This window comes from Flavobacterium sp. UBA4197 (assembly GCF_002379575.1).
Classification (GTDB): domain Bacteria; phylum Bacteroidota; class Bacteroidia; order Flavobacteriales; family Flavobacteriaceae; genus Flavobacterium; species Flavobacterium inviolabile.
In genome coordinates, this window is the sequence record NZ_DFUB01000017.1 from 57,672 (window position 1) to 112,083 (window position 54,412).

Annotated in this window: 50 protein-coding genes (1 of these 50 running past the window's edge); 37 read left to right on the forward strand and 13 right to left on the reverse strand. The window is 40.8% G+C overall.

Features of this window, described 5'->3' with window-relative positions; genetic code table 11:
• Positions 1-604: the 3' portion of a histone deacetylase family protein gene (locus B3394_RS09735; RefSeq protein ID WP_286918207.1), read on the forward strand. The gene continues 299 nt to the left of window position 1, outside the view; only the last 604 of its 903 coding nucleotides appear in the window; the start codon falls outside the window, past its left edge; its stop codon occupies positions 602-604.
• Positions 605-657: 53 nt separating this feature from the next.
• Here the strand turns inward: B3394_RS09735 and B3394_RS09740 are convergent, their stop codons facing one another.
• Both B3394_RS09740 and B3394_RS09745 read right to left on the reverse strand, forming a co-directional pair.
• Positions 658-993 (reverse strand): single-stranded DNA-binding protein, encoded by a 336-nt coding sequence (locus tag B3394_RS09740; RefSeq protein ID WP_286918209.1) that lies wholly within the window; start codon positions 991-993, stop codon positions 658-660.
• A gap of 86 nt (positions 994-1,079) precedes the next feature.
• The gene (locus tag B3394_RS09745) at positions 1,080-2,846 is read right to left on the reverse strand and encodes a T9SS type A sorting domain-containing protein (protein WP_286918213.1); all 1,767 of its coding nucleotides are present in this window, start codon (positions 2,844-2,846) and stop codon (positions 1,080-1,082) included.
• A 251-nt stretch (positions 2,847-3,097) separates the two neighbouring features.
• Here B3394_RS09745 and B3394_RS09750 point away from each other — a divergent pair, with 251 nt between their 5' ends.
• The 9 genes from B3394_RS09750 (at position 3,098) to B3394_RS09790 (ending at position 12,225) form a co-directional block, all read left to right on the forward strand.
• The gene (locus tag B3394_RS09750) at positions 3,098-4,630 is read left to right on the forward strand and encodes a bifunctional GNAT family N-acetyltransferase/carbon-nitrogen hydrolase family protein (protein WP_177730610.1); all 1,533 of its coding nucleotides are present in this window, start codon (positions 3,098-3,100) and stop codon (positions 4,628-4,630) included.
• Between the two features lie 5 nt (positions 4,631-4,635).
• Positions 4,636-5,175 (forward strand): YfiT family bacillithiol transferase, encoded by a 540-nt coding sequence (locus B3394_RS09755; protein WP_286918215.1) that lies wholly within the window; start codon positions 4,636-4,638, stop codon positions 5,173-5,175.
• 48 nt (positions 5,176-5,223) lie between these two features.
• Positions 5,224-5,571, forward strand: a complete 348-nt coding sequence (locus B3394_RS09760) for a hypothetical protein (RefSeq protein WP_286918216.1) — start codon at positions 5,224-5,226, stop codon at positions 5,569-5,571.
• Positions 5,572-5,577: 6 nt separating this feature from the next.
• A complete protein-coding gene (locus B3394_RS09765) occupies positions 5,578-6,384 on the forward strand; it encodes an SDR family oxidoreductase (RefSeq protein WP_286918218.1) in 807 nt (268 codons plus the stop codon).
• Positions 6,385-6,463: 79 nt separating this feature from the next.
• On the forward strand, positions 6,464-7,063 hold the full coding sequence (locus B3394_RS09770) for a hypothetical protein (RefSeq protein WP_286918220.1): 600 nt from the start codon (positions 6,464-6,466) through the stop codon (positions 7,061-7,063).
• A gap of 9 nt (positions 7,064-7,072) precedes the next feature.
• Complete coding sequence (locus B3394_RS09775) at positions 7,073-8,155, forward strand: winged helix DNA-binding domain-containing protein (RefSeq protein ID WP_286918222.1); 1,083 nt, start codon at positions 7,073-7,075, stop codon at positions 8,153-8,155.
• Positions 8,156-8,173: 18 nt separating this feature from the next.
• The gene (locus tag B3394_RS09780; RefSeq protein ID WP_286918225.1) at positions 8,174-8,566 is read left to right on the forward strand and encodes a VOC family protein; all 393 of its coding nucleotides are present in this window, start codon (positions 8,174-8,176) and stop codon (positions 8,564-8,566) included.
• Positions 8,567-8,614: 48 nt separating this feature from the next.
• A complete protein-coding gene (locus tag B3394_RS09785) occupies positions 8,615-9,025 on the forward strand; it encodes a DUF6157 family protein (protein WP_246297024.1) in 411 nt (136 codons plus the stop codon).
• Between the two features lie 470 nt (positions 9,026-9,495).
• Positions 9,496-12,225: a M12 family metallo-peptidase gene (locus tag B3394_RS09790; RefSeq protein ID WP_286918230.1), complete on the forward strand. Its 2,730-nt coding sequence runs from the start codon at positions 9,496-9,498 to the stop codon at positions 12,223-12,225.
• 75 nt (positions 12,226-12,300) lie between these two features.
• Here the strand turns inward: B3394_RS09790 and B3394_RS09795 are convergent, their stop codons facing one another.
• A complete protein-coding gene (locus tag B3394_RS09795) occupies positions 12,301-14,376 on the reverse strand; it encodes a M13 family metallopeptidase (protein WP_286918239.1) in 2,076 nt (691 codons plus the stop codon).
• 152 nt (positions 14,377-14,528) lie between these two features.
• On the opposite strand from B3394_RS09795, the gene B3394_RS09800 reads away from it, so the two are divergent.
• The 5 genes from B3394_RS09800 (at position 14,529) to B3394_RS09820 (ending at position 18,375) form a co-directional block, all read left to right on the forward strand.
• A complete protein-coding gene (locus B3394_RS09800; protein WP_273244260.1) occupies positions 14,529-15,200 on the forward strand; it encodes an SCO family protein in 672 nt (223 codons plus the stop codon).
• Between the two features lie 23 nt (positions 15,201-15,223).
• Positions 15,224-15,739: a MepB family protein gene (locus tag B3394_RS09805; RefSeq protein WP_286918262.1), complete on the forward strand. Its 516-nt coding sequence runs from the start codon at positions 15,224-15,226 to the stop codon at positions 15,737-15,739.
• A 167-nt stretch (positions 15,740-15,906) separates the two neighbouring features.
• Entirely contained in the window at positions 15,907-16,134 is a 228-nt protein-coding gene (locus B3394_RS09810) for a FeoA family protein (protein ID WP_273244256.1), read from the forward strand.
• Between the two features lie 11 nt (positions 16,135-16,145).
• Complete coding sequence (feoB, locus tag B3394_RS09815) at positions 16,146-18,248, forward strand: ferrous iron transport protein B (RefSeq protein ID WP_177730634.1); 2,103 nt, start codon at positions 16,146-16,148, stop codon at positions 18,246-18,248.
• Position 18,249: 1 nt separating this feature from the next.
• On the forward strand, positions 18,250-18,375 hold the full coding sequence (locus tag B3394_RS09820) for a FeoB-associated Cys-rich membrane protein (protein ID WP_177730636.1): 126 nt from the start codon (positions 18,250-18,252) through the stop codon (positions 18,373-18,375).
• Here B3394_RS09820 and B3394_RS09825 read toward each other — a convergent pair.
• A complete protein-coding gene (locus tag B3394_RS09825; protein ID WP_177730638.1) occupies positions 18,372-20,258 on the reverse strand; it encodes an Nramp family divalent metal transporter in 1,887 nt (628 codons plus the stop codon). The genes B3394_RS09820 and B3394_RS09825 overlap by 4 nt on opposite strands.
• Before the next feature lies 1 nt (position 20,259).
• A complete protein-coding gene (locus tag B3394_RS09830; RefSeq protein WP_177730640.1) occupies positions 20,260-20,916 on the reverse strand; it encodes a metal-dependent transcriptional regulator in 657 nt (218 codons plus the stop codon).
• 100 nt (positions 20,917-21,016) lie between these two features.
• Between B3394_RS09830 and B3394_RS09835 the strand changes: the two genes are divergently transcribed.
• The 7 genes from B3394_RS09835 to B3394_RS09865 all read left to right on the forward strand — a co-directional run bounded on the left by B3394_RS09835 (position 21,017) and on the right by B3394_RS09865 (position 29,624).
• Positions 21,017-23,275, forward strand: coding sequence for a TonB-dependent receptor (locus B3394_RS09835; RefSeq protein WP_177730642.1), 2,259 nt, complete (start codon positions 21,017-21,019; stop codon positions 23,273-23,275).
• Complete coding sequence (locus tag B3394_RS09840; RefSeq protein WP_273244249.1) at positions 23,275-23,745, forward strand: thioredoxin family protein; 471 nt, start codon at positions 23,275-23,277, stop codon at positions 23,743-23,745. The genes B3394_RS09835 and B3394_RS09840 overlap by 1 nt, the downstream gene beginning before the upstream one ends.
• Positions 23,746-24,105: 360 nt before the next feature.
• Positions 24,106-26,481 carry a TonB-dependent receptor gene (locus tag B3394_RS09845; protein WP_286918340.1) on the forward strand — a complete coding sequence of 792 codons (2,376 nt, stop codon included), beginning with the start codon at positions 24,106-24,108 and terminating at the stop codon, positions 26,479-26,481.
• Between the two features lie 222 nt (positions 26,482-26,703).
• Positions 26,704-27,114, forward strand: coding sequence for a BrxA/BrxB family bacilliredoxin (locus tag B3394_RS09850; protein ID WP_177730647.1), 411 nt, complete (start codon positions 26,704-26,706; stop codon positions 27,112-27,114).
• An 84-nt stretch (positions 27,115-27,198) separates the two neighbouring features.
• Positions 27,199-27,933, forward strand: a complete 735-nt coding sequence (locus tag B3394_RS09855; RefSeq protein WP_177730649.1) for a lysophospholipid acyltransferase family protein — start codon at positions 27,199-27,201, stop codon at positions 27,931-27,933.
• Positions 27,934-27,937: 4 nt separating this feature from the next.
• Positions 27,938-28,927: an acyl-ACP desaturase gene (locus tag B3394_RS09860; RefSeq protein ID WP_177730651.1), complete on the forward strand. Its 990-nt coding sequence runs from the start codon at positions 27,938-27,940 to the stop codon at positions 28,925-28,927.
• A 52-nt stretch (positions 28,928-28,979) separates the two neighbouring features.
• Positions 28,980-29,624: an HD domain-containing protein gene (locus B3394_RS09865; RefSeq protein ID WP_273244243.1), complete on the forward strand. Its 645-nt coding sequence runs from the start codon at positions 28,980-28,982 to the stop codon at positions 29,622-29,624.
• A 1-nt stretch (position 29,625) separates the two neighbouring features.
• Here the strand turns inward: B3394_RS09865 and B3394_RS09870 are convergent, their stop codons facing one another.
• The gene (locus tag B3394_RS09870) at positions 29,626-31,137 is read right to left on the reverse strand and encodes a hypothetical protein (protein WP_286918350.1); all 1,512 of its coding nucleotides are present in this window, start codon (positions 31,135-31,137) and stop codon (positions 29,626-29,628) included.
• 102 nt (positions 31,138-31,239) lie between these two features.
• Between B3394_RS09870 and yiaA the strand changes: the two genes are divergently transcribed.
• From yiaA to B3394_RS09885, 3 genes are all read left to right on the forward strand, one after another.
• Entirely contained in the window at positions 31,240-31,707 is a 468-nt protein-coding gene (gene yiaA / locus B3394_RS09875; RefSeq protein WP_177730656.1) for an inner membrane protein YiaA, read from the forward strand.
• 73 nt (positions 31,708-31,780) lie between these two features.
• Positions 31,781-33,046 (forward strand): DUF2157 domain-containing protein, encoded by a 1,266-nt coding sequence (locus tag B3394_RS09880; protein ID WP_286918353.1) that lies wholly within the window; start codon positions 31,781-31,783, stop codon positions 33,044-33,046.
• Positions 33,047-33,052: 6 nt separating this feature from the next.
• A complete protein-coding gene (locus B3394_RS09885; RefSeq protein WP_286918356.1) occupies positions 33,053-33,610 on the forward strand; it encodes a GDYXXLXY domain-containing protein in 558 nt (185 codons plus the stop codon).
• Positions 33,611-33,662: 52 nt separating this feature from the next.
• Here the strand turns inward: B3394_RS09885 and B3394_RS09890 are convergent, their stop codons facing one another.
• The 5 genes from B3394_RS09890 to B3394_RS09910 all read right to left on the reverse strand — a co-directional run bounded on the left by B3394_RS09890 (position 33,663) and on the right by B3394_RS09910 (position 38,485).
• A complete protein-coding gene (locus B3394_RS09890) occupies positions 33,663-34,445 on the reverse strand; it encodes an enoyl-CoA hydratase/isomerase family protein (protein ID WP_286918376.1) in 783 nt (260 codons plus the stop codon).
• A gap of 13 nt (positions 34,446-34,458) precedes the next feature.
• On the reverse strand, positions 34,459-35,934 hold the full coding sequence (locus B3394_RS09895; RefSeq protein WP_394353033.1) for a sensor histidine kinase: 1,476 nt from the start codon (positions 35,932-35,934) through the stop codon (positions 34,459-34,461).
• Positions 35,935-36,492, reverse strand: a complete 558-nt coding sequence (locus B3394_RS09900; RefSeq protein ID WP_177730664.1) for a CopD family protein — start codon at positions 36,490-36,492, stop codon at positions 35,935-35,937.
• 10 nt (positions 36,493-36,502) lie between these two features.
• On the reverse strand, positions 36,503-37,519 hold the full coding sequence (hemH, locus tag B3394_RS09905) for a ferrochelatase (protein WP_177730667.1): 1,017 nt from the start codon (positions 37,517-37,519) through the stop codon (positions 36,503-36,505).
• A gap of 93 nt (positions 37,520-37,612) precedes the next feature.
• A complete protein-coding gene (locus B3394_RS09910) occupies positions 37,613-38,485 on the reverse strand; it encodes an AraC family transcriptional regulator (protein ID WP_177730669.1) in 873 nt (290 codons plus the stop codon).
• Positions 38,486-38,714: 229 nt separating this feature from the next.
• Between B3394_RS09910 and hemA the strand changes: the two genes are divergently transcribed.
• The 12 genes from hemA (at position 38,715) to B3394_RS09970 (ending at position 53,687) form a co-directional block, all read left to right on the forward strand.
• On the forward strand, positions 38,715-39,974 hold the full coding sequence (gene hemA, locus B3394_RS09915) for a glutamyl-tRNA reductase (protein WP_177730670.1): 1,260 nt from the start codon (positions 38,715-38,717) through the stop codon (positions 39,972-39,974).
• Positions 39,967-40,884, forward strand: coding sequence for a hydroxymethylbilane synthase (gene hemC, locus B3394_RS09920; protein ID WP_286918493.1), 918 nt, complete (start codon positions 39,967-39,969; stop codon positions 40,882-40,884). The genes hemA and hemC overlap by 8 nt, the downstream gene beginning before the upstream one ends.
• Positions 40,884-41,552, forward strand: a complete 669-nt coding sequence (locus B3394_RS09925; RefSeq protein WP_286918506.1) for a uroporphyrinogen-III synthase — start codon at positions 40,884-40,886, stop codon at positions 41,550-41,552. The genes hemC and B3394_RS09925 overlap by 1 nt, the downstream gene beginning before the upstream one ends.
• A gap of 4 nt (positions 41,553-41,556) precedes the next feature.
• Positions 41,557-42,072: a GNAT family N-acetyltransferase gene (locus tag B3394_RS09930; RefSeq protein ID WP_286918507.1), complete on the forward strand. Its 516-nt coding sequence runs from the start codon at positions 41,557-41,559 to the stop codon at positions 42,070-42,072.
• Positions 42,073-42,127: 55 nt separating this feature from the next.
• Entirely contained in the window at positions 42,128-43,156 is a 1,029-nt protein-coding gene (gene hemE / locus B3394_RS09935; protein WP_273244227.1) for a uroporphyrinogen decarboxylase, read from the forward strand.
• An 8-nt stretch (positions 43,157-43,164) separates the two neighbouring features.
• Positions 43,165-43,719, forward strand: a complete 555-nt coding sequence (locus tag B3394_RS09940) for a DUF3575 domain-containing protein (protein ID WP_177730680.1) — start codon at positions 43,165-43,167, stop codon at positions 43,717-43,719.
• 14 nt (positions 43,720-43,733) lie between these two features.
• A complete protein-coding gene (hemF, locus tag B3394_RS09945; RefSeq protein WP_286918568.1) occupies positions 43,734-44,639 on the forward strand; it encodes an oxygen-dependent coproporphyrinogen oxidase in 906 nt (301 codons plus the stop codon).
• A gap of 69 nt (positions 44,640-44,708) precedes the next feature.
• Positions 44,709-45,758, forward strand: a complete 1,050-nt coding sequence (locus tag B3394_RS09950; protein WP_273244221.1) for a DUF4421 family protein — start codon at positions 44,709-44,711, stop codon at positions 45,756-45,758.
• Between the two features lie 326 nt (positions 45,759-46,084).
• Complete coding sequence (locus B3394_RS09955) at positions 46,085-47,239, forward strand: HlyD family secretion protein (RefSeq protein ID WP_177730687.1); 1,155 nt, start codon at positions 46,085-46,087, stop codon at positions 47,237-47,239.
• On the forward strand, positions 47,236-49,395 hold the full coding sequence (locus B3394_RS09960) for a peptidase domain-containing ABC transporter (protein WP_177730689.1): 2,160 nt from the start codon (positions 47,236-47,238) through the stop codon (positions 49,393-49,395). Before B3394_RS09955 ends, B3394_RS09960 begins: the two co-directional genes overlap by 4 nt.
• 21 nt (positions 49,396-49,416) lie before the next feature.
• Positions 49,417-52,596 carry a lantibiotic dehydratase gene (locus B3394_RS09965; protein ID WP_286918639.1) on the forward strand — a complete coding sequence of 1,060 codons (3,180 nt, stop codon included), beginning with the start codon at positions 49,417-49,419 and terminating at the stop codon, positions 52,594-52,596.
• 2 nt (positions 52,597-52,598) lie between these two features.
• On the forward strand, positions 52,599-53,687 hold the full coding sequence (locus tag B3394_RS09970; protein ID WP_286918696.1) for a quinone oxidoreductase family protein: 1,089 nt from the start codon (positions 52,599-52,601) through the stop codon (positions 53,685-53,687).
• A 336-nt stretch (positions 53,688-54,023) separates the two neighbouring features.
• Here the strand turns inward: B3394_RS09970 and B3394_RS18165 are convergent, their stop codons facing one another.
• Both B3394_RS18165 and B3394_RS09975 read right to left on the reverse strand, forming a co-directional pair.
• Positions 54,024-54,170 (reverse strand): class I lanthipeptide, encoded by a 147-nt coding sequence (locus B3394_RS18165; protein ID WP_218618738.1) that lies wholly within the window; start codon positions 54,168-54,170, stop codon positions 54,024-54,026.
• A 25-nt stretch (positions 54,171-54,195) separates the two neighbouring features.
• Positions 54,196-54,354 (reverse strand): class I lanthipeptide, encoded by a 159-nt coding sequence (locus tag B3394_RS09975; protein ID WP_177730695.1) that lies wholly within the window; start codon positions 54,352-54,354, stop codon positions 54,196-54,198.
• Between the last annotated feature and the right edge of the window lie 58 nt (positions 54,355-54,412).

The window sequence follows — 54,412 nt, forward strand, 5'->3', positions numbered from 1 at the left end:
AGGCGCCGAAAAAGCCTTACAGACCGGTATTGCCTTCAATATTGCCGGCGGCACACATCATGCGTATTCTGACAGAGGGGAAGCCTTTTGTCTGTTAAACGACCAGGCTATCGGTGCCCGATACCTCATCCGTAAAAAACTGGCTAAAAAAATCCTTATTGTCGACCTGGATGTACATCAGGGAAACGGAACTGCCGAAATTTTTCAGAACGACAATGCTGTTTTTACTTTTTCCATACATGGAAAATCCAATTATCCGTTTAAAAAAGAAATTTCCGATCTGGACATTGCCCTTCCGGATCACACGGATGACGAGGCTTATTTAGCCATTCTTACCCGAACCTTACCGCAATTGATCCACGAACAAAAACCGGATTTTATTTTCTACCTCAGCGGTGTTGATATTTTAGCATCAGACAAGTTAGGCAAACTGGGCTGCTCTGTAGCTGCCTGCAAAAGACGGGATGAATTGGTCTTGCAACTATGCCGGACACACGGTATTCCGGTACAATGCAGTATGGGTGGCGGCTATTCTCCCGACATTAAGACCATCATCGAGGCGCATGCCAATACCTACAGGGTTGCTGCCAATCTTTACTCATAAACTATTTAAAAAAAACAAAAGCTTATCCGAAGACAAGCTTTTGTGTTGGTAAGTTACCTGCCTCCTAAAAGCAGCAGTTCATTGGCAACGACTTCTGTTGTATAGCGTTTGTTGCCGTCTTTGTCTTCCCAGACTTTATGAACCAGCTTTCCTTCAACAGCAATTTCCTTTCCTTTTTCAACAAATTTCTCGATAATTTCTGCCGCTTTCCCCCAGGCTACCACGGTATGCCACTGGGTATCGGTGACCTTATCTCCTTTGTCGTTATAATAAACTTCATTCGTGGCAATGGCTAACTTTGCCAGTTTTTTTCCTTCGCCTAAGTTTCTGATTTCGGGATCACTCCCTACATTACCGATTAACTGTACTTTGTTTCTTAATGCATTCATGGCTTATAAAATTAATGGTTCGACTTAAATCTGATCTCTTTTTTGCATTAACACTGCTGCACCACTTATAAAGAAGCGGGCAGTTATTATTGGTTATTTTTGATGAATTTTGAATGCTGTTTTACATTTCCTTTAGCATCCTCTATACGCAGGAAATAAACTCCTCCGGCTAATTTTGAAACGTCTATTCCTTTTTCCATTACTGTTTGTTTTTCCGTTTTGCTGATTTTTCTGCCGTTAAAATCAAATATGGAGAATTGCAGCTGGTCGTCCAATGTTTCAATACCTTTTACAAACAGGGATTCCGTCGCCGGGTTGGGATATACCGAAAAAGCGGTTTTATCAAAATCCTCGCTACCTGCTGTAACCACATCTCTTTTCGCAATATAAAGTCGGTTTTTCTGCTCAGCAGCTATCGGGAGGTTGTTTAACTGAAAATCTATAGACAGGTCGGAAACAACAGAAAAATTATCAGCCGTCGAATTCAGTACTTTCAGATCGCGCACGCCATTTGACTCACAAGGATAAATTTCACAGGATTGTACCACTCCCTGTTTACTGTATTTTGCCAGCAAAAGATAGAACTGATTGCTAAGATTGTAAACAAAGTTCGGCGCTAAATTCAAATATTTATAGAAGCTTCCGCCCACATATACATTATCCTGGGCATCGATATGTAATTTTGATAACCTTGAAAGGCTCAGTCCTGTAGTTGGAGCCTGATCGGAGGATATCCCTGCTCTTCGGGCCCAAACCAAACTTCCGGCAGTATTATATTTTACCAGAAAACCACCGTAATTACCAGGGAATTGCAAAATAGTACCATCAAAATTTGCGGAAGAATTATACACCCTTCCAGCCAAATAAACATCATTGGCAGCATCTACAGCAAGATCCTCCACCTTGGAATCGGCACCGCCGCTTGTAGCAGCAGTTTTTGCCCAGGCTACTGCTCCGGTATTGTCATATCGTACAAAAAACAAATTGGAATTTGAACTGCTTGTTCTGTTTAAGGTGATACTGCCAAAGGTTACCGATCTGGAAAAGAACTCTCCGGCAATATAAACATTCCCGTTATTATCAACAGTCATTGTTCTGATCTGCGCTCCAATCCTGTCGGCCGAAATACTGGTGTATGGTCCTGTATAACGGGAGGAAGAAACCCATTGAAGCGCTCCGTTACTCGCATCAAATCTCGCTACCAGGTTTTTATCCATGCCTGCTATTGTTGGCGAATAATTAGCTACCGGTAAGGTTACCCCATCAAAAGACAACTGATCATAGCCATAATTTGCGGCAAAATACAATTTATCGTTTTTATACTTTACATAACCGTTTCCTACATATTGATCAAATACTTTGGACCAGACCAATGTTCCCGATAATGTATATTTTGCAATAAAGGTTTTTGTTGCATACGGATCCAGATTTTCTAAAACGGTACCTCCGCCTAAATCCATGGTTCCGTTAAAAACACCGGCAATATAATAATGGGCATCACCATCATAATCAACAGACGTAATGATCTCAAGGCGGGATCCCCCGAAATGCTTTACATTCAGGAATGTTCCGTTTTCATCAAATTTTGCAATAAATGCATCACCAACAGTAGCAGTACCAGCCGGCAAACTCGTGTTTTGCAAAGTGGTTCCCTGTATAGAAGTGGTAGCGCCATTAAAGCTACCCACCATAAAATAGTTGTTGTCTTTATCAACAAAACTCAACGGTTTACTGTCAATTATCGATGTGTTTTCGACCTTGATATTCCAAAGCCATTCACTCTGATTCAGTGCCTGACCGTACATGTCAAGAGCACTAATGCAAACCATTGCAAAAAGTAATTTTAATCTCATATCTGTGTTTTTATCATTATTTTGCCTAAAATAATAAAATTACAATAAATAATACAAGGTAAATTAGGATTATACGCAAACCAATTAGTTTTCGAATCCAAACTTCAAAAGAACCACAAAGAGTTATACTGCAAAATTGCACTGCAGCCGGATCTTTATCCGACATTTAACCGTTTACTTTCGATTATAAATAATTGTAAGCGTTTGTAAGCAGTTGGTATTTTTTGTAACTTTCTGAAAAAACAAACCCCATGCAAAAGGCAATCAATAAAGTCGAATTACGAAATTTAAAGATTGAAGACTATAAAGAACTCCGGAATTCCATGATGGAAGCCTATAGTGAGCTCGAAGAAGCTTACTGGGAAGAACACCAGATAGAACGTTTGCTGGAGATATTTCCCGACGGTCAGCTGGTCATACTGGCAGACGGCAAAGTTGTGGGCTCTGCCTTATCCTTAATTATGGATTACCGGAAAGCCAGTGCCAATCATACCTATGAAAAAATCACCGGAAACTATACTTTTTCCACTCACGATCCCTTTGGTGATGTTCTTTATGGTATTGATGTATTTATCCATCCCGATTACCGCGGACTCCGGTTGGGCAGAAGACTATACGATGCCCGTAAAGAGATCTGCGAACAGCTGAATTTACAGTCCATTATTTTTGCCGGCCGTATTCCCAAATATGCCGAACATTCCAAAGCATTGACCCCAAAACAATATATCGAAAAGGTAAGGGTAAAAGAACTGCACGACCCGGTTTTATCTTTTCAGCTCAGTAATGATTTCCACGTGATCAAGGTGATGAAAAATTACCTGGAAGGCGATGTCAGCTCACAGGAATATGCCGTGTTACTGGAATGGAACAACATCTATTATGAAAAAAACCAACAGCTTATCAACACCCGTAAAAGTGTGATCCGGCTGGGATTGATTCAATGGCAGATGCGTCCGTTAAACAACCTGGAAGCTTTATTTGAACAAGCCGAATTTTTTATTGATGCGGTTTCCGGTTATGCCAGCGATTTCGCGATGTTTCCGGAACTTTTCATCGCTCCGCTAATGGCCGACTACAACCATCTTTCGGAAGCCGATGCCATTCGGGAACTCGCCCGTTACAGCGAGCCGATCCGTAAAAAATTCCAGGAATTTGCCATTTCCTACAACATCAACATCATTACCGGAAGCATGCCGCTGTTAGAAAACGGAAACCTGTACAATGTTGGTTTCCTTTGCAAAAGAGACGGAACGTCCGAAATGTATTCCAAGATACACATCACGCCGAACGAAGTGTTTTACTGGGGAATGAAAGGCGGTTCCCAGATCAAGACCTTTGATACCGATTGCGGTAAAATAGGCATCATGATCTGCTATGACGTGGAATTCCCGGAATTGTCCCGACTGCTGGCCGATGAAGGGATGGATATCCTGTTTGTCCCGTTTCTTACCGATACCCAAAACGGTTATACCCGGGTACGGAACTGTGCACAGGCACGGGCTATTGAAAACGAATGCTATGTGGCTATTGCCGGTTGCGTAGGCAACCTGCCGAAAGTAAACAATATGGACATTCAGTTTGCACAGGCTGCTGTATTTACCCCTTCCGACTTTGCTTTTCCGACTAATGGGATCAAAGCGGAAGCCACACCCAATACCGAAATGACGCTAATTGTGGATGTGGATGTCGATTTACTGAAAGAACTGCACGAACACGGAAGTGTCCGAACCATGAAAGACCGTAGAAAAGATTTATACCAGATTAAAAGACTAAAAACAAACTAAGGTTTATGGAATTAGAACAATTAAGATATCCTGTCGGAAAATTTATTGTCCCGACAGAAATAGACCGGCAGCACATCCAATCGTGGAAAGCAACAATCCAATCGCTTCCACAGGAACTAAACGCCTTGGTAAAAGACCTCAGCGTTACCGAACGGAACTGGATTTACAGACCCGATGGCTGGAGCATCAAACAGGTTATCCATCACCTCGCCGACAGCCACATGAACAGCTTTATCCGCTTTAAATTAACCCTAACCGAAAACGTACCGGAAGTCCGTCCTTATGAAGAACACAAATGGGCTCTTACTGCAGACGGGCAGGATGACGACATCAGTGCTTCCCTGCAGATCATAACCGGCGTACACAACCGCTGGTTTTATCTGTTGGATACCTTAACCGAAGAAGATCTGGCTTTGTTGTATTTCCATCCGCAGCACCAGCGCCTTTATTCGCTGAAAGAAGCGATCGGGATTTACGACTGGCATTCCAGACATCATCTGGCACACATCAAACAAGCCCTGCATCATAAAGGAAATTTCGAATAAAATACCTGCACTCTTAAAAACCGTATACGCCAACCAAAATCAGTTATCATGAAAAAATGCCTTGAATGTGAAGAGAGAATTGTAGGCCGGGAAGACAAAAAATTCTGCAGTGACGGATGCCGCAATGCCTACAATAACAAAAAGAATAAAGATGTTACCAACCTGATGCGCAATATTAACAACAAGCTGCGCAGGAATTACCGGATTTTGTCGGCTTTAAATACCGACGGAAAATCAAAAACCACCCGAACCAAACTTTTGAGCAAAGGATTTGATTTTGAATTTTTTACCGGCATTTTAAACACTAAAACAGGAAATACCTATTATTTTTTATACAATCAGGGTTATATGGCTTTAGAAAACGATTACTTTGTATTGGTAAAAAAAGACCCCTGATTCAGTATGACAACACCAATAGCAATTTTAGGATGCGGATGGCTCGGCCTTCCGTTAGCGAAAGCATTAATCAATCAGCATTACCCTGTTAACGGCTCTACAACATCCGAAAACAAGCTTTCCCTTTTAGCCGAAAACCGGATTCATCCTTTTTTAGTCAGTCTGCATGAAGAAGCAACAAAGGGCGATATAACCGCTTTTCTTAACGGTCCTGAAATACTGATTATTGATATCCCGCCAAAATTGAGAGGAGATAATCCGGAAAATTTCACCGCAAAAATCCGGAATCTTATTCCTCATATCGAAACGGCAACAGTAAAGCAGGTCCTGTTTATCAGTTCTACTTCCGTATATGCCGATGATAATTCGGAAGTGTCCGAAGCCACCATTCCGCAGCCGGATACCGAAAGCGGCAGGCAGCTTCTGGAAGCAGAACGGCTTTTACAGCAAAACAGCCATTTCCAGACAACCGTTCTCCGCTTTGGAGGATTGATCGGCAGCGACAGGCATCCCGTTAAATTTTTAGCCGGCAGGGAAAATATCGAAAATCCAGAAAGCCCGATTAATTTTATTCATCAAACGGACTGCATCGGAATCATTTTAACAATAATCGAACAGCGTCAATGGGGCACCACTTTTAATGCCGTGGCACCGGTACATCCAGGCCGGGAAGCCTATTATACGCAAAAAGCAGCGGCATTAGCCCTGGCAGTTCCGAAATTCAACCATCGGAAACCTTCCGTTGGAAAGCGAATCAATACCGATAAACTCACCACCGTTTTGCAGTATACTTTTAAAGTTTTGGATTTTTAATCATAATTAATTCTAACTTTATACTTTACAAAACCGGAATATCAGAACCAACATAAAAAATTTTACGCTACCCAGTATTATGAAAAAACTATTGCTTTATCTTCCTTTACTCTTTTTAATTGTATCCTGTACAAAAGATTTTGACGATTATGCGCCAATACAGGAAACACCCAATGCATCCCGTGAACTGTTGATGTTACGGGTGGATTTTGAAACGAACCAGTTTAAAGGCGGAAAACTATTCCATTTTGAAGGTGTTCCAATGACTCCAACAATTCCGCTAACGGAAACCTATCTTCCGCCAAGTGATTTTGGTAATTATAAATTAGCATTCACGCCAACCGGTGAAGTTATCTTTAACGGGCCTGTTACCTGGATGGGGACTTCTTCAGAAATAGCTACACCCGATTATAGCGCACCGGAAACGTATTCTGTTTTACCAACAAATAGCGCTGCCGATTTGGCCACTGCCCAGTATTTTACTCCAACAGCCGATATTATTGCATCGGAAGGTTATACCAGTTTCAACTATGAAACCATCTGGAATGCGGTCAGCAACCTGGAAATTGTCCATCAGTTCACTGCCGAAAATGCAAAAGTCGGCTTTATGCTCTACACACCGGGATTAGGTGTTTTTCAGCCACAACATGCCGACTGGTTTATCATTTTGTATAAATAAGATACGTGTATGACCTTAACGAACATTGCCAACATCCGCCTGGCTAATCAGCTTTTAATCCGGAACAAAGCCGGCAGTATTTCCGAAATCGCCACCTATATGGGGGCACTTCAGGCACAGGACTATGCGATGTCAAAATGGGCATTGGGAATCCGGCATGCAAATGCTACCGAATCGCTTGTTGAAGCAGCCATGGATAATGGCGAAATTATCCGTACGCATGTAATGCGCCCGACCTGGCATACTGTTGCGGCGTCCGATATTTACTGGATCCTTGAACTTTCGGCAAACCGGATAAAGTCGTCTATGACCAGCGGCCTGAAAGAACTGGAACTTGATCAAACCGTCCTTTCCAAATGTTATTCCGTTATGGAAAAAGCCTTAAGAGATCACAATCATCTGACCCGGGAAGAACTGGTTTCAGAACTGGAAAAGCATAACATCGCCACCAATGACAGCCGTTCGTCTTACATACTGATGCATGCCGAATTGAGCGGTATCCTTGGCAGCGGAAAGACAAAAAATAAAAAATCCACCTATGCATTTCTTCCGGAATGGGTTCCTCAAAAAAACATCCTGCCCCGGGAAGAAGCTCTGGCAAAACTGGCCCGGAAATATTTTACCAGCCATGGTCCGGCAACAATTCTGGATTTCCACTGGTGGTGCGGCCTGTCTTTAACCGAAACCAAAAAAGCACTGGAATTGGTCCAATCCGATTTTATTTCAGAAACGATCGGTACGGAAACCTACTGGTTTTCCCCGGCTCTTGTTTTTCCGGAAAAAGAAAGCAATTCCGTTCAGCTGCTGCCGGCATTTGATGAATTTCTGATCAGCTACAAGGACCGGACAGCAACCCTGACGATGGATCATCACAAAAAAGCAATTACCCGAAACGGTATTTTTCACCCGGTAATCGTTAGTAACGGAAAAGCTGTCGGAATATGGAAACGGTCTTTAAAAAAGAATGCCGTGACAATCGATATTTATCCGTTTGAACCTTTTTCTGCCGATTTCAAAAAAATTATTGAACACGAAATCGGGAAACTGGGTACTTTTCTGGACAAAGCCCCGGAAACAATTTACCATTCCTAAACCCTACGAATCTATTTTATGAAACAGCATATTGCTCATATTACCTTAATGGTAAACGACTATGAAGAAACCATCGCTTTCTATACCGGACAATTAAACTTTTCCCTTTTGGAAAACATTCATGGCGAAGACGGAAGACGCTGGGTAACGCTGGCTCCGAAAGGATCTGCTGGCAGTGCTTTTGTTTTGATGAAAGCCGAAAATCCGGAAGAAAAAAGAAGCGTTGGCAACCAGACCGGAGGAAAAGTTGCCTTCTTTTTAAAAACAGATGATATCGCGCGCGATTTCGAAAATTTCACCAACAATAAGGTAACGATCATAAGAGGTATCGTGGAAGAACCCTGGGGGAAAGTTGCCATTTTTGCCGATCTGTACGGTAATCTCTGGGATTTGATAGAACCGGTATCTTAATTTGGCACCGTCAGCTGTCGCTTTTGTTCAACCTTAAATTTATTGCCAATGAAATCGACTAATTATTACAATACTTTTATTGCTGTTGCGGCAGATTGTCCGGCAAAAACCGCCGAAATCCCGCCTTTAAAAAAAACGGGCAAATCAATAGCGGTTATCCAGTTTGAAACCCTTATTGAAAATCCGTACCGGTTTACTTCCGATACCGTTTTATTCAACATTTATGCCGCTAAAAACAATATTCAAAAAGAAGATTCAGAACAGGAAAGAGAGCATTATTTTTCAAAAGGACAGGCTTGTTTTCGCTGCTCTCCGCTTCCCAAAAGATACGGTTGGGGCGTTCATTGCAATGAAGAAGGAAAGATGGCTATTTACGGAATAGAAACCGAAGCCTATCAAAAACTGGCTGCCGACGATAGTCTGCACCATACCAAAGCAATGTGTTCCGGTAAAAAATAATCCCTTATATTTTATCTGCTTTATTAAAAATAGTTTCCTGCTTTTGAGCAGTGCTCCAAAATATTATAACCGGCATTACGGTTATAATTCATTCCTGATTTCAGGATTTCGAACCTCTAAAAAAACCGGCTTTGATCAAGGTCAAAGCCGGTTTTTTGTTCGTCCTATCAGCATAAAACGGCAGTATTCTACAAATAACCACCCTTAAAACACTCTTTATTTCACAAAAACTTTTTTTTATTAATTATTCAGATAAAATATAACACCCTGTTTATTATTTATTATATTTGGTACAAAATTTACCATTTTTAATTTTACAACTGTTATTTTATTGATAAAAAACACCATTTTTAACATATAAGCTGTTAATTTCATACAAGCCTCATAATTACCTTTTTTGTTTCAACGGTACTCCATACACCAAATGATATTTTCATTGCGTACAACTCTAACACCAAAAACAATTAATTATGAAAAAATGCTTACTCTTATTTTCGGCATTGCTGACCTCCCTGGCGGCAATGGCACAGGTTCCCGAAACCAGCGGCCCGGACGATCCGCCCAGCTACACCCAACCCCAACAGCCTCAGCTGCCCGTTTATGAATTGCATCCGGCACAGATAGGCGGAGAAGTACAGGACTACCTCAGCTCCAGAGTTGAAGGCTATGCTGCCTACCATTTTAACTATGCTGCACTTAACGATTACCTGCTTAAAAATCCTTATGCGATAGAGTTTATCCTAAAGGACAATTCCGGTAACACCAAATTTACCCTTCAGCGCCACGACATGAGAGCGTTGGATTATACCGAAGGGATTACCCATGAAGGAGGAGAAAATCAGATCACTTTTCAGCGTACCGCCGAAACCGATCTTAACTATAATGTCCCTACTTTAAAAGGGACCGCCGATAATAATCCCGGAACACTGGTTCGTCTGGCCATCTTTAAAGACAACCTGGTAGGATTGAAATGGGATACCGAAAGCAACCAGGTATTGTATTACACGTCCCTGCAGGATTTTATCAAATTAAACGGCGATGATTTTGTTACCGACGAAAACCCATTATTGGTTTTTAATCTCGGAAACATCATCAGCACCCAAAACTCAAGATGCCAGCAAATCCAGGAATTAATCCAGGAACCTCCTGTGGTACAAAAGGGTTATTTTAAAGATTGTACGCCGCGCTTTGTCACAATAGCCGCAGAAGGCGATAAACCCTGGTGCGACCAGAACGGAAGCAACTCGGCATCCAACATCCTGAACAGTCTCTTTTTGGCCGAATGTGTGTATACGCACTACTTCAACATCTCGTTCATCGTAAAACATGTCAACCTTTTACCTACGAACGGTTCGCTATACAACACCAACAATGCCACAGACATACTCTATAAATTCCGGGACAACTGGAATGCCAACCACACAAACAAGGATCGCGATTTAGCCTTACTGTTTACCGGAAGACGGCCAGATGGCGGTACGGTAGGTATTGCTTTTACCAATTCTTTATGTTCCACATATTCCGCTTACGGTGTCATTGGAAAAGACCCGACCAGAATCCGTATCATCACTCATGAAATGGGACATATTTTCGGTTCCCTTCATGACGACGAGCATTACGGCTCCTCTTCCTGCAGCGGCAGCGACGTACCGATCATGTGTATGTACACGTCCTCATATTCCCCTTTATATTTCAGTCCGCATACGCGAAGTATTATTCTAAACTCTATAAACAGCCATGCCTATTGCCTGAATGATTATGCGAATGTGAATAATTCCAGTGAAATTGTAAAATCATGGACAAACAACCGCAACCTGAAATGGGTGGCTACCTGGTACATGCAGGAAGGCGATTATATGTTAGCCGGAAATTTTGACGGTGAAAACAACGATGAAGAAATTTTCTTTGCAAATCCGGATCGAAACTGGGTTGGTATTATGGATTTCTCCTGCGACCAGGGAACCGATTGGTACCACCTTTGGGGCAATGGCGGAAACAGAAGCTTCGGATGCTGGTACCGTAATTACGGCGACCGGTACTATGCCGGTGATTTTGACGGCGATGGCAAAGATGAGATTTTATCCCGTACCGATAATGGCAGCTGGGCTCAGATTAAAGAATACCTGCCCGGCAGCTGGTCGTGGAAAGAGCGATGGAGCAACAACGGCGGTAATACTCCTATAGCCTACTGGTATATGGGACCACAGGACACTTTTACCATTGGCGATTTTGACGGCGACGGTAAGGACGAACTATTGTGTGTTAACCCGAATGGCTGGGCACATCTGGTAAAATTCAATTCCAGCAGCGGCGGTTGGTATTCTCCGCAGACGATCTGGAGCAATAACGGTTCCGGATGGATTGGCGGATTGCAGATCTCGCAGATACAGCGCTACCTGAAAGGAAAAATGCGCACCACTACCCGTGATGAACTTTATGCTTTCGTGAGCAATTCTTCCAGTAATTTCTCTGCTATTATGCGCTTTACCGGAAGCACCTGGACGTTAACCGGCGGACAGGGATTGGGTACCAGCTTTACAACAACTAACGTGACGCCAGCGCACAGCAGCTACAAAATGATGACCGGAAATCTGGACAACGACGGCTACAGCGAATACCTGGCCATCAGCAATACCTGGATTGGCAGTTATGACTATAGCAATGGCGGTCCCGGTATGTCCTTTAACTGGAGTAATGGCGGAAGTTCCTACTATAACGACTGGTATCTGAACCAGCGTTCCCGACAGTTTTTAGTAAAGGCGGCACCAACAGCACCTGACCAGATCTTTAACATCCAGTATATTAAAAGAAGTTCCGGATGGTGGTTCTGGTATAAAGAATGGTATGAAGCATCACTGGCTTCAATGTACCGCGGGGAATTGCCTAACCAGAACATGAAACAGGCCGGTCCGGAAATGGAAATCGAAAAATCAACGGTAATTGCGGTTAACGACAATATGCTGATCTATCCGAATCCGACCCATGATGTCCTGAATATTGATTTTAACAATATCGAGATCAAGCAGGCAAACATCAGCCTTATTGATATTATGGGAAAAACCGTCCTGCAGCAACCTTTAACCGGGTCAAACAACACCTTATCCCTGCAGCATTTAGCGGGCGGGCTGTATATTGTACAGATTCATTCCGAAAATCAGCCGGTGTTTACAACCAAGATCATTGTAAACAAAGGCAAATAAAAACGGCAACCGGCATCAAAAAAGTTGTCTGCCTTTCATAAAAAAAGCCTCCCGTTTGGGAGGCTTTTATATTGATTACCAGATTTTAACTCTGTCTTCCGGTTTAACATATAGTTTATCACCCGGTTGGATATCGAATGCCTGATAGAAAGCTTCAACATTTTGTAACGGCACATAAGCACGGTACATTCCCGGTGAATGCGGATCGGTTTTTACCTGATTTTTAATCGCTTCATCTCTCATTTTAGAACGCCAGATAGTCGCCCAGGAAATAAAGAAACGTTGTTCCGGCGTATAACCGTCAATCAAGCCCGGATTACCGTTTTTCTTTAAATACAACTGTAAACCGTCATAAGCAGCATTCACACCACCAAGGTCACCAATGTTTTCCCCTAATGTAAATTTACCGTCTACAAACGTTCCCGGTAACGGTTCCAGCGCACTATATTGTGCCGCTAAAGCACCACCTAAACCGGTAAATTGTTTTAAATCTTCATCTGTCCACCAGTTTACTAAATTTCCGTCTGCATTATAACGGGCACCGGAATCATCAAAACCATGTGAAATTTCATGTCCGATAACCGCTCCGATACCACCGTAGTTTACCGCTTCGTCTGCTTTATAATCATAGAAAGGCGGTTGTAAAATAGCCGCCGGGAAAACGATTTCGTTATACGACGGGTTGAAATATGCATTTACTGTTTGCGGCGACATTCCCCAACGGGTTTTATCTACCGGTTTTTTCAGGTCTTCGATGTTTTCATCAAAGCCCCATTTGGCAACATTTTTCATGTTGTCATAGTACGATCCGCCATCGGCGATACTCTTGATCTCTAATTTGGAATAGTCTTTCCATTTGTCCGGATAACCGATCTTAACCGTCGATTTTCTTAATTTTTCGATAGCACCCTGTCTGGTTGCTGGCGTCATCCAAGGCAATTTATTGATACGGTTTTCAAAAGCAAGGAATACATTTTCAATCATTGCTTTCGCTTTTGCTTTTGCTTCAGCCGGGAATTTTTTCTCTACATATAATTTCCCTAAAGCTTCTCCCACCGTTCCGTTTACCACCTGTAACGCACGCTCTTCTCTCGGACGCTGCTTGATAGCTCCCTGTAAGGTTTTGCTGTAAAAATCCCAGTTGGCATTTTCAATATCGGTTGTTAACACACCGGTTGATTTGTTAATCAGCGTCCAACGCAAATAGGCTTTCCAGCTATCCACATCGTTTGCTTTAAAAATATCTTCCAGAGCGGTCATATAGCGCGGTTGTGATACCACTAAAGAATCCAGGTTTTTAACACCCAAACCGTCAAAATAGTTTTTCCAGTTTACTGTTGGCGTCAGTTTTTGCAGGTCGGCAACACGCATCGGGTTGTAGGTTTTTCTACGGTCGCGGCGCTCCACTCTGTCCAGTCTTGGTTTTGCCATAGCCGTTTCCAATGCCAGTACTCTAACCGCATCTTCTTTTGCCTGACTTGGTCCTTCTCCTAAAAATTGCAGCATACGAGCCACGTGTGCCACATATTTCTCTCTTTTCTCTTTAGAATCGGCATCATCCGAAATATAATAGTCACGATCCGGCAATCCTAAGCTTCCCAATCCGACATATACCACATTACGGTTACTGTTTTTAGCATCGGCACCAATTCCCATACCATAAAAACCTAAACCTCCCTGCGGTTCCATTTCTAATAACAGGGCATTTACATCCTGTGCATTCTTAACCGCATTGATTTTTGCCAGCTGTTCTTTGATTGGGGTAATTCCCAGTTTGTTTCTGGAAATTGTATCCATAAATGTTCTGTATACATTTACAGCTTTTGCCTGATCCGATTTCGGATCCAGATTTTTATTTGCAGCAGCCTCTTTTAAAATGGCTAAAGCGTCTTTATCGGTATTCTGGCGTAATTCGTCAAAACTTCCCCAACGGGTTTTATCACTCGGGATTTCCGTTTTGTCATACCAGGTTCCGTTTACATAACGGAAAAAATCATCCCCCGGTTTAACCGACTTATCCATAAATCCAAGGTTAATCCCCGGATGTGTAGTCGTCTTTTCTGCCGTGGCGGTCTGATTTGTTTTACAGGAGAACAGCACTAACGAAGCCGTAGCACAAAGAAGAACTCCCTTATTCACTTTTAATTCCATATTCTTATTTTTTGATTGGTGTTCGGATAACAAAAATAACAATTAGTAACCGAATTGATTTTTTTATTTGTTAAAATTGAATCCGTCCCGATTTAGAGAATATTTAACCCGCTAATAGCGAACTTCTTTTTACTTTTGCAAAAAAATAAATCATGCTATCTTTTTTCAAGAAATACCGACTGTTTTTTATTGTCCTTTTTGTGCTTTCTGCCATTATCATAACCCTTTTCTATAACGCCCTTACCCCTAAAAAAAAGCTTGCTATCTATACCCCGTCCATGGTTAACCCAGAATTAGTGGATACCACGATTCAGCATATTGCCAATAAACATACTATTGCCGATTTTGCCTTTACCAATCAGAACGGAAAAACCATTACCCAAAAAGATTATGAGGGGAAAATTTATGTAGCCGACTTTTTCTTTACCACCTGTCCGACAATTTGCCCGATCATGACAACCAATATGGTATGGTTACAGGATCAAATTAAGAACAACCCGAAAGTGATGCTGCTTTCGCATTCGGTAACTCCGGATATTGACAGCGTACCCGTCTTAAAAAAATATGCGCTGGACAAAGGAGTGATTGACAGCAAATGGAACCTGGTTACCGGCGATAAAAAAGACATCTATTATATTGCCCGAAAATCTTATTTAGCGGTAAAAACCGGAAAACCGGAAGAATTATACGATATGGTGCATACCGAAAACTTTGTTTTAGTAGATGCCAAACGCCGTGTCCGCGGTTTTTATGACGGTACCAAAATGGAAGATGTAAAACGCTTACTGGAAGATATTAACTGGTTGTCCCAAAACGAAAAGTAGTCGTTTATACAACCGGAATAATTTTGAAATCCATTTTCGCCATACCTCAGGACCTTTTAACAGCCAAAGAATCTGTTTATGACCCATGCGGTCTGGAATGTTCCGATTTCCGGGCTGCCGCCGAAAGCGCGGAATATGACGCCCTTACCTTCAGCCTGAACCGACAATTTGTCTGCTACCGGCAGGCAAAAATTACCCCTGCAAAAACCGGGCAGTTTGTAACCCTCTGGAAAAGAAGCGAAGCAGGTCCTATCGAGCCCTTTTCGGTTACGGACACGATTGATCTCGTGATTATCAGTACACGAAAAGACGAACAATCGGGGCAGTTTATTTTCCCGAAAGCTGTTTTGGCCGCCCGCGGTATTATTTCCACTGCTCAAAAAGAAGGCAAACGCGGTTTCAGGGTTTATCCGCCCTGGGATATACCCGGCAGCAAACAGGCACAGCAAACGCAGACCTGGCAATTGCCCTATTTTTTAGAAGGCTCCGCCAACTGCACCGGCAGCCGGAACCGGGCGTTAACGCTGCTCCTGCCGTAAATCATTACACGCCTCAGCATGCCTCCGTATTTAACATTTGTAAGAATTTTTCAACTGAAATCGATATCCTAATCATTTCATAAAAAAATGTGAAAGTGTGTTTTATCATGGCTTATCAGTTTTAAATGCTTATTTTTGCATATCTATTTTAATTCAATCTAAATAAGGTGAAAACCACGCTAGCACAAATAAAAAAAGGACAAAAAGCCGTGATCAAGGATTTTAATGTTGATGTAATTCCACTAAAACTTTTAGAAATGGGCTGTCTACCCGGCAATACCGTAGAGCTGTTGCAAGTTGCTCCGCTGGGTGATCCGTTATACATTAATGTAAACGATAGTCACGTGGCCATTCGTATCGAAACCGCCAGCCAAATTGAGGTTGAGATTATATAAGGAAAAAATTCATGAGTACAAATACGTTAAAAGTAGCCTTAATAGGTAACCCGAATACCGGAAAAACATCCGTCTTTAATCAACTTACCGGTTTAAACCAACAAGTAGGGAACTATCCCGGCATCACGGTAGAAAAAAAACAAGGAATCAGCAAACTGTCCCCAACCGTTAAAGCGAATATCCTTGACCTTCCCGGAACTTACAGTTTAAATGCCAGTTCACTTGATGAAAATGTCGTTATCGAATTGTTGATGAACAAAAACGACAAAGACTTTCCGGATGTTGCCGTAGTGGTTAGCGAAGTGGAAAACTTAAAACGTAATTTACTACTGTTCACTCAGATCAAAGATCTGGAAATTCCGACCATTCTCGTGATCAACATGTCCGACCGAATGGAATACAAAGGAATTACCCTTGATATCCCGCTTCTTGAAAAAGAACTTAAAACAAAAATTGCATTGGTCAGTTCCCGAAAAAAAACAGGAATTGAAACACTGAAAAATTTACTGATCAATTATAAAGAGTTGTCTACCGAACCTTGTTTGAATGCCACCAGTATTGATCCGGAATATTTTAACAGCCTGCGCAATGCTTTCCCAAACCAGCTTTTGTACAAACTATGGCTGGTTATAACACAGGACGTTAATTTTGGCGGTCTGCACCGTAATGAAGTTTCGATTAAATCTTTTGTAAAATCGGATACCGAATTAAAACGACTGCAGCAAAAAGAAACCATCAAACGATACCAGTTTATCAACGATACGCTTAAACTGACTTACAAAGTAGATACGGCTAATGCCAGAGATATCCGCAGTAAGCTGGACAGAATATTAACCCATAAGATTTTCGGTTATATCATTTTCTTCGGAATCCTGATGCTGATATTCCAGTCCATTTTCAGCTGGTCCAGCATCCCGATGGATTTTATAGACGAAAGTTTTGCGTCCTTAAGTGCCTATGCAGCCGAAAACATGCAGCCGGGCGTACTTACCGACCTGATTTCGCAGGGAATCATTCCGGGATTGGGCGGAATCATCATTTTCATTCCGCAGATCGCCTTCCTGTTCCTCTTTATTTCCCTATTGGAAGAAAGCGGCTATATGAGCCGTGTGGTATTCTTAATGGACAAGATCATGCGCCGTTTCGGTTTGAGCGGAAAAAGCGTGGTGCCTTTAATTTCGGGAACGGCCTGTGCTATTCCGGCAATCATGGCGGCACGGAATATTGAAAACTGGAAAGAACGACTGATCACAATATTGGTTACGCCTTTTACCACCTGTTCCGCACGTTTACCGGTATATGCCATTTTAATCTCGCTGATTATTCCGCACAAATATATTTTCGGAATATTCAACCTGCAGGGATTGACCCTGATGACGCTTTACCTTTTGGGTTTCGGAATGGCTATCTTATCGGCTTATATCCTGAACAAGATTTTAAAAGTAAAAAGCAAATCCTACTTTGTAGTGGAAATGCCGGGTTATAAAGTTCCTTTATTTAAAAATGTCGCGTTGAATGTTATCGAAAAAACAAAAGCTTTCGTTTTTGGAGCCGGTAAAATCATTCTGGCATTGTCCGTTATTTTATGGTTTTTAGGTTCTCACGGACCGGATAAAAACTTTAAAAATGCCGAACAGATCATCGAACAGGAATTAGCTCAGAAAACCATCAGCGGTGAAAAAGAAGATCTGGTTGCTTCATTCAAACTGGAAAACTCCTATATCGGAATCATCGGAAAAAGCATTGAACCGGTTATCCGTCCGTTAGGTTACGACTGGAAAATCGGGATTGCCGTGGTCAGCTCTTTTGCTGCCCGTGAAGTGTTTGTAGGAACACTGGCTACAATATATAGTGTGGGAAGTCATTCTGAAGAGGAAACCACCATTAAAAACCGTATGAATGCCGAAATAAATCCGGTAACCGGGGTAAAAATTTTCAACCTGGCCACAGGTGTTTCTTTACTGCTGTTCTATGCTTTTGCCATGCAGTGTATTTCCACGCTGGCCATTACTAAAAAAGAAACCAACTCCTGGAAATGGCCGGCGATCCAGCTTGTATTCATGAGCGGATTTGCCTATGTTGTTTCCCTGGTTGCTTATCAAATACTTAGTTAATATGGTAGACTATCAACAAATAGCCGTTTATGTTATCCTCGCAGCTGCCGTACTTTTCCTGATCCGGAAATACCTTTGGAAAAAGAAAAAGAAGAACTGCGGCGGACCCGATTGCGGCTGCAGTTAATGATCTTTAACGATCAGTAAAGGAATCGTGATACTGTGACGAACGGCATCTACTGTGGTTCCGAATAGCAGGTCCTTAAACCAGTTGTGTCCGTGTGCTCCAAGAATCAGTATGTCAAAATTATTCTCATTGACCACTTTGGCAATACTCTTTTTCGGACTGCCAAAATCCAGTTTGATTGCCACTTTGTAACCTTTGGCTTCCAGTGTTTTCTTATAGGCTTCCAGATACAAATGGTCGCTTGAGGTTTCGAAATCGTGGATCTCTTCTCCGTATATCATAGCTCCAACCGTTTCTACCACGTGAATAATGGTATAATGCGCTTCTTTACCGCCCAGTTGTAACGCCCTCGAAATACTCTTCTGGTCTGTTTTGGAAAAATCCAGTGCAATGGCAATATTGGCATAGATCATGGGCGCATCTGCCTCACTTACGACAATCTCGTTAATATGCGGTACTAATTTCGGATTTGACCATTTTTTATCGACTATCGGTTTGATGATAATATACACTAAAAGGGCTGCCGCACCTACGGCAAAAGGAACAACAAAAGCCCAGATATACACCGGATGTTCCGATTCCTGCAGCCAGGTTACAATTTCATCAAAAACCAGTTTTGCATTCAGGGCAACAATAATCAAAGCCACTAACCAGGAAGAGATCTTTGTCCATTTCCCGATTGCAAAACCCTGCATTTTTTTATTATCACTCACAAAATGTATCAGCGGAATAATCGCAAATCCCAATTGCAGACTCAGGACTACCTGGCTCAGCAGCAGCAGTTTTCCGGTAGCTTCTTCTCCAAAATAAACAATTGCCACAAATGCCGGAATAATAGCGATTAACCGTGTAATAATACGGCGCACCCACGGCTGTATCCTCAAATTCAGATAGCCTTCCATCACGATCTGCCCGGCGAGTGTGCCGGTAATTGTGGAGCTTTGCCCGGCGGCAATGAGCGCTAAGGCAAATAGCACCGAAGCCCAGTGTGTTCCCAGCAACGGTTCCAGCAAACGGTGTGCGTCCTGGATTTCCGCCACTTCAAACATGCCGTTTTTATAAAAGGCTGCCGCCGCTAAAATCAATATCGCGGCATTTACAAAAAAGGCCAGGTTCAATGCAATTAAAGAGTCAAAGAAATTGTAGCGTATTGCCTGTTTAATCCCTTTTGGCGAACGGTCGAACTTCCGGGTCTGTACCAAAGAAGAATGCAGGTATAAATTATGCGGCATTACCGTTGCCCCGATAATCCCGATTGCGATATATAAAGCGGTGCTATCCGGAATGGAAGGGATCAGTCCTTTGGCAATTTCGGTCACATCCGGTTTGGCTAAAAACATTTCTATTAAAAACGACATCCCGATTATGGCAATAAGGGCAATGATAAACGCTTCCATTTTCCGGATGCCTTTATTGAGCAGGAACAGCAATAAAAAAGTATCCAGCATGGTGATGCTCACACCCCAAAGCAGCGGAATGTCAAAAAGCAGCTGTAACCCGATCGCCATTCCCAGTACTTCCGCCAGGTCGCAGGCAGCAATGGCTATTTCGGCTAAAAAATACAGCACAAAATTCACCGGACGGGAATAGGTGTCCCGCGAGGCTTGCGCCAAATCCCGCTGGCGGACAATGCCCAGACGGGCACTGAGGCTCTGCAACAGCAGCGCCATGATATTGGACATCAGCAAAACCCAAATCAGCTGGTAGCCAAACTGACTTCCTCCCGCAATATCCGTCGCCCAGTTTCCGGGATCCATATAGCCCACACTCACCATGTAAGCCGGACCAAAAAAAGCAAGGATCTTTTTCCAGACAGTCGTGTTCTGGACTATTGCAACAGATTCATGAACTTCTTCCAGTGAATTGGTGGTTTTCTTTGCCATATTAATGCTCTATTTTTACAAAAAGATTATTGGCAATCTTATTGGAGATAATCATTTCTTTTCCTTCCACTTTTATCGTCAGCGACATATCGAACGTTTCTTTACTGAGCACTTCAATTTTTGATCCTAACGCGATTTGCTGTTTGTCCAGGTATTGCAAAAAATTGGCCGATGAGTCCTTAACACCCACACAAATTCCTTTTTGCTGCACTTCCAGATCAGACAATAATTGTTTGTCTATTTTTTTAATTTCTCCTTTCGCATTCGGAATCGGGTCGCCATGCGGATCTTCCGTTGGAAATCCCAGATAGGCATCCAGTTTATTAATCAGCTTTTCCGATTTGATATGTTCCAGTTCTTCTGCCACATCATGAACCTCATCCCAGGAAAAATCAAGCTTTTCCACTAAGAAAACTTCCCATAAACGATGCTTGCGCACAATCATTTTTGCCGCCAAAGCACCTTTTTCTGTCAGCGTAACCCCCTGGTATTTCTGATAAAGGATCAAATCTTTCTCTGCCAGTTTCTTTACCATGTCTGTTACCGATGAAGCTTTACTTTCAATCATTCCGGCAATAGCATTTGTATTTACTCCTCTTGGCGATACAACAGACAAGTGATAGATTACTTTTAGATAGTTTTCTTCTGAATGCGTCATTTGTTAAATTTTACGAATTCAAAAATACAATTTTTTTTGATTCAAAAAATATTTTTAGCTTTGCCTAAAAATTAATTTAAACATAATCTAAAATAAAATTGTGAAAAATCTAATCCCATTGCTCGCCATTTGCTTACTTTCCGGTTATTTCGCTGCTGCTCAAACCGTAATTAAAGGGAAAGTAACTTCCGACGGAATACCGTTACAATATGCCAATGTTGTTATTGACAAATTAAAAAAGGGTGCCTCGGCAGATGCAGACGGTAATTACACGCTCGAAAAAGTAGCCCGCGGGAATTATGAGATCCAGGTTTCTTTTACCGGATTTAAGGCACAACGAAAAAATATTACGATTAGTGACACGACAACCGTTATACTGAATTTTGATCTGAAAGAAAACAATTCATTGGATGAAGTTGTGGTCACCGGTACACTGAAGGCGGTGAACAGAATCGAAAGCCCTGTTCCCGTTGAAGTGTACAAGCCTACTTTTTTTAAAAAGAACCCCACTTCCAATATTTTTGAGGCACTGCAAAACGTAAACGGCGTTCGTCCGCAGTTAAATTGCAATGTCTGCAATACCGGTGATATTCACATCAACGGACTGGAAGGTCCTTACACGCTGGTTTTAATTGACGGTATGCCTATCGTGAGCGGTTTGTCGACCGTGTACGGCTTGTCCGGAATCCCGAATTCTTTACTGGAACGCGTAGAAGTGGTTAAAGGTCCTGCTTCTTCTCTTTACGGCAGTGAAGCCGTTGGCGGACTTATCAATATTATTACCAAAAGCCCTACAAATGCCCCGGTTGTATCTGCGGATGCTTTCGGAACCAGTTGGGGTGAAGTAAATGCCGATCTGGGTTTTAAAGCGAATGTAGGGAAAGCTGCTTCCCTTTTAACCGGAATCAACTATTTCAATTACAGCAATCCGATTGACAACAATCATGATAATTTTACCGATGTTACCCTGCAGGACAGGATTTCCGTTTTTCAGAAATGGAACTTTAACCGGAAAAGCAATAAATTATTTTCCGTTGCCGGACGTTATTTTTATGAAGACCGCTGGGGAGGAGAAATGCAATGGGAGAAAAAATACCGTGGCGGCAGTGAAGTATACGGCGAGAGCATCTATACCAAACGCTGGGAATTATTAGGAGCTTACGAATTGCCGGTCAGCGAAAAGATGCTGTTTAATTTCTCCTATACCGATCACGACCAGAATTCCGTATATGGAAACATCCCTTACCTGGCTCAGCAGCGCATCGGTTTCGGACAATTAACCTGGGATAAAAAAGCCGGCAGCCATGATTTGTTGTTTGGTACAGCCATACGCTATCAGTATTACAACGACAATACGCCGGCGACAAAAACAGCCGATGAAACCTGGATTCCGAGTCTTTTTGTTCAGGACGAGATCCGGCTGGCTTCCAAGCACAGCCTTTTACTGGGAGCGCGTTATGATTACAATAGCAATCACGGTTCCATATTCACACCCCGCTTTGCATATAAATGGAAAGCTTCCGACACGGATATTATCCGGTTAAATGCCGGAACCGGATTTAGAATCGTTAACCTGTTTACAGAAGAACACGCCGCATTAACCGGTTCCCGCGAAGTAATCGTTCAGGAAGAGCTGAAACCGGAACGTTCTTATAATGTCAACCTGAACTATCTGAAGAAAATATATACCGAAAACGGTAACTTCATCGGCCTGGAAGCCAGTGCCTGGTATACATATTTTACCAATTCGATTATCCCGGATTATGACACTAATCCGAACCAGATTATTTATAAAAACTTAGACGGCCATGCCATTACAAAAGGGATCAGTACCAACATTGATATGGTTTTTAACAACGGTTTAAAAGTGATTTTGGGTGCAACCTATATGGATGTCAACAAAACCGAAAACGGTGTGACTACACGCCAGATGCTAACGGAGCGTTTTTCCGGAACCTGGGCTATTTCCTACCGCATCAATAAATTACATCTTGACATTGACTATACCGGAAACCTCTACGGACCGATGCGTCTTCCTGTATTGGGACCACTGGATCCCCGCAGTGAGTTTTCCCCGACCTGGAGTATTCAAAACATCCAGCTGACCTATAACAAAATCAAAAACTTTGAAATTTACGGCGGGGTAAAAAACCTGCTGAACTGGACTCCGAACAAAGGAAATCCGTTTATCATTGCCCGGGCAAACGATCCTTTCGACCAGAATGTACAATATGACAACAGCGGCAACGTTATCCCTACAGCAGACAATCCTTATGCCCTGACTTTTGATCCGAGCTATGTTTACGGACCGAATCAGGGTATCAGAGGGTTCTTAGGAGTGCGCTATACTTTAAAATAATGAGCAAAAAGTTCTACTATATATGCGTTCTCTTTTGGGTGATTCCTTCTGGTTTTGCCCAATTGAAAACGCATACTTTTGAGGAAGCCGAAAGTTTGGCGAAACAAAATCCGAAACCATATTTTGTTTTTATCCATACATCATGGTGCAAATACTGCAAAATGATGGAAAAAACAACGTTTCAGAATCCGGAGATCATCGCCTTGCTAAACGAGTCCTTTTACTATATACCCTTTGATGCCGAAAGCAAAACCGATATTTCCTTCTACCATCAGGTCTATCATTTCAAACCCACCGGAAACAATACCGGGCATCATGAATTAGCCTACGAATTAGGGAATATGGAAAAACAGCTTTCCTTTCCTGCCGTTTGTTTGCTCGATACCGATTACCGGATCCTGTTTCAGCACAATCAATTCTTAAAGGCTAAAGAGCTGAAAACCATTCTCGAAAAAAGCCTTAAAAAATAATTTTCCAAAACAGCCGGAACGCCCCGATCTGACGTTTTTTCACAAAATGTCAGATAAAATTATTCTTCATCTTCAAAATAACTGAAATTAAATTTTCATTAACTTTTACAACCATTTTTTTTAGTAACAGTTATTATCCTTTACAATTATCCCGATACAGTAAAAATATACGTTAAAATATTGCCAAAAACCCATCTTCTTAACATCGGAAAATTCATTCAAAAAAAGCGCCCAACAAAAACACAAAACACTATATTACAATGTTTTATAAATAAAAAAAATATTAAACAGATATCTTTTTTTATCCGCTTTGGAACCTTTAAATTTGTATTGTTTTTATTAAGTCTAAATAATATAAATATGAAGTCTATATCTTTTCTACTCCTAAGTATCTTTTTCAGCCTTACCACATTAGCCCAAAACGGATCCTTAAAAGGAACAGTCACCGACGAAAACAACAATCTGGTTACCCATGCCAGTGTTATTTTAATCGAAAATAATCTGACCACAACTACCGATGCTTCCGGTAATTATGTTTTTTCCGATTTACCGTATGGAAAATACAACCTTAAAGTGAGCAGCATGACCTACAAAGCAGAACTGCTTGTGGTAACAATCGACAAACCGAATACCATTGTCAACTTTAAACTAAAAGTAAACGAACAGTTGCTGGATGAAGTGGAAGTATTCGGAAAAAGAAACAAACAGCCGGAAAAACTACAGGCTTTAACGCGATTACCGTTAAAACCAAGTGAGCAGATACAGAGTATTTCAATTATTTCCTCAAAATTAATCGAGCAGCAGGGAAATCTAACCATTTCGGACGCAACTAAAAACGTTCCGGGCGTTTACACCTTTGCTACTTATGGAAACAAAAGAGAAAGTATGTCTTCCCGTGGATTCCGCGGTATTCCGATTTTGAAAAACGGGGTACGTGTTAATTCCGATTTCAGAGGTGTCGGGATCTTAACGGATGCCATTGGTATTGACAATATTCAGGTGTTAAAAGGAACAGCAGCCATCACTCAGGGTGTTGCAACCGATTTGGGAAGCCCGGGCGGTGTGATCAACATCGTTACCAAGACCCCAAAATTTCAATCCGGCGGTGAAGTAGCCCTTCGTGGCGGAAGCTGGGGATTATTCCGTCCGACGTTTGACGTGTATGGTCCGATTGACGATAACGAAAAAATTGCGTTCCGTGTAAACGGTGCCTACGAAAGAAGTGACAGCTACAGAAGTATGATCTCTAACGAGCGTTTGTATTTCAATCCTTCCCTGCAATGGAAAGCCAATGATAAAACAACGGTTACGGTAGAGATGGATTACCTGGACGACAGCAGAACACCCGATTTGGGAACAGTAAATCTTGCCGGTAATGACATCAATGCCATTTATGACCTGCCGCACGATAAATTCCTGGGATTCAAATCCGACCGTGTTGCCACTAAAAATGCTACCTACACTATTCGTGTGGACCGAAAATTAAACGATAAATTCTCACTTCGTGCTGCTTATTTCAAATCGGATCTGGATATAGACGATACCGGAGCCAGCCTGTCGCAACTGGCATCCAGCTTTAACGAGCGCAAACGTTCGATAAGCAACAACACCCGAAAAGACATAAACGATGTGTTACAGTTAGACCTTGTTGGTCAGGACATCCAAACCGGTTTTCTAAAACACACGTTTCAGGCGGGTATGGATTATTCCAGCAACAATACTGAAACAACAAACTCCAAATCGGTTGTTATCGATACGATAAATGTTTTCGGAAACATCCCGAATATATACCCTACTCCAAACAGTCCGTTGGCTTTCGGAAGTTCGGAAAACACCAAATCAAGAGCGTTAGGTTTATTGGTTCAGGACATGATTACCTGGAACAAATGGTTAAAAACTTTTGTAGGATTGCGTTACAGCAGCGTTGAAATTACCAAATCGAATACTGTGGGAACACAGCGAAACGATGCCTGGAATCCATTGGCAGGTGTTATCTTCACGCCGATGAGCAACATTAACCTGTTTGCGTCCTACACGAACAGTTCCAATCCGAGAAGTGCCGCTTTATTAAGCCAAAGCGGAGAAGAATTAGGAAATGAAAGATGGGATCAGTTCGAAACCGGGTTTAAAACAACCTGGATTAACGACCGTTTGCGTTTTAACCTGACTTTATTTAAAATCAACAATAAAGACATGAACCTTCCGGTTTATGACGAGAACTGGGTAGCTACAGGCTACTATCAAAAAGGCGGAAATGACGAACGTAAAGGTATTGAGGTAGAACTTTCCGGTAGAATTTTAGAAAATCTGGAAGTCATTACCGGTTACTCGTATATTGATGCCAAATACAAAGAACACACGGCTTATGTTTATAATTCTTCGCCGTTAAACACGCCGAAACACACTTTTAATGCCTGGGCAAATTATACTTTCACAGGTACTTTAAAAGGATTCTCTTTAGGTGCCGGAGCTTATTATACCGGAAAAAGACCTATGAACGACTGGTCTGCCGGAGCTGTAACCCACGAAGGAATTGTTCCGAACCAGAAACCGTTTGACATTGATTCCTATATGAATGTAAACATCCAGGCAGCCTACAAATTCGACCAGCATTGGGGTGTTCGTTTGTTCATCAACAATGTCTTTAATGAAATTGGTTATAATGCTTACCGAACCTCATTCATTAACCAAACCGATCCAAGAAACTTTTCAGGTATGCTTACCTATCGTTTTTAAAATGCAATACGTCAAGAAGGAGGTTTTCATTTATGAAGACCTCCTTTATTTTATTCCAGCACCTTTCTTCCTTGCGCACACTGTGCCGGTTGCGAAAAACCATACCGTTTACAGCGAAGAAAAGAAAACCGTTATTATACAATAACAAATCTTTATGATTCCAACGATTTAAAAAATAGTAAAACTTTGTAACTTTGTGGTCTAACTATCAAATAAATTGTTATGTATCCAGAAGAAATGGTAAAACCAATGCGTGCCGAATTATCCGACGTTGGTTTTCAGGAATTATATAGTGCAGAAGCTGTTGATAATGCTTTATCAAAAGAAGGAACAACTTTAGTGGTTGTAAATTCGGTTTGCGGTTGTGCGGCAAGAAATGCACGTCCGGGAGCAAAAATGAGCCTTGACAACGGTAAAAAACCAGATCAGTTAATCACGGTTTTTGCAGGTGTTGATAAAGATGCTGTTGATGCTGCCCGCCAGCACATGTTCCCATTCCCGCCATCATCACCAAGTATGGCTTTGTTTAAAAACGGAGAATTGGTTCACATGTTAGAGCGCCATCATATTGAAGGTCGTCCTGCGGAATTAATCGCAGAAAACCTGAAAGACGCTTATAACGAATACTGTTAATTTTGTTAGACAAAATAATAGAAACCACGTTAAAGCGTGGTTTTTTTATTTATTGAATTATCTTTGCCCGAAATAACTCCAGTAATGCAAAAAATTATTTCATATCCATTATCCGTTATTTACTATCTGTTTTTTGGATTGTGCTTAGTGATTTTCCACCCTATACAGTGGATCTGCCTTAATCTTTTTGGTTATCAGGCACATAAAAAAAGTGTGGATTATTTGAATTTTTTATTGGTCAAGTGTACAAATCTGCTGGGAACCACCTATACGTTTGAGCATAAAGAGCGTATTCCGGCCAATGTTCCGGTTATTTTTGTTGCCAACCACCAAAGTATGTATGATATCGTAGGAATTATATGGTATCTTCGCCGTTCGCATCCCAAATTTGTGAGTAAAAAAGAATTAGGAAAAGGAATTCCCAGTGTTTCATACAATTTAAGACACGGCGGTTCCGTTTTAATAGATAGAAAAGACCCGAAACAAGCCCTGCCAACCATTAAAAGTCTGGCAGATTATATACAAAAACACCAGCGCGCTGCGGTTATTTTTCCGGAAGGAACCAGAAGCAAAACCGGTGTGCCGAAACGGTTCTCGGAAAACGGATTAAAAATTCTATGCAAATATGCCCCATCGGCATATATTGTTCCGATATCGATAAACAACTCCTGGAAAATGGTCCGGTTCGGAGCCTTTCCAATGGGATTAGGAAATAAATTAAAATTCACCATTCACGAACCCATAGCCGTGAAAGACCATTCCTTCCAAGAGATAATGGAAAAGACAGAAAATGCAGTGGTTCAGGGAATAAAAAATTAAGATTATGTCAATAAAAAATGTGCGTCTGGAAGTGATGCAATTTCTGGAAAAAAACATCGATCATTTCGTCGAGCAATATCTGATTCCGATTGAAAAGATATGGCAGCCTTCGGATATGCTGCCCAATTCGGAAGAAGAGAATTTCTTCGAAGAAGTAAAAGAGTTGAGAGAAATCGCAAAAGAATTACCGTATGATTTCTGGGTAGTTTTAGTAGGCGATACAATTACCGAAGAAGCGTTACCCACTTATGAATCGTGGTTAATGGATGTGGAAGGCGTTTCACAGCATCCGGACAACGGATGGTCAAAATGGTTGCGCCACTGGACAGGAGAAGAGAACCGCCACGGTGACTTATTAAACAAATACCTGTATTTATCCGGCCGTGTTAACATGCGCGAGGTAGAAATTACCACGCAGCATTTAATAACAGACGGTTTTGATCCGGGAACCGACAGAGATCCTTATAAGAACTTTGTTTTTACCAGTTTTCAGGAATTGGCGACCTATGTTTCCCACAATCGCGTAGCGCAGATCGCTAAAAAATTCGGAGATCATAAATTATCGAAAATCTGTAAAATGATTGCCGGAGACGAAATGCGTCACCATCATGCCTACAGTGAATTCGTAAACCGTATTTTCAAGGTTGATCCAAGCGAAATGATGCTGGCATTCCAATACATGATGAAACAAAAAATCACCATGCCGGCGCATTTGATCCGTGAATCGGGCGAGCGTATCGGAACTGCTTTCGAGCAATTCTCCGAATCGGCACAACGTATCGGTGTTTATACCGCTATGGATTATGTTGATATCCTGCAGAAACTGATTGACAAATGGGAACTGGAAAAAATTACCGGCTTGACCGATGAGGCAGAAAAAGCCCGTGATTATCTGACAAAACTACCGGGAAGAATGACCCGAATAGCAGAGCGAATGGTGGTATCACCGGAATCTCATGTATTCAAATGGGTTCAGCCGGCTTTAATAAAATAATGTAATCTAAAATCCTTTCCTCACCGAAAGGATTTTTAACTTTTATTCCTTTATGAGTTTAATTGACAATACTATTCTTTTTGTAAAAAAACAACTGGAAGATGCCGAAGGCGGACACGACTGGTTTCATATCGAGCGGGTATATAAAAATGCCTTACTGATCGCACAGGGCGAAACCTGCGACCTTACCGTTGTTAAACTGGGTGCTTTGCTGCATGATGTGGCCGACAGCAAGTTTCACAATGGCGATGAAACGGTAGGCCCTAAAGTAGCCAGAGCTTTCCTGGAAGGCGAGAATGCCCCGGAAGACATCATACAGCATGTGATCGGGATCATTGAGAATATTTCTTTTAAAGGCGGTAATTTCGAAAAGAAATTCCATTCCAGAGAACTGGATATCGTTCAGGATGCCGACAGGCTGGATGCTATTGGCGCCATTGGTATTGCCCGCGCTTTTAACTACGGCGGCTTTAAAAACAGAGCCCTTCACAATCCGAATATTCCGGTGAACCTCAACATGTCTAAAGAAGAATACAAAAAGACCGAAGCGCCTACAATTAATCATTTCTATGAAAAACTGTTGCTTTTAAAAGACCGTATGAATACCGAAACCGGAAAGAAAATTGCCGCAGAACGCCATCATTATATGGAAAATTTCCTTTCCCAGTTTTATGCGGAATGGGATGGTGAAAAATAAGCTAAACTGTTTGGACCAGTTGTAACGTAACGTCATAAATGTTCCTTTTTTCAATCTTAGCTTTTAGCCAGGCATAGAAGCTCATAACAAAAAGGTCTTCTTCCTGGTAAGTCTTCCATTGAAACGATTCCTCCACCAGCTTTTTAAATGCTGCTGAAACAAAATATTCGGGCGCGTTCAGGTATTTTTCTACTAATGACAGAAAAATCAGGACGCGCTCTTCTTTTACATCCGTCAGGTATTTTTTATACCGTCTTTTAAAACTGCTCAACCGGGAGAACACATAATCAATATTTTTCAGTTCGATATGAAGCAGGATCTCGATCAGGTTCTTTTTAATGGCCCATTCCACACCCTGTTTTTTCTCATACCAGGCATCCGTATGCCCGAATCCTTTTAACAGCTGCTGTACTTTTTTTAAATCGTGCTGCTGAAAATAAAACACCGCCAGGCTTAACTCCAGATCAAGTATTTCCGAAACTTCCGCATGCCGGGTTTCCTTTAACACCTGTTCTGCCAGCGGTATGGCCACAGCCGCTTTTCCGGAATAGTTCTCATTAAGACACCGCAGTAGCATTAACCGAAGGTAAAATCGCTGGTAGTATGCCTTGTCCTGCTTACCCATTTCTGTTTCCATTCTGTCGAGATAGGCTTTGGATGCTTCAAACTTTTTATTCCTGAAAAGCACATTTGCCATAAAATACAGGATGTGAATGTGGTAAAAAAGATGCTTGTCTGCCAGTTCCTTTTTGGTTAAAATAAAACGATAACTCTTGTCGACAAAACGTTCAATCTGATGGTAATTGTTGTGCAGTGCCGCATATTCATTAGCAATGAACAAAATCTGGTAGAGCGATTTAAACGTAAGTATTTCTTTGAGTGAAATATTGTACTGCTCAATGGTTTTTAAAATCGTTTGCTGAAAATCGAAGCCCGCTGCTCCTTCCCTGATTTTAGCCAACTCATGACGCAGCAAGGCATATCCCAGATTGAGCTGCTCTTCCTGCAAAAACTTTTGCTGGTTGATCCGGTATTTTTCCGTCAGTTCCGGAAAGGTTATTTTTTCATCCAGATGGGCATATTCAATATGTGTATGATAGATCTCGTTCAGCAGGTTAAAACGCTCCAGCTGCAACGCTTTTTCTTCTGCCATCCGCAAGGTCTTAAAAGCCGCCTTATATTGTTTGTGCTCAAAAAATACCCGGCAAACAATAATAAGCCTAACAATAACCCTTTCTTCTGAAGTATCGCTTTCAAAACGCTTGTTGCCAATAAATTCAATCAGGTTCTGATACAACCGTTTGCGCAATGCATACAACGCCTGTTTGTTTTCTTTTGCAACTATTTCCTTTTTTATATCGTCAGTTTTTAACAAACTGAAAAGCTGTATATTTTTAGTATCATGCCGTTTGTTTTTCTTTTTCAGATAGCCAATAAATTCTTCCTTTTCAGTATTCGAAAGAATATTTATAATTCCGGAAACCGCATTCATCGCTTTACTTTTTTTAGACACTAAAGATATTAAATAGAATTTATATCGTCAGTTTTTTATAAATATTGATTTTTTACATTTTCTTTTTTGCCTGAATTTTGCCTTATCAAAAACAAAATAATTATGGAAAATTTCAAAACATCAGCAACAGTAGAAACCGCAACAAAACAACACAACAAGGAAACGAAACCTTCGCTGCAAAAACCCAGTAATGCGTTCGTTGGCGCTTCGTGGATCGTTTTATTGACCGGTATTGTTTCATTCTGCATCGGACTTTTTAACGCTACAATGCAATTGAACGAAAAAGGATATTATTTTACGATACTGCTTTTCGGTTTGTTCTCGGTTATCTCCGTTCAGAAAAGTGTCCGCGATAAAATGGAAGGCATCCCGGTTACCGAAATTTATTATGGCATCAGCTGGTTTTCGATGATCGCTTCCATCACACTCTTAATCATCGGCTTGTGGAATGCCGATTTACTATTAAGCGAAAAAGGCTTTTTTGGAATGGCATTTGTACTGAGTTTGTTCGCTGCGATTACGGTTCAGAAAAATACCCGTGATTTAAAATTAGCCGAAAGCGAAAACTAATGGTATTCATTCCGGCCTGTAAAGCAATAACATTCCGATTAAAAACGTATTTTAGTAGTAAATCCAAGCTGTTATGAGTTCCAAAATCCTGAAAGAGCTTCCGAAATTAGTGCGGGAACAGGTTATCACTCCCGAAACCGCCCAAGCCATTGAACACTATTATCAATCCAGACCGGATACTAAAACCAATAGCCTTTTGACCATTTTTGGCGTTCTGGGTGCTATTCTGGTTGGCTTAGGCATCATCCTGATTTTTGCGCACAACTGGGATAATTTCCCCAAAGGCGTCAAAGTATTCCTAGCCTTTTTGCCATTGCTGATCAGCCAGTTTTTTACCGGCTATGCGATCCTGCAAAAGAAAAGTGCTGTCTGGAAAGAAATAACCGGAACCTTTCTTTTCTTTTCGGTTGGCACCGCCATCGCACTGATTAGCCAGATCTATCATACTCCCGGGGATTTGGGCAACTATCTCTTCACCTGGACATTGCTTTGCCTGCCGCTGATTTACCTTTTAAAATCCAATGCTTTAGCCTTGCTGCATCTGGTTTTCACCACCTACTACGGCGCGGTGGCCGGCTATAGTGACGGATCGTATCCGTGGTTTTATCTGGTTTTTATCCTTTTGTTCCTTCCACATTATTTTCAGCTGTGTAAAGAGCATGCCGGAGGAAATATCACCGCTGTATTTCATTGGCTCCTGCCATTCAGTTTTACCATAACACTGGGGACTTTTTTCAGCAGTTCTTCCCAGCTGGGCTTTTTAATGTACATAACTTTATTCGGTTTGTTTTACAATACCGGCAAACTGTCCTTTCTCAAAGCGCACAGCTTTATTAAAAACGGCTACCTGCTGATCGGAACCATCGGAACGACTATACTGGCTATCGTTTTGAGTTCGAAATGGTTTTGGACAAATTATTATTTTGAAAAAGATTTTAATTATAAGGATTTCGGACTGTTAGTATTGCTGCAATGTGCCGCTGCCGGCGTACTCTGGCTAACCGTAAAACAACAAAAATCTTATAAAGAGGTTAACGGATTCCAGCTTATTTTCCTGGTTTTTAGCGGCATTTTCCTTTTAGGACTGGCCCACTCAATTGCAGGAATTGTGCTGACCAATCTTTTAGTGCTGCTAATGGGTGCCTATATGGTAAAAATCGGGGCAACCCGTTTCAATTTCACCATCCTGAATTACGGTTTATTAATTATTACCACCCTGATTATCTGCCGCTTCTTCGACACCAATATGTCTTTTATTATCAGAGGCCTGCTGTTTATACTCGTAGGTGCCGGTTTTTTCTCGGCAAATTATCTCTTATTACAGAAAACCAAAAAATAGGCTCTTATGAAAACCAAACATTTATTACTGCTTTTTGGTCTGGTGGCTTTGGTACAAATCATTGTCCCGGCGTCTATGATTTTTAAGAATCAGGAAATCCTTAAAAACGGAACGGTCTACAAATTCAAAACGGCTCCCGTTGACCCTAACAATCCTTTTGTTGGCAAGTATATTTCCCTGAATTACAACCTGAATTCATTTCCTTCGACGGACAGCATCTGGGAAGGTTCCGATAAAATATACCTGTATCTGACCCGGGATCAAAAGGGATTTGCGGCCATTAAAAGCGTTTCCAAAGTAAAACGGAACGATACCAAAGATGACTTTGTGGTTGCCAAAGTGAACTATGCCTTCAGAGGAAAGGTTTATTTTAATTTACCGTTCAACACCTATTATATGGAAGAAGGCAAGGCCTATGACGCAGAAGTCGCTTACCGGGAACAGCAAAACGACACGATTACCTATCCCACTTATGCACTGGTACATATAAAAGACGGCCAGGCGGTTTTATCGGATGTGATCATTAAAGATATTCCGATAAAAGATTATGTCTCCAAAAAATAAAAAAAGTCCTTATCGATTTGGATAAGGACTTTTGCTTTCTGGTATTTACTTTTTATTTTCCCGAAAATACGGCTTTTCTTTTTTCAAGAAATGCTGTTGTTCCTTCTTTAAAATCTTCTGTTCCGAAACATTCTCCGAAAGAACGGATCTCTGTATGATACCCGTTTACGCCTTCTTCATAATTGGCATTAACAGACTGGATCGCTTTTCCGATAGCAACACTCGAATTTTTGGTGATCTTACCGGCAATTCCTTTTACAAAATCCAGTAATTCTTCCTGCGTTACCACATGGTTTACCAATCCGTAGTTTAATGCTGTTTGTGCATCAATCATTCCGGCGGTCATGATCATTTCCATCGCACGTCCTTTTCCTATTAATTGCGGCAAACGCTGTGTTCCGCCATAACCCGGAATTACTCCTAAGGAAACTTCCGGCAATCCCATTTTGGCATTCTCTGAAGCTACTCTGAAATGTGCGGCCATAGCCAGTTCCAATCCGCCGCCTAAAGCAAATCCGTTAACGGCTGCAATAACCGGAGTCTCTAAATTCTGAACAAAATCGAAAAGCATTTCCTGTCCCTGCGCTGCCAGTCTTCCTCCTTCTTTAATTGAAAAGTTTGCAAACTCTGAAATATCCGCTCCGGCTACAAATGCTTTTTCCCCGCTTCCTGTAATGATAATCACTTTTACCGATTTGTCGTCGTTTTCTGCTTTAAAAGCTTTGTGCAGCTCTTCAATTGTAGCTTTGTTAAGGGCATTCAGTTTGGTAGGACGGTTAATGGTAATAACCGCTATCCCATTTTCTTTTTCAATTAAAATGTTTTCGTAGTTCATGATGTTGTAATGTTTATGTGTTGATTATAGGCAGCGTCACCAAAAATGTTGTTCCATTTCCTTTCTCGCTCTGAAACGTAATGGTGCCGTGATAATTTTCTACAATATTTTTAATGATTCCCAATCCCAATCCCATGCCGCTGGTTTTGGTGGTAAATTTCGGTTCGAAAATACGATTTTTATTTTCCATACTGATCCCCACCCCATTGTCTTTAACAATAATTTTAGCATTGTTGTTTTCCCTGTAAACTTTTACTTCAATTTTAGGTTCCGGCTCATTTTCCGGTATTGCCTGAATGGCATTCTTAACCAGGTTGGTGATGATCCGGATCAGTTGTGTCCGGTCTATTTTTGTGATGATCTCCGCTTCATCCGCTTCAAAATAAATATAGTATTCATTAAAGATTTCCAAAGCCAGCTGTACGATCGCAACCAGGTTTATCGTTTCGTTTTGCTGTGCCGGCATTGATGCAAAATTGGAAAAAGCAGAGGCTACCGAACTCATCGTATCGATCTGCTGAATCAGGGTTTTGGAATAATCTTCTACTTTTTGTTTTACATTCGGGTCGTTCGGATCAAATTTTCGCTGAAAGCTCTGTACGGTCAAACGCATCGGCGTTAGCGGATTTTTGATTTCATGTGCCACCTGTTTTGCCATTTCCCGCCAGGCCTGTTCTCTTTCGCTTTGCGCCAACTTCTCGGCACTTTCTTCCAGTTTGTCCACCATTCCGTTATAGGCGATAATCAGGGAATTGATCTCTTTGCTGCTGGAGGCTTCCAGCGGAATCTTCTCGTTCTTTTTATTAAAGCGGGTATCGTAGATTCGTTCACTGATGGCCTGTAGTGATTTGGTAATATAACTGGACAGGAAATAAGCCAGCATGATAGACGTGAGCAACATAAAAAAGTAAACCTGCCCGAAGCGGATCAGGAAGTTTTTTACTTCATTTTCATAAAAGCTGGTTTCTTCGGCATACGGAAGATTCAAGATCCCGAGCGGCTTGAATTTGGTGTCTTTTAAATAGCTATAGGACGAGCGGTAGCGCTGTCCGTCTATCTGGCGCAAGTCGACAAATCGTTTGCTTGCAGACGACTGTATAATTTTTAAGATAATCGGCGAAATGGGCCTTGCCAGGCTGTCAATTGAAAAATTCCCTTTGGAAGAAATCAGCAGGTTTCCTTTCAAATCATGGATATTGATTTCCAGCGCATGGATATTGGCCAATTCCTGGATCTTGTCTTTAAAGATTAGCGGTAAATTTTCCGTGGTTAGCGGATAGGTCGTGGTAGAAAGAATATAATTGATGTGCTGCGTAATGGCATCTTCTTTTCGTTCCAGACGGTCCTGATGGTAAATACGGGCTTCTTTACGGAACTGGTAAATGGAAACCGTAGCGATCAAAACAGACGCAATCAGCGTAAGGAAAATCATGGAGAAAAAAATCCTGACCTGTAACGATAATTGGGTTATTTTAAAATCTTTAAACATCTATGACTGGTTTCTTTCCCGGATTCGTTTGTAAAGCCTGTAGCCTAACATTAGCAGAATCGAAAATAAGAAAATTCCGATTACGCCGTAAATCCAATTCAGGGCATCTTTTAAAATTACTAAAAAAACCACTGCAAAAAGTATAATCGTGGCTCCTTCGTTCCATATTCTGAAAAAAGCGGAGGTGTGCCGGATTTCATTTCGCTGTAATTGCTTAAAAATCTGATGGCATTTTAAATGATACAGGTAAAGCAGGAAAACAAATCCCAGTTTTACATGCATCCAGGGCATTTTGAGCCACGCATTGCCCAGGGTGGTAAAAAACAGCATCCAGAAGGCAAAAATACTGGCTAAAATTGCCGACGGCCAGGTAATGATATACCACAACCGGTAGGACATCAGCTGGTATTGCTTGATCAGAATTTCTTTTTCCGGCGAAGGTTTGTCTTTTGCTTCCGCATGATAAACAAACAGGCGGACGATATAAAAAAGCCCTGCAAACCATGTTATAACAAAGATGAGATGCAGGGATTTTATATAATTATAATATTCTTCCATTTAGAAGGTATTAGTTTTTAGACCAGTCTTTAATCCAGTTACTCATCGTTTCAATCCAGTTATCATCGTCATTCAGGCACGGGATGGCTAAGAAGTTTTCCCCGCCGTGTTCTTTAAACTGGTGGTTGGCTTCCATGGCGATTTCTTCCAATGTTTCCAGACAGTCGGAAACGAATGCCGGCGTAACTACTGCCAGGTTTTTTATGCCTTTTTCCGGCATTTTGTTGATTTCAACATCGGTATATGGCTCCAGCCATTTGTCCCCTGCAAGACGGGACTGAAATGTCTGGCTGTATTTTTCTTTCGGCAGGTTTAAAAGTTCCACTACCTGACGCGTGGTTTCATAACACTGGTGACGGTAACAGAATTCATGTGCCGGTGATGGCGTATTGCAGCAGGATCCGTCTATTTTACAGTGTGATTTGGTTACATCTGTTTTACGGACATGGCGCTCCGGAATACCGTGATAGGAGAATAACAAATGATCGTATTCAAATCCTTCCAGATGTTTCTTTATCGAATCGGCCAAGTTCTGGATATAGTCTTTTTTATTGTAAAATGCCGGAACTATGGTAAACGTCATTTGCGGGAAATGTTTCTGACGCAGTTCTTCCGCCAGGACCAGAATTGTAGTGGTCGAAGCCATGGCATGCTGCGGATAAAGCGGGAACAGCATGACTTCCGTAACCCCTTTGTCTGCCAACTCCTGTAATCCTTTCAGGATCGACGGATTGCCGTATCGCATTGCCAAAGCAACCGGAACAGCTACTTTATCCTGTACTTTTTTATGGGCTCTTTTGGAAATTACCACTAAAGGAGATCCTTCTTCCCACCATATTTTTTTATAGGCTTCGGCAGAACGCTCCGGGCGTTTTCTTAAGATAATCCCTCTCACCAGTAAGGCTCTTAATAAAAAAGGGACATCAATAACATATTTATCCATTAAGAACTCATCCAAATATGGCTTTACATCTTTTGGTTCAGGACTTTCGGGCGAACCTAAGTTTACTAACAATACTCCTTTCATAAATTTTTTTCGCAAATTTATTTACTTGCTTTTTGTTTCCAGGTTGATATTAATTTCTTTTTTGAATACTTCAATAGCTAAAATAGATACTCTTTAAGAGTTTATATTAATAGACATCAGATATTTTTTTGGTGTGGTACCGAATTTCTTTTTAAAAGCAGCAATAAAATGGCTTGCTGTGCTGTAGCCGATTTTCAGACCTACTTCATTTACATTATAGGAACCGCTGTCCAGCAGTTTCCGGGCATATTCCATTTTATAGTCGAACAGAAAACTGTATACCGAATCGCCATAAATCTGCTTGAATCCCATTTTCAGCTTTTTCAGGTTTAATCCCACCTGATCGGCCAATTCCTGCAATCCGGGCGGTTCTGCCATATTAGCAAGTACGATATCTTTTGCTTTCCGGATTTTTAAGACATTTTCTTCGTCTATTAAAAACGGGCATTGTTCGGCATCCGGGTCTTCACTACGGTTAAAAAATAAGCTTAACAGTTCATATCCTTTTCCTTTATAATACAGGTTTTTAATGGAAGCGTTTAAGTTGTAATTGAAAACCTGGTTCAATACGATAGCCATCGAAGGGCTGATATTTTCTTCCTTATAATATTTTTTATCCCTGTTTTCATCACTCAGAAACGGGATATATTCGGCTTCGGAAGAAAACAAGGCATGAAATTTTTTAATGGAAATCAGTACCGAAACCACCCAGGAATGGGGTTCAATCGTTAAATGTAACGGCAGTTCTTTTTGGGGATTGTACAACAGTAAGGATTTTTCTTCTACCAGATCCAGCGCATAGTTTCCCTGATTAAACAAAAACTTTGCTTTTCCTTTCAATCCAAAATGAAACTGAATAAGCCCCATACCTACATGACGTTCGAATTTAACGACGTCATTCGTATCATTCTGAAAACGAATTAAAAAAAAATCTTCTTCAATTTTTATTTCTTCTTGAGAACCCATAGCGGTATTTTTTCGTAAGTATCTTCAAAGCCTTTTATTTTGTTTATTTAGAATAATTCCAAATAAATAAATTGTAAGGTGTTGATTTCAGTGCAAATTTAAAAGAATTTATGTTGACAAACATATTTTAGTTTAAAATATCTTGGAGCGATACAAAAAGTCCTTTGAGCGTTATTTTTATAGTATAGATAGTAATACTTTTGTTTAACTTTAGATTAAAGTGTAAAGAATGGGAAATAATACGATATCGAAGCATCCAACATTTTATGCAGTTGGATTGAGTTACAAGAAAGCGGATGCCGAGATAAGAGGAAAGTTTAGCCTTGACACTCAGGCAAAAAACGACTTATTGATACAAGCAAAAAACGAAGGTCTGGAAACCTTAATCGTTACTTCTACCTGTAACAGAACTGAAATTTACGGTTTTGCCCAGCATCCTTTCCAGTTAATAAAGTTACTTTGTGAAAACAGTCAGGGTACTATTGAAGATTTTCAAAAAGTAGCTTATGTTTACAAAAACAGCGAGGCGATCAACCACATGTTTCGCGTGGGAACCGGATTGGACAGCCAGATTTTAGGTGACTTCGAAATTATCAGTCAGATTAAAAATTCTTTTATTGATTCCAAAGCACAGAACCTGGTTAATAATTTTTTAGAGCGTTTGGTAAATGCCGTTATTCAAGCCAGCAAGCGTATTAAAAACGAAACCGAGATCAGTTCCGGTGCTACTTCCGTTTCTTTTGCAGCGGTACAATATATTATGAACAATGTTCCCGAGATCAGCAACAAGAATATCTTATTGTTCGGAACTGGGAAAATAGGCCGCAACACTTGCGAGAATTTAGTAAAACACACTAAAAACGATCACATTACGCTGATTAACCGGACCAAAGATAAAGCAGAGAGAATTGCCGGCAAGTTTAACCTGATTGTAAAGGATTATGCCGATTTGCAGCTTGAAATTCAAAAAGCCGATGTTTTGGTAGTTGCCACAGGTGCTCAGAATCCAACCATTGACAAAGCAATCCTGAATCTTAAAAAGCCTTTGCTGATTTTAGATTTGTCTATTCCTAAAAATGTAAATGAAAATGTAAAAGAGCTGGAAGGCATCAGTCTGGTTCACATGGATCATCTTTCGCAAATGACGGATGAAACACTGGAAAACAGAAAAAAACACATCCCGGCTGCCGAAGCGATCATTGAAGAGATCAAAGAAGAATACATCAGCTGGACAAAAGCCCGGAAATTTGCACCAACTATTCATGCGTTAAAAGAAAAACTCAACACGATTAAAGAAAGTGAACTGAATTTTCAACGTAAAAAAATAAACAATTTTGATGAAGAGCAGGCTGAGATCATCAGTACCCGCATCATTCAAAAAATAACTACTCATTTTGCCAATCACCTGAAAGACAACAATACCATGGTTGATGAAAGTATCGAGTGGATTGAGAAAATTTTTCAGATAGAAACTGCAAAAGATGAATAAAACAATACGCATTGGAACGCGTGACAGCGAACTCGCTTTATGGCAGGCTCACACCGTTGAAAAAAGACTAAACGATTTAGGATATACAACCGCAATCATCGCAGTAAAATCGACCGGCGATATTATTCTTGACAAACCTTTATATGAATTGGGCATTACCGGTATTTTCACCAAAACACTGGACATTGCCATGATTAAAGGAGAAGTGGACATTGCCGTTCACTCCATGAAAGACGTGCCGACAGCTTTGCCTCAGGGCATTGTACAGGCGGCTGTTTTAGAAAGAGCAAACACTTTAGATATATTGGTACACAAAGGAAATCAGGATTTCCTTAACGGTACCGGAACCATTGCAACCGGAAGCCTTCGCCGAAAAGCGCAATGGCTACACAAATACCCGTCACACGAAGTTGTCGATTTACGCGGCAACGTGAACACCCGGATGCAAAAACTCCAGGACAACAATTGGAACGGAGCTGTTTTTGCCGCTGCCGGACTGGAGCGCATCAATTTGAAACCCGAAACCTATATCGATTTAGACTGGATGGTTCCTGCACCTGCACAAGGCGCCATGGTGGTTGTGGCGATGGAAAACGATGCTTTCTGCAAAGAAGCCGTAGCCAAATTAAATCATAGCGAAACAGAAATCTGTACCCATATTGAACGCCAGTTTCTACGGGAACTGGAAGGCGGCTGTACCGCACCTATAGGCGCATTGGCAACGATAGCCAACGATATCATTTCTTTTGAAGGGGTTTTATTTTCCCTTGACGGAAAAGAGAAACGGGACATTAAAACGACTGTTCCTGTAAAAGAATACCACGATCTTGGGAAAAACAGTGCTCAGGAAATACTTAACAATGGCGGTAACGAATTAATGGCTGCCATTAAAAAAACATTACAGCAATAATGCCGGATACGACACGTATACTTTCCACCAAAAAACTACTTCCCAATCAGAAGCAATTTTTACTGAATGCCGGTTTCACGGTTGTGGAATCCGATTTCATCAAAACAGAAACCATTGCTTTTGATCTGAATCAGCTTCAGGAATACCTGATTTTCACCAGTCAGAATGCAGTTCACAGTGTGTTACAACACCCTGAGGTAGCTGAGCTAAAACAGAAAGATGTTTTTTGCGTTGGTTTAAAAACCAAAGCATTATTGGAAGAAAACGGTTTTAAAGTAATTGCCTATACCGGATATGCTTCCGATCTGGCGGAGATCATTACCCTGGTTTATCCCAAAGGCAGTTATTCCTTTTTTAGCGGCAACCTGCGTAAAGACACTTTACCGGATGCTTTAAAAGAAGCCAATATTCCGCTAAAAGAAGTTAATGTTTACAACACGATACTGACTCCTAATAAAATAAACAGTAAAGCAGACGGAATCCTTTTTTTCAGTCCGTCCGGTGTGGAAAGCTATTTAAAAGACAACACCATTACTGCCGAAACCTGCTTTTGCATTGGTACCACTACTGCAGAAGCACTTGATACTATTACCAAAAACATTGTCATTGCCAATCAGCCCACAATTGAAAACACCATAATTCAGTGCATTAATCATTATAAGCAATAACGCCATGGACTATCTGTTAGAAAATCTGGAAACGGAACGCTTGCTTTTTCGGAAACTGAATCCTTCCGATTTTGATACCTGGCTGGCTTTTTACAAAGATCCGGAAAGCAACGAGCTTTGGAATGCCGCTTTATCACCGGAAGAAGCCTGCAAACAGTGGTTTGAAGAACAGTTTTCCCGCTATGACAATAAATCGGGCGGTATGCATGTTTTAACCGATAAGAAAACCAAGGCATTTGTAGGACAATGTGGTTTATTGGTTCTCGATTATAATAATAGTACAGAGATTGCGCTGGCTTTTTCCTTATTGCCCAAATTTCAGCATAAAGGATATGCCGAAGAAGCCGCACTAAAATGTAAGGAATATGCTTTCAAAACCCTTAAAGCCGGTTCCCTGATTGCGTTAATAAGTCCTTCCGACATGCTTTCCGAACAAGTGGCTACCGCTATTGGCATGGAATGGGAAGACACCAATATTTACAACGACAAAATTGTCAATATATTCAGATTAAAAAAATAAAACGGAATTTTGCTTTTCGCACCGCAAAAGCAAGTCCGCAAAATAACGTAGCAATATGATAAAGAACGATTTATTTTTAAGAGCCTTAAAAGGAGAAACTGTAGAAAGACCACCGGTATGGATGATGCGTCAGGCCGGGAGATATTTACCGGAATTCAGAGCTTTACGGGACAAATATGATTTTTTCACCCGTTGTAAAACTCCGGAATTAGCTGCTGAAATAACCGTTCAACCCATTCGTATTGTAAAACCGGATGCTGCCATTTTATTTTCCGATATTCTGGTTATTCCGCAGGCTATGGGAATTGATGTGGAACTAAAAGATAATTTAGGTCCTATCCTTCCGAATCCTATTCGTACCGCTGCCGATGTGGAAAAAGTATTCATCCCGAATATCCAGGAAAGCTTAGGTTATGTAATGGACGCCATTACGTTAACCAAAGAAATGCTGAATGACGAAGTACCGCTTATTGGTTTTGCCGGTTCACCATGGACTATTTTCTGCTATGCTGTGGAAGGAAAAGGCTCTAAGAGCTTTGATACTGCTAAAGGATTCTGTTTTTCACAGCCGGAAGCCGCTCACGCCCTATTGCAGAAAATTACCGATACTACTATTGCTTATTTAATTGAAAAGGTAAAAACCGGTGTAAATGCCGTTCAGGTTTTTGACAGCTGGGGCGGAATGTTATCTCCGGCAGATTATCAGGAATTTTCATGGCGCTATATCAACCAGATTGTAGAAGCACTGGCACCGCATACGGAAGTGATTGTTTTTGGAAAAGGTTGCTGGTTTGCCCTGAATGAAATGTCAAAAAGTAAGGCTTCCGCCCTGGGAGTAGACTGGACCTGTTCTCCGAAAAATGCCCGTTATTTAACGGGTGGCAACATTACGTTACAAGGAAACTTTGATCCTTCCCGTTTGTTATCGCCTATTCCAACGATCAAAAAGATGGTACACGAAATGATCGATGCGTTTGGAAAAGACAAATATATTGTAAATTTAGGGCATGGAATTTTACCGAATATTCCTGTCGATCATGCCAAAGCATTTATCGAAGCCGTAAAAGAATATAACCAAAAATAAAACCCTCCATGGGCATTAAAACCAGACTCTGTTTCGTATTCCTGTTTGTAAGCTTCTTTGCTTACAGTCAAACAAGCATCAAAGGAAATGTAGTGACCGCCTTTGCGGCCATTCCTAATTTTGGTATCGAAACAAAAATAGGTCCGAAAATGACCTTTCAGTTTGATGTTACGGCATCGTTCTGGAAATCGGTTAAGGGTGGCCCTATGGAATTTGTACTGGTTTTTCCGGAAGTCCGTTATTATACCAAAGCGATCAATGACGGTTTTTTTGTGGGTGCCCACATTGGCGGCAGTATGTATAAAATCCAGAAATGGGAGTACTGGCATACCGATTATTACCAGGAAGGTCTTGGTGTAATGTTCGGGGCGACCGTTGGTTACCAGTACAAATTAAGCGACCGTTTTAACCTGGAGCTATTTCTGGGCGGCGGTTCTCATTTAGGTTTTTACAAAGGCTATACCATGACAACACATGAGCGCCTTGACGGTGCCGAAAAATACAATAAAAGCGGAGAATTAATTCCTTATAGAGGCGGTTTGATGCTCGTCTATAAGCTCTAATTCCTATACACAAAATGAAAGAGAAATTTTACACCTACATACAGCATCTTCAGGATACCATAACCGCAGCTCTTGAAAAAGCCGATGGAAAAGCCGTTTTTCACCAGGATATCTGGGAACGTCCGGAAGGCGGCGGCGGAAGAACACGCGTAATCGAGAATGGAAATGTATTTGAAAAAGGTGGTGTTAATATTTCTGCCGTTCATGGTCTGTTGCCACAAGCAATGCAAGCTTACTTTAATGTAGGCGATGTTGATTTTTTTGCCTGCGGATTAAGTCTGGTTATCCATCCTAAGAATCCTATGGTTCCGACAGTGCATGCGAACTGGCGCTATTTTGAAATGTATGATAAAGACGGAAACGTTATCAACCAATGGTTTGGTGGCGGACAGGACTTGACGCCTTATTATTTGTTTGAAGAAGATGCGATCCATTTTCACCAGACCTGCAAAACGGCCTGCGACAAACACAATCCTGAGTTCTACCCAAAATACAAACAACAGTGTGACACCTATTTCTGGAACGCACACCGAAATGAAGCCAGAGGTATCGGCGGTCTTTTCTTTGACCATTGCAAAGCAACCGAATCCATGTCTATGGAAAACTGGTACGATTTTGTAACCGAAGTGGGTAATAGTTTTGTATCGGCTTATGTGCCTATAGTGGAAAAGCGAAAAGACCTGGAATATACTGCCGAAAACAGAACCTGGCAGGAAATACGCCGTGGCCGTTATGTAGAATTTAATCTGGTTCACGACAAAGGCACCTTATTCGGATTGAAAACCAACGGCAGAATCGAAAGTATTTTAATGAGTTTGCCGCCGCATGTGCAATGGGTTTACGACCATCATCCGGAAGAAGGAAGTGAAGAAGCCAGGTTACTGACTGTTTTGGAAAAACCTGTTGACTGGCTAAATTAGTTTTTCGTAACTTGCAGCGCTTTAGTAATTAATGCCATTTTTCACTATAAAAAACTCAGTCCCCGACCGATGAGTCCGAAAAAGTTTTTTTTCATCGGAATTTTAATACTGCTATCAACTTTTGCTTTTTCCCAAAACGATTCTATCTATCAGGAAGTTAAGCAAAAATATGATACGACTTATCGCGTTGATTACTCTAATAAAATGATTTGCAGGCTGAATATCGACTCCGATATCAGCAATATCTATATTCGTAAAGTAAAAGAAAAATCGGAGAACAAATTTATTCCAAACGAGATTTTCAAACTCCGTTTTTCATTTGATTATAAGTTTTTAGGGGTTACCGTGTCTTTTTCGCCCAGTTTTTTCCCCGGTAATAATGACAATTCCATTAAAGGCAATACACTGATCCTGGATCTGGGCTTTAAGTTTTTCTATTCCGACCGGTTGCGGCAGGAAATCATTTATAAGAATGTACAGGGTTACTACCTTGTTTCCCCTGATAATGACGAGCTGATCGAGGCTTACCCCCGAATGAAGGTCAACACCTATGGCGGCAAGACGTTCTTTATTGTCAACCGTAACTTTTCGTACCGCGCTTATGAATCCCAAACGGAACGGCAGATGAAAAGCGTAGGAACTTTTATTCCGAGTTTATACTATGCCTACAATACGTTAGAAACCAATGCCGAAAATACGACCAAACTGTTTATTGATAAAATCTACTCTTATGATCTTATCATTCAGGCCGGTTATATGTACAATGTGGTTTTGGATAAAAAATGGTTTGCAACAGCAGGATTTCATCCCGGTTTAGGATATAACTATTCCAACAATTTTTATTTAAACAACCAAAACAATCAGGAACTGGAACAAAAGTCGCGGGGACTTAATTTTAATATCGATGCCAATCTTGCCCTTGGCTTTAACAACAGTAATTTCTTTTCCGGCATTAAAGCCAATTACAGAAATTTCAATTATATAAATGACTTAAATACCGAGTTCATTAATACCCGTATTGGCTTTGATTTTTTTATCGGTTACCGCTTTAAAGAATCCAAACCCATCAAAAAAGTCTTCGAAAAAATCGAAGAACAATTGAACAAACTTCCCATTTAATTTTTCAAAAGACCACTTTTCTGCGCTAAAATCTTTCTTTTTTAGCAGCGACGTCTATGGCAGAATTTTCATTTTTCACGTCATTTCAGGCTATTTTCTGCGCAATGCCTGCTCCCACCTTTTTCAAAAGCATTTAAAACACAAATGCTTCATTTACAATACATTAAACCCTTAAAAACCACTCATTTTTTATAAAATTCGGGTTACTTAAGTTGTACACGTTATACATTCTTCGTTGTTTTGAATCAAAACCCACACGATTATGTATACTGAATTTTTTAAGCGAAAAGGTCAGTTAAGTCAAACTCTTAAAACTTAATATCGCCATGAACGACCAAAACATTTTTCCAGAAGATATTCTAAAGAGTACTGTAGAATATCACATTGCAAAACACAGTAAAAAAACGAATGTTATTTTTTGGGCTATTTTCATTTCCCTGTTCGGATTGATCATTGCGCTGCCTTTTATTTATGTTGATTTGTATACAACCAGCAGAGGTCAGATTATCCCGCAGGAGAAAAAAGCATCTCTTTATGCTCCGGCAAATGGAAAAGTTCTTTTTTCCAGCCTTGAAGAAAACCGAAAAATAAATGCCGGTGACACCCTTCTTATCATCGACCATAAGATCATCCAGGAGAAAGGCCGTTTGAATAATGTTCAGACAAACGAGTACCAGGATTATATTACTGATTTAAAAAACCTGCTGAAAAGAAATTACGGTTCGCTAAAAACAGAGCAATATAAAAAGGAGTATTTAAAACACGAGCAGGAGCTTTTTAATATTGATGTGGTGATCAAAACCTCTCAGGCCGAATTTGACCGTGCCGACCGTCTTTACAACAAGCAAATCATCGCCAAAGCAGAATATGAAAAAACGCTTTTGGAACTGAATAAACTAAAAAACGACAGGGTCAACATCATCAAACAGGCCGAATTGGGCTGGCAAAAACAGCTAACGGATTACAACCAGTCGGTTAACAATATTAACTCCAATTCCAACCAGCTTCGTGAAGAAGAGAAAACCTATGTTTTGATTGCTCCCATCAGCGGTGAGCTGTTAAATGTACAGGGAATCAACAAAGGAAGTATTGTTTCTCCGGGAACTGTTATTGCTGAAATTTCTCCCGATAAGGATATTGTTGTGGAAACGTATGTATCGCCTTCCGATATCGGATTTATAAAAGAGGGAGAACATGTAAAATACCAGATTGATGCCTATAATTCGAACCAATGGGGTTTTGCAACCGGAAAGATCATTGATGTCGGAAAAGATGTTGTTTTCATTGGCGACACTCCGGTTTACAAAATCAGAAGCTCGATCGCAAAGAAAAGCCTTTACCTGAGAAACGGTTCGGAAGGCAGATTGAAAAAAGGAATGACATTAACAAGTCGCTTTTTCTTAACAAAGAGAAGTATGTTCCAGTTATTATTTGACGAAATAGAAGATTGGTTAAACCCTTATAACAGTATCAAAAAATGAGTAAAATAGCAATAAAACAACATGACTTCAGTGATTGCGGTGCCACTTGCCTGGCTTCAATTGCCGAACATTACAATCTGAGTTTACCAATCTCCAGAATAAGACAATATGCCAGTACCAGTCAAAAAGGAACTACTCTTCTGGGATTGCGTGAAGCGGCCATTAAATTAGGGTTTCTGGCAAAAGGCGTAAAAGCTTCCTTTGAGAGCATTAAAGATATTCCGCTTCCTGCCATTGCCCACGTGATTGTAAAGCATGAAGAGCATGAATTCCCACACTATGTGGTTATCTATAAAGTAACGGATAAATACATCCAGGTGATGGATCCTGCTTCCGGGAAAATTGAGAAAAAATCATACGAAGAGTTCAAACAAATCTCAACAGAGTATTTTCTGATCTTAATTCCGGATGAAGATATCTTCAAAGAGAGAAATGAGAAAATTTCGAACATGAAAAGAATCATGTTTCTGTTAAAACCGCACAAATACATCCTGATCCAGGCCTTTATAGGTGCCGTGATCTATACGCTGCTCGGTTTCTCCATGTCGATTTATGTTGAAAAGATCACCGACTTTGTGCTGGTTAGCGGTAACAAGAGCCTGTTAAACCTGATGAGTGTTATTGTATTGGGCTGTCTGGTTTTACAGTTTGCCTTTGGTGCCTTAAAAGATTTCTTCCTGCTCAAAACAAGTCAGCAAATCGATTCCCGGTTAATCCTGGGGTATTACAAGCATTTGTTTACCATGCCGCAAAAGTTCTTTGATACAATGCGAATCGGGGAAATTATGTCCAGAATCGGCGATGCGGTAAAAATCCGATTATTGATCAATGAAACGGCTTTAAGTATTTCGGTAAATATCCTGATCGTGATCTTTTCGTTCATTTTCATGTATACCTATTACTGGAAGCTGGCATTGATTGTTTCTTTAATTATTCCGGTATATATCATTATCTATTTTATTGTCAACAACCTGAATAAAAAAGTGGAACGCCAGGTAATGGAAAAAAATGCGATGCTTGAATCGCAGTTGGTAGAATCCATTAAAAACATCGGAACCGTTAAACGTTTATCTCTTGAAGATTTCTCGAAAAACAAAACCGAATTACGCTTCATTGATTTATTGAAAAGTATCTATGCTTCCGGGATCAACAACATTTTCTCCAGGGTTTCTACCGAATTCGTTTCCCGAATATTTACGGTAATCCTGCTTTGGGCCGGTACACATTATGCTATTGACGGGCAGATCACTCCGGGGGAATTGTTCTCCTTCTATTCGGTAATCGGTTATTTTACCGGTCCGGCTTCCCAGCTGATCGGAACCAACGTTGCCATTCAGAATGCAATGATTGCCGCCGACCGTTTGTTTGGCATCATGGATCTGGATACGGAGAAAACCGATGCGAATGTAAACCTGAACAAAAACAATTTTGGTGATATCGAATTTAAGAATGTTGATTTCTCTTATGAAATTGGAAGAAACACCTTCAAAGAATTGAACCTTAAGATCCCGAAAGGGAAGTTCACGGCGATTGTAGGAGAAAGCGGAAGCGGTAAAAGTACCATTGCCTCGTTGATCCAGAGTATTTATTATCCTACAGACGGTAAGATATCTGTTGGTAATTATGACTTAAAATATATCACCAAAGACAGTATAAACAAGCTGATCACTACTGTTCCGCAAAATGTAGAGTTGTTTGACGGTTCTATTATTTCCAACATTGCCATTGGAGAGCAAAATCCGGATATGGAACGCATCATTGATGTGAGTAAAAAAGTTGGTGCTTACGATTTTATTGAATCTTTACCGAATGGTTTTGACACCTATTTAGGCGAATTCGGAGCGAATTTATCCGGTGGGGAACGCCAGCGAATTGCGTTTGCCAGAGCCTTATACAAAGATCCGGAAGTAATCATTTTAGACGAGGCTACTTCGGCTTTAGACTCTGAGTCCGAGCTGGTAATCAAAAAATTAATTGATGATCTTTCCCGTGAAGGAAAAACAATTATTGTCATTGCACATAAGTTACATTCCATAAAAAATGCCGATATTATCATGGCGTTTAAAAAAGGTGAACTTATCGAAAATGGTACTCATGAAGAATTATTAAATCAGAAAGGCTACTACTACAAGATGTGGCAAAACAATCAAAACTAAAAACCCGAAAACTATTATATTATGAAAAATTACTCATTTGCCAATAAAGCAATCGTTAGAACGCCGTTAGAGCCTAAAAAAGATGATATAACATGGGAAGAAATCCAGGAGATCTTTAAAGATAAAAAGAATCGCGAAGCTTTGTTTATCGGTTCACCGAATATCTACAAGGCACTGGAATTATGGGAAAAAGGAGAAGCATTCCAAACGGAGGATGAGCTTAAAAGCTTAAAAGGATCGCTGTATAAATATACGTCCAGAATGTCAAACAGATGTACGCCTTTCGGTTTATTCGCCAGCGTATCGGCTATTGACATGGGACCGGAAACAGTTATTAATTTTGACGAAGCCTCCATCAGCCGTTATACAAAATACGATATGTATTTCCTGGGTAGTTTTATGCCGATTATCACGAAAGAAAATGCCATCAGAGAAGTTTTAAAATACTTCCCGAATAACTCCATCTATACGGTTTTTGACAAATACCGTTTTGTGGAATACTATTTCAAAAAGAATGCCCGTCTTCATAAAATATCGGAAGTTGTGGCCAATGAATATTTAGAGCTTTTACTGGAAAAAGCTAAAAACGGTGCCACTATTGCCGAAATGGCACAGCACCTGATTTCTGACGAGATCAACGAAAAGGATGCCAAAGACTTTATCAATACAATTATTGACAGCCAGTTTTTAGTAAGCGAATTGGAATTCACGTTAACCGGTCAGGATTATTTTGAAAAACTGATCGCTAAATTCAACGAAGACCGTTTTGCGTTCCACGAAGCCCAGGTTATCAAAGAGCTTATCCTGAACCTGAAAGAAAAGATCAGTAGCCTGGATGCGGATGTTTTTAACGATCCTTCCAAATATCAGGAAATTTATACCCTGCTAAATCAGGAACTGGACGAAGTGGATGAAACCAAGCTTTTCCAGGTGGACAGTTACCGAAACCTGCCCAATGCAACTTTGAGCAACAAAACCCTTAAAAAGCTAAGAAGCAGTGTTACTGCCTTAAACAAACTGCAGCCATTAAGTGAAAAAAGCAATCTGAAAGAATTTAAACGCAAATTCTCGGAGCGTTATGAAGAATATGAGCAGCCGTTAATTAAAGTTCTGGATCCGGATGTAGGAATCGGATACGGAAAACAATCCGGTGCCAAAACACCTTTAGTGGATGAATTGAATATCGTTCCGAATTATTCTAACCAGCGCCAGGTGGTTTTAAGTCCGGAAAGAGCCTTTTTATTTAAAAAGCTGATCCAGGCAACACAAACCAATGCCACCAGTATCGCGCTAACGGATGAGGAAATCAACCAGTTTGACGAAAAAGAAAAACTATACCCGGACAGCTTCTCTGTATTTTTCAATATTTTCCATGAAAATGCAGAAGAAAAAATTGCCTTATCCTATGTGTCCGGTCCGTCTGCAAACGGCCTTATCGGGCGATTCGGTCATTTGAACAACCAGATCATGGATCTTTGCAATGAAATTTCCGAAAGAGAAAAAGCCTTGCATGCGGATAAAATCATCGCGGAAATCATCCATTTACCACAGGCCAGAACCGGAAACATCCTGTACAGAGGCTTCCAGAGAGATTATGAAATTCCTTATTTAGGCGGTTCTTCCCTGGATATGGACCATCAGATTTTAGTGGATGATTTATATATTTCGGTAAAAAACAACAGAATCATTCTTCGCTCTAAAAGATTAGGGAAAGAGATCATTCCGAGATTAGGAAATGCACACAATTACAGTGCAAATGCCTTACCGATTTACCATTTTTTATGTGATCTTCAAAACCAGGAAACTTCCGGAATGGGCTTTTCATGGGGCGAATTGCAAAACGATTTCGAGTTCCTGCCGAGATTAACGTATAACGATACGGTATTGTCAAGAGCAACCTGGAATATCTCTGAAAAAGACATTAAAGCCATTACCGGTGCAAAAGAGGAAAATGCGATTGCAACGGTTAAAGCTTTCCAGGCAGAAAGAAATATCCCGGATATCATTTCTTTTGTTCAGGGCGATAACGAGGTTGTTGTGAACTTCACCAACGATTTGAGCTGTAAAGTATTTTATTTAATGCTGAAAGGTGAAAAATTCATCCAGTTAAAAGAGTTCTTGTTTAAAGAAGATACCGTTACACAAAACTACTGTAATGAGTTTATTGTTTCGGCCTACCGAAATGCTGAAGAAAAGAAAACCAGCAACAACAAACATACCGAAGTTGTGGCTTCATATAAAGAAAAAGCCTTGAGCGATGGCACTAAAGATTCGCTTTCTGACGCTGTAATTCCTTCTTTCTCCATTGGTGAAGAATGGTTGTATTACAAATTTTATTGCGGTGAAAGAGCTGGTGAAGAATTGTTAAACAGAGCGATAAATCCTATTGTTGCCGAACTGGAAGAGAAGAACCTGATTCAGAAATGGTTTTTCATCCGCTATCACGATGCTTTAGGACATCACCTGCGTTTCAGGGTTTTATTACATGACAAGCAGCATTTTACAGAATGTATCAACATCATTAAAACACATATCAAACCGTTTGAAGACAGTAACATCATCTGGAAAACGCAAACCGATACTTATCTGAGAGAATTACAGCGCTACGGACAGCTTGCCATTCAGGAAACGGAAAGTCTTTTCCATTTCGACAGTGAATGCTCCATGCGTTTTTCCGATATGATCGAAGGCGATTCCGGCGAAAAAATCCGTTGGAAATTCTGTTTGCTATCGATGCACTTCCTGCTGGAAGATTTGGGCTTCAGCTTAAAAGACAGGGTGGAAATGTTAAAAGTGGCCAAGACCAGTTTTGGTAACGAGTTTAACCGTTCCGGATCCGGAGAGCTGAATAAGCAGATCAATGAAATGTTTGCCAAAAACGAACGGGACATTGAGCTTTTTATGGATGAGTCGCTAACCGATGAGATGTTTGCGCCTATCTGGGATATTTTAAAAGACCGTTCGGAGAAAAATCAGGCTGTCGCCCAACATTTACAGGAGCTTGCACAACAGCAGAAGCTGCCAACTTCCTTTGGTGCCGTTGCCCTGAGTTATTTACACATGATCTGTAACCGCGTGTTTATCGCCAAACAACGTGTACACGAAATGGTGGTTTACGATTACCTATACCGCTATTACAGCAAACAATTGCATACCTCATCCTCAAAAAATAAAGATAACCAACACGTTGAAACCGTATAACTATGAGAGCTTTAGCAGTATTAAGTCCTTCTTTATATGAAAAAACAGATGCCCGGAAAAGGCATCTGTTTTCTATTGACAGTCATCAGATCCCTCTTGGCTTTGTTACCGCCAGCATGCCGGAATTTGATGAAAACGCCGATAATTTTGCCAATTATGTATTTGTCAGAAAGATTAGTTTCTCGCTGAATTACCGCGATTTGGGCATTATTGAAAATGCGTGGCGAAAAATAAAAGAAGCCGATCGGGAAACCTATTATCCTATTGGTTCCGATTTCTGCGGTATCGTGGAAAAAGTTGGCAAAAACGTGACCACATTATCCAAGGGCGATAAAGTTATCGGGAATAACTTTTATCCTTTCCTGGAAAACAATTCGATGCCGGGTATTCCTTCCAATCATTCCAGCAGGGAATTTGAGATCTATCATTCCGGAAAGCTGATGAAAATCCCGGACGGTATTCCTGCAGAACAGGCCGGAAGCATGAGCATTGGTGTACAAACCGCAATGTCCATGATTCGAAAAGCGAATATAAAAGAGGGTGAGAATGTTTTGGTTACTTCCATTACTTCCAATACTTCTTTTTTCTTTTTAAGCCTTTTAAGAGAAAAGAAATGTAATGTTTACGGCCTGTCCTATTCCGGAAAAAATACGGACGCTGTTAAAAACCATTTCCCTTTTGTAAAAGAGATCTTTAATTTTAAAGAAAACCAGCTGTCGGATAACCTGTATTTCGATGTTGTACTGGATGCTTTTTCCGATACTTATTTAGTGCCGCTTACGTCACATCTGAATGTAAATGCCCGTTACCTGACCTGCGGCGTATACAACCAGTCTTCCGAAAAAATAAAAGCCGTTGAAAAGATCAATCTTACGTTGTTAATTGCCGATTTAATGACCCGAAACGTACAGCTTATCGGAAACTGCCTGGGAAGCGGAGAAGACCTTAAAAACGGCGTAAATGGTTTTACAGACAATACTTTAATTATTGACCAGACATTTACCAAAGAAGAATCCATCCAGGATTTTTTAGACAAAACATACAATGTAGAGGGCGATAAATTTGGGAAAGTCGCTTTTATGTATACTTAAAAAAACCATTCTAAAATATCCACAGCTCCATTAGTTAATGCTAATGGAGTTTTTTTATGCCTTAACCGGCCAATATATCCTCCCTGTTTTCTTTATTGCCAAACGGTTACGACGATTATTGTTATACACTATAGCTTTATGCTTTCCCCCGGCCTTGTTTGTCCGTACAGGAAAAGCAGCATAGCCCCATGCTGTGTCATACCAGGTATTGTTCCGGCCAGATGCTACCATTGTTATAAAGCATTTTGTCCCCCATCATTTGGTATCCGGATATCGTAATAACAAAAAAGACTATCTNNAGATAGTCTTTTTTGTTATTACAGGCTGTGTATAACCTTAAACCATATTATATACTACTATTAGGGTAATACTTAAACATACCGCCGTAGTTCCACCATTTACTTCATATAACTGTCCATCATTTAGTTCGACTAACGAACTCTTAGCAAAGGATAACGTTCCGTTTGTGTTTATTTTTTTCATGGTTATAATGATTTATGGCTGTTAATTAGATTTTGTCAATTAGCATAGCGATTGTTAAGCCTACGATCACTCCGGTACAGAAAGGTGTACTTCCTCCGTTTACGTCGTTTAACTGATTGTCGTTTAATTCTACTAAAGAATGTTTAGCGAAAGCTAATTTGCTGTTTGCGTTTACTGTTTTCATAATTTTTGTTTTAATTGGTTGGTTTGATTAGATTTTGTCGATTAGCATAGCGATTGTC

Bases quoted from the DNA above. Each gene is read 5' to 3' on its own strand.
- hemC (WP_286918493.1), top strand. From the start codon at position 39,967: ATGAATAAAACAATACGCATTGGAACGCGTGACAGCGAACTCGCTTTA.
- B3394_RS09790 (WP_286918230.1), top strand. From the start codon at position 9,496: ATGAAAAAATGCTTACTCTTATTTTCGGCATTGCTGACCTCCCTGGCG.
- hemF (WP_286918568.1), top strand. From the start codon at position 43,734: ATGAAAGAGAAATTTTACACCTACATACAGCATCTTCAGGATACCATA.
- B3394_RS09765 (WP_286918218.1), top strand. From the start codon at position 5,578: ATGACAACACCAATAGCAATTTTAGGATGCGGATGGCTCGGCCTTCCG.
- B3394_RS09865 (WP_273244243.1), top strand. From the start codon at position 28,980: ATGAGTTTAATTGACAATACTATTCTTTTTGTAAAAAAACAACTGGAA.
- B3394_RS09845 (WP_286918340.1), top strand. From the start codon at position 24,106: ATGAAGTCTATATCTTTTCTACTCCTAAGTATCTTTTTCAGCCTTACC.
- B3394_RS09795 (WP_286918239.1), bottom strand. From the start codon at position 14,376: ATGGAATTAAAAGTGAATAAGGGAGTTCTTCTTTGTGCTACGGCTTCG.
- B3394_RS09755 (WP_286918215.1), top strand. From the start codon at position 4,636: ATGGAATTAGAACAATTAAGATATCCTGTCGGAAAATTTATTGTCCCG.
- B3394_RS09930 (WP_286918507.1), top strand. From the start codon at position 41,557: ATGGACTATCTGTTAGAAAATCTGGAAACGGAACGCTTGCTTTTTCGG.
- B3394_RS18165 (WP_218618738.1), bottom strand. From the start codon at position 54,170: ATGAAAAAAATAAACACAAACGGAACGTTATCCTTTGCTAAGAGTTCG.
- B3394_RS09785 (WP_246297024.1), top strand. From the start codon at position 8,615: ATGAAATCGACTAATTATTACAATACTTTTATTGCTGTTGCGGCAGAT.
- B3394_RS09830 (WP_177730640.1), bottom strand. From the start codon at position 20,916: ATGACGCATTCAGAAGAAAACTATCTAAAAGTAATCTATCACTTGTCT.
- B3394_RS09855 (WP_177730649.1), top strand. From the start codon at position 27,199: ATGCAAAAAATTATTTCATATCCATTATCCGTTATTTACTATCTGTTT.
- B3394_RS09860 (WP_177730651.1), top strand. From the start codon at position 27,938: ATGTCAATAAAAAATGTGCGTCTGGAAGTGATGCAATTTCTGGAAAAA.
- yiaA (WP_177730656.1), top strand. From the start codon at position 31,240: ATGGAAAATTTCAAAACATCAGCAACAGTAGAAACCGCAACAAAACAA.
- B3394_RS09960 (WP_177730689.1), top strand. From the start codon at position 47,236: ATGAGTAAAATAGCAATAAAACAACATGACTTCAGTGATTGCGGTGCC.
- B3394_RS09910 (WP_177730669.1), bottom strand. From the start codon at position 38,485: ATGGGTTCTCAAGAAGAAATAAAAATTGAAGAAGATTTTTTTTTAATT.
- B3394_RS09890 (WP_286918376.1), bottom strand. From the start codon at position 34,445: ATGAACTACGAAAACATTTTAATTGAAAAAGAAAATGGGATAGCGGTT.
- hemA (WP_177730670.1), top strand. From the start codon at position 38,715: ATGGGAAATAATACGATATCGAAGCATCCAACATTTTATGCAGTTGGA.
- B3394_RS09950 (WP_273244221.1), top strand. From the start codon at position 44,709: ATGAGTCCGAAAAAGTTTTTTTTCATCGGAATTTTAATACTGCTATCA.
- B3394_RS09800 (WP_273244260.1), top strand. From the start codon at position 14,529: ATGCTATCTTTTTTCAAGAAATACCGACTGTTTTTTATTGTCCTTTTT.
- B3394_RS09770 (WP_286918220.1), top strand. From the start codon at position 6,464: ATGAAAAAACTATTGCTTTATCTTCCTTTACTCTTTTTAATTGTATCC.
- B3394_RS09775 (WP_286918222.1), top strand. From the start codon at position 7,073: ATGACCTTAACGAACATTGCCAACATCCGCCTGGCTAATCAGCTTTTA.
- B3394_RS09940 (WP_177730680.1), top strand. From the start codon at position 43,165: ATGGGCATTAAAACCAGACTCTGTTTCGTATTCCTGTTTGTAAGCTTC.
- B3394_RS09880 (WP_286918353.1), top strand. From the start codon at position 31,781: ATGAGTTCCAAAATCCTGAAAGAGCTTCCGAAATTAGTGCGGGAACAG.
- B3394_RS09970 (WP_286918696.1), top strand. From the start codon at position 52,599: ATGAGAGCTTTAGCAGTATTAAGTCCTTCTTTATATGAAAAAACAGAT.
- B3394_RS09780 (WP_286918225.1), top strand. From the start codon at position 8,174: ATGAAACAGCATATTGCTCATATTACCTTAATGGTAAACGACTATGAA.
- hemE (WP_273244227.1), top strand. From the start codon at position 42,128: ATGATAAAGAACGATTTATTTTTAAGAGCCTTAAAAGGAGAAACTGTA.
- B3394_RS09925 (WP_286918506.1), top strand. From the start codon at position 40,884: ATGCCGGATACGACACGTATACTTTCCACCAAAAAACTACTTCCCAAT.
- B3394_RS09850 (WP_177730647.1), top strand. From the start codon at position 26,704: ATGTATCCAGAAGAAATGGTAAAACCAATGCGTGCCGAATTATCCGAC.
- B3394_RS09885 (WP_286918356.1), top strand. From the start codon at position 33,053: ATGAAAACCAAACATTTATTACTGCTTTTTGGTCTGGTGGCTTTGGTA.
- B3394_RS09820 (WP_177730636.1), top strand. From the start codon at position 18,250: ATGGTAGACTATCAACAAATAGCCGTTTATGTTATCCTCGCAGCTGCC.
- B3394_RS09825 (WP_177730638.1), bottom strand. From the start codon at position 20,258: ATGGCAAAGAAAACCACCAATTCACTGGAAGAAGTTCATGAATCTGTT.
- feoB (WP_177730634.1), top strand. From the start codon at position 16,146: ATGAGTACAAATACGTTAAAAGTAGCCTTAATAGGTAACCCGAATACC.
- B3394_RS09745 (WP_286918213.1), bottom strand. From the start codon at position 2,846: ATGAGATTAAAATTACTTTTTGCAATGGTTTGCATTAGTGCTCTTGAC.
- B3394_RS09760 (WP_286918216.1), top strand. From the start codon at position 5,224: ATGAAAAAATGCCTTGAATGTGAAGAGAGAATTGTAGGCCGGGAAGAC.
- B3394_RS09840 (WP_273244249.1), top strand. From the start codon at position 23,275: ATGAGCAAAAAGTTCTACTATATATGCGTTCTCTTTTGGGTGATTCCT.
- hemH (WP_177730667.1), bottom strand. From the start codon at position 37,519: ATGAAAGGAGTATTGTTAGTAAACTTAGGTTCGCCCGAAAGTCCTGAA.
- B3394_RS09975 (WP_177730695.1), bottom strand. From the start codon at position 54,354: ATGAAAACAGTAAACGCAAACAGCAAATTAGCTTTCGCTAAACATTCT.
- B3394_RS09740 (WP_286918209.1), bottom strand. From the start codon at position 993: ATGAATGCATTAAGAAACAAAGTACAGTTAATCGGTAATGTAGGGAGT.
- B3394_RS09750 (WP_177730610.1), top strand. From the start codon at position 3,098: ATGCAAAAGGCAATCAATAAAGTCGAATTACGAAATTTAAAGATTGAA.
- B3394_RS09900 (WP_177730664.1), bottom strand. From the start codon at position 36,492: ATGGAAGAATATTATAATTATATAAAATCCCTGCATCTCATCTTTGTT.
- B3394_RS09955 (WP_177730687.1), top strand. From the start codon at position 46,085: ATGAACGACCAAAACATTTTTCCAGAAGATATTCTAAAGAGTACTGTA.
- B3394_RS09895 (WP_394353033.1), bottom strand. From the start codon at position 35,934: ATGTTTAAAGATTTTAAAATAACCCAATTATCGTTACAGGTCAGGATT.
- B3394_RS09965 (WP_286918639.1), top strand. From the start codon at position 49,417: ATGAAAAATTACTCATTTGCCAATAAAGCAATCGTTAGAACGCCGTTA.